The organism is Streptomyces odontomachi, assembly GCF_024435355.1.
Taxonomy (GTDB): Bacteria; Actinomycetota; Actinomycetes; order Streptomycetales; family Streptomycetaceae; genus Streptomyces; species Streptomyces odontomachi.
Map to the genome: position 1 here is coordinate 115,343 of NZ_JAMJWG010000021.1, position 54,589 is coordinate 169,931.

59 protein-coding genes and 5 pseudogenes (1 of these 64 only partly in view) are annotated in these 54,589 nt (G+C 71.3%); 14 read left to right on the forward strand and 50 right to left on the reverse strand.

The genetic code is table 11. The annotated features are described in order from the left end of the window. Nucleotides 1-145 precede the first annotated feature (145 nt). Nucleotides 146-989, reverse strand: a pseudogene (locus tag NQO67_RS44840) (serine/threonine-protein kinase); the annotation flags it as partial. Between the two features lie 148 nt (nt 990-1,137). Here NQO67_RS44840 and NQO67_RS33595 point away from each other — a divergent pair. Beyond that, nucleotides 1,138-2,175, forward strand: coding sequence for a serine hydrolase domain-containing protein (locus tag NQO67_RS33595; protein ID WP_255954163.1), 1,038 nt, complete (start codon nt 1,138-1,140; stop codon nt 2,173-2,175). A gap of 316 nt (nt 2,176-2,491) precedes the next feature. On the opposite strand, the gene NQO67_RS33600 is transcribed toward NQO67_RS33595, so the two are convergent. Then, complete coding sequence (locus NQO67_RS33600; protein ID WP_255954164.1) at nt 2,492-4,198, reverse strand: glycerol-3-phosphate dehydrogenase/oxidase; 1,707 nt, start codon at nt 4,196-4,198, stop codon at nt 2,492-2,494. Nucleotides 4,199-4,646: 448 nt separating this feature from the next. Here NQO67_RS33600 and NQO67_RS44670 point away from each other — a divergent pair. Beyond that, nucleotides 4,647-4,784 (forward strand): annotated as a pseudogene (locus NQO67_RS44670) (nucleotide sugar dehydrogenase); the annotation flags it as partial. Nucleotides 4,785-4,889: 105 nt separating this feature from the next. Beyond that, a pseudogene (locus NQO67_RS33605) lies at nt 4,890-6,017 on the forward strand (nucleotide sugar dehydrogenase); the annotation flags it as partial. Nucleotides 6,018-6,082: 65 nt separating this feature from the next. On the opposite strand, the gene NQO67_RS33610 reads toward NQO67_RS33605, so the two are convergent. From NQO67_RS33610 to NQO67_RS33625, 4 genes are all read right to left on the reverse strand, one after another. Then, entirely contained in the window at nt 6,083-7,207 is a 1,125-nt protein-coding gene (locus tag NQO67_RS33610; RefSeq protein WP_255954166.1) for a GuaB3 family IMP dehydrogenase-related protein, read from the reverse strand. Nucleotides 7,208-7,386: 179 nt separating this feature from the next. Beyond that, complete coding sequence (gene guaB, locus NQO67_RS33615; RefSeq protein WP_255954167.1) at nt 7,387-8,892, reverse strand: IMP dehydrogenase; 1,506 nt, start codon at nt 8,890-8,892, stop codon at nt 7,387-7,389. Between the two features lie 133 nt (nt 8,893-9,025). Then, complete coding sequence (locus tag NQO67_RS33620) at nt 9,026-9,601, reverse strand: sigma-70 family RNA polymerase sigma factor (RefSeq protein ID WP_255954168.1); 576 nt, start codon at nt 9,599-9,601, stop codon at nt 9,026-9,028. A 252-nt stretch (nt 9,602-9,853) separates the two neighbouring features. Continuing rightward, nucleotides 9,854-10,465 (reverse strand): response regulator transcription factor, encoded by a 612-nt coding sequence (locus NQO67_RS33625; RefSeq protein ID WP_003948568.1) that lies wholly within the window; start codon nt 10,463-10,465, stop codon nt 9,854-9,856. A gap of 485 nt (nt 10,466-10,950) precedes the next feature. Here NQO67_RS33625 and NQO67_RS33630 point away from each other — a divergent pair. The 3 genes and pseudogenes from NQO67_RS33630 to NQO67_RS33640 form a co-directional block, all read left to right on the forward strand. Continuing rightward, a pseudogene (locus NQO67_RS33630) lies at nt 10,951-11,265 on the forward strand (WhiB family transcriptional regulator); the annotation flags it as partial. Between the two features lie 470 nt (nt 11,266-11,735). Beyond that, nucleotides 11,736-12,431 carry an MOSC domain-containing protein gene (locus NQO67_RS33635; protein ID WP_255954169.1) on the forward strand — a complete coding sequence of 232 codons (696 nt, stop codon included), beginning with the start codon at nt 11,736-11,738 and terminating at the stop codon, nt 12,429-12,431. Nucleotides 12,432-12,481: 50 nt separating this feature from the next. Next, the gene (locus tag NQO67_RS33640) at nt 12,482-13,255 is read left to right on the forward strand and encodes an SDR family NAD(P)-dependent oxidoreductase (RefSeq protein ID WP_255954170.1); all 774 of its coding nucleotides are present in this window, start codon (nt 12,482-12,484) and stop codon (nt 13,253-13,255) included. A 506-nt stretch (nt 13,256-13,761) separates the two neighbouring features. Here the strand turns inward: NQO67_RS33640 and groL are convergent. Together groL and groES are read right to left on the reverse strand one after the other, a co-directional pair. After that, the gene (gene groL / locus NQO67_RS33645; protein ID WP_255954172.1) at nt 13,762-15,384 is read right to left on the reverse strand and encodes a chaperonin GroEL; all 1,623 of its coding nucleotides are present in this window, start codon (nt 15,382-15,384) and stop codon (nt 13,762-13,764) included. Nucleotides 15,385-15,576: 192 nt separating this feature from the next. Beyond that, nucleotides 15,577-15,885, reverse strand: coding sequence for a co-chaperone GroES (gene groES, locus NQO67_RS33650; protein ID WP_255954173.1), 309 nt, complete (start codon nt 15,883-15,885; stop codon nt 15,577-15,579). Nucleotides 15,886-16,277: 392 nt separating this feature from the next. On the opposite strand from groES, the gene NQO67_RS33655 reads away from it, so the two are divergent. Further along, the gene (locus tag NQO67_RS33655; protein ID WP_255954231.1) at nt 16,278-17,525 is read left to right on the forward strand and encodes a class I SAM-dependent methyltransferase; all 1,248 of its coding nucleotides are present in this window, start codon (nt 16,278-16,280) and stop codon (nt 17,523-17,525) included. A 10-nt stretch (nt 17,526-17,535) separates the two neighbouring features. Here the strand turns inward: NQO67_RS33655 and NQO67_RS33660 are convergent, their stop codons facing one another. The 7 genes and pseudogenes from NQO67_RS33660 to tsaB all read right to left on the reverse strand — a co-directional run bounded on the left by NQO67_RS33660 (nt 17,536) and on the right by tsaB (nt 23,231). Further along, nucleotides 17,536-17,757, reverse strand: coding sequence for a hypothetical protein (locus NQO67_RS33660; RefSeq protein ID WP_255954174.1), 222 nt, complete (start codon nt 17,755-17,757; stop codon nt 17,536-17,538). A 105-nt stretch (nt 17,758-17,862) separates the two neighbouring features. Beyond that, on the reverse strand, nt 17,863-19,605 hold the full coding sequence (locus NQO67_RS33665) for a caspase, EACC1-associated type (protein ID WP_255954176.1): 1,743 nt from the start codon (nt 19,603-19,605) through the stop codon (nt 17,863-17,865). Then, entirely contained in the window at nt 19,602-20,009 is a 408-nt protein-coding gene (locus NQO67_RS33670; RefSeq protein WP_255954177.1) for an effector-associated constant component EACC1, read from the reverse strand. Before NQO67_RS33670 ends, NQO67_RS33665 begins: the two co-directional genes overlap by 4 nt. 232 nt (nt 20,010-20,241) lie before the next feature. Further along, nucleotides 20,242-20,508, reverse strand: coding sequence for a hypothetical protein (locus NQO67_RS33675; protein ID WP_255954232.1), 267 nt, complete (start codon nt 20,506-20,508; stop codon nt 20,242-20,244). A gap of 32 nt (nt 20,509-20,540) precedes the next feature. After that, complete coding sequence (gene tsaD, locus NQO67_RS33680; protein WP_255954178.1) at nt 20,541-21,713, reverse strand: tRNA (adenosine(37)-N6)-threonylcarbamoyltransferase complex transferase subunit TsaD; 1,173 nt, start codon at nt 21,711-21,713, stop codon at nt 20,541-20,543. Nucleotides 21,714-21,825: 112 nt separating this feature from the next. After that, nucleotides 21,826-22,368 (reverse strand): annotated as a pseudogene (gene rimI, locus NQO67_RS33685) (ribosomal protein S18-alanine N-acetyltransferase); the annotation flags it as partial. A gap of 98 nt (nt 22,369-22,466) precedes the next feature. Continuing rightward, nucleotides 22,467-23,231, reverse strand: coding sequence for a tRNA (adenosine(37)-N6)-threonylcarbamoyltransferase complex dimerization subunit type 1 TsaB (tsaB, locus tag NQO67_RS33690; RefSeq protein WP_255954179.1), 765 nt, complete (start codon nt 23,229-23,231; stop codon nt 22,467-22,469). Between the two features lie 215 nt (nt 23,232-23,446). Between tsaB and NQO67_RS33695 the strand changes: the two genes are divergently transcribed. Further along, nucleotides 23,447-24,001 carry a hypothetical protein gene (locus tag NQO67_RS33695; RefSeq protein WP_255954180.1) on the forward strand — a complete coding sequence of 185 codons (555 nt, stop codon included), beginning with the start codon at nt 23,447-23,449 and terminating at the stop codon, nt 23,999-24,001. Between the two features lie 138 nt (nt 24,002-24,139). On the opposite strand, the gene NQO67_RS33700 is transcribed toward NQO67_RS33695, so the two are convergent. The 5 genes from NQO67_RS33700 to NQO67_RS33720 all read right to left on the reverse strand — a co-directional run bounded on the left by NQO67_RS33700 (nt 24,140) and on the right by NQO67_RS33720 (nt 29,390). After that, the gene (locus NQO67_RS33700; RefSeq protein WP_255954181.1) at nt 24,140-24,370 is read right to left on the reverse strand and encodes a hypothetical protein; all 231 of its coding nucleotides are present in this window, start codon (nt 24,368-24,370) and stop codon (nt 24,140-24,142) included. Between the two features lie 141 nt (nt 24,371-24,511). After that, the gene (tsaE, locus tag NQO67_RS33705; RefSeq protein WP_308295722.1) at nt 24,512-25,000 is read right to left on the reverse strand and encodes a tRNA (adenosine(37)-N6)-threonylcarbamoyltransferase complex ATPase subunit type 1 TsaE; all 489 of its coding nucleotides are present in this window, start codon (nt 24,998-25,000) and stop codon (nt 24,512-24,514) included. Between the two features lie 127 nt (nt 25,001-25,127). Beyond that, entirely contained in the window at nt 25,128-26,471 is a 1,344-nt protein-coding gene (locus NQO67_RS33710) for an alpha/beta fold hydrolase (RefSeq protein WP_255954182.1), read from the reverse strand. A gap of 157 nt (nt 26,472-26,628) precedes the next feature. Beyond that, complete coding sequence (gene alr / locus NQO67_RS33715) at nt 26,629-27,783, reverse strand: alanine racemase (RefSeq protein ID WP_255954183.1); 1,155 nt, start codon at nt 27,781-27,783, stop codon at nt 26,629-26,631. An 89-nt stretch (nt 27,784-27,872) separates the two neighbouring features. Then, a complete protein-coding gene (locus NQO67_RS33720; RefSeq protein WP_255954185.1) occupies nt 27,873-29,390 on the reverse strand; it encodes an NAD(P)H-hydrate dehydratase in 1,518 nt (505 codons plus the stop codon). Between the two features lie 228 nt (nt 29,391-29,618). On the opposite strand from NQO67_RS33720, the gene NQO67_RS33725 reads away from it, so the two are divergent. Next, entirely contained in the window at nt 29,619-30,119 is a 501-nt protein-coding gene (locus tag NQO67_RS33725; RefSeq protein WP_255954186.1) for a hypothetical protein, read from the forward strand. A gap of 110 nt (nt 30,120-30,229) precedes the next feature. On the opposite strand, the gene NQO67_RS33730 is transcribed toward NQO67_RS33725, so the two are convergent. Continuing rightward, nucleotides 30,230-31,078 carry an NmrA family NAD(P)-binding protein gene (locus NQO67_RS33730; protein ID WP_255954187.1) on the reverse strand — a complete coding sequence of 283 codons (849 nt, stop codon included), beginning with the start codon at nt 31,076-31,078 and terminating at the stop codon, nt 30,230-30,232. Between the two features lie 178 nt (nt 31,079-31,256). Next, nucleotides 31,257-31,625, reverse strand: a complete 369-nt coding sequence (locus NQO67_RS33735; RefSeq protein ID WP_255954188.1) for a holo-ACP synthase — start codon at nt 31,623-31,625, stop codon at nt 31,257-31,259. A gap of 399 nt (nt 31,626-32,024) precedes the next feature. Between NQO67_RS33735 and NQO67_RS33740 the strand changes: the two genes are divergently transcribed. From NQO67_RS33740 to NQO67_RS33755, 4 genes are all read left to right on the forward strand, one after another. Further along, nucleotides 32,025-32,663, forward strand: a complete 639-nt coding sequence (locus tag NQO67_RS33740; protein ID WP_255954189.1) for a hypothetical protein — start codon at nt 32,025-32,027, stop codon at nt 32,661-32,663. 654 nt (nt 32,664-33,317) lie between these two features. Next, nucleotides 33,318-33,593: a hypothetical protein gene (locus NQO67_RS33745; protein ID WP_255954190.1), complete on the forward strand. Its 276-nt coding sequence runs from the start codon at nt 33,318-33,320 to the stop codon at nt 33,591-33,593. 362 nt (nt 33,594-33,955) lie between these two features. Next, nucleotides 33,956-34,231 carry a hypothetical protein gene (locus NQO67_RS33750; RefSeq protein ID WP_255954191.1) on the forward strand — a complete coding sequence of 92 codons (276 nt, stop codon included), beginning with the start codon at nt 33,956-33,958 and terminating at the stop codon, nt 34,229-34,231. Between the two features lie 176 nt (nt 34,232-34,407). Further along, nucleotides 34,408-34,764: a hypothetical protein gene (locus tag NQO67_RS33755; RefSeq protein WP_255954192.1), complete on the forward strand. Its 357-nt coding sequence runs from the start codon at nt 34,408-34,410 to the stop codon at nt 34,762-34,764. A 137-nt stretch (nt 34,765-34,901) separates the two neighbouring features. Here the strand turns inward: NQO67_RS33755 and NQO67_RS33760 are convergent, their stop codons facing one another. The 4 genes from NQO67_RS33760 to rplM all read right to left on the reverse strand — a co-directional run bounded on the left by NQO67_RS33760 (nt 34,902) and on the right by rplM (nt 38,989). Continuing rightward, nucleotides 34,902-35,912 (reverse strand): alpha/beta fold hydrolase, encoded by a 1,011-nt coding sequence (locus NQO67_RS33760; protein ID WP_255954193.1) that lies wholly within the window; start codon nt 35,910-35,912, stop codon nt 34,902-34,904. A gap of 140 nt (nt 35,913-36,052) precedes the next feature. After that, a complete protein-coding gene (gene glmM, locus NQO67_RS33765) occupies nt 36,053-37,411 on the reverse strand; it encodes a phosphoglucosamine mutase (RefSeq protein WP_255954194.1) in 1,359 nt (452 codons plus the stop codon). A 581-nt stretch (nt 37,412-37,992) separates the two neighbouring features. After that, the gene (gene rpsI, locus NQO67_RS33770; RefSeq protein WP_255954195.1) at nt 37,993-38,502 is read right to left on the reverse strand and encodes a 30S ribosomal protein S9; all 510 of its coding nucleotides are present in this window, start codon (nt 38,500-38,502) and stop codon (nt 37,993-37,995) included. 43 nt (nt 38,503-38,545) lie between these two features. Then, nucleotides 38,546-38,989, reverse strand: a complete 444-nt coding sequence (gene rplM / locus NQO67_RS33775) for a 50S ribosomal protein L13 (protein WP_255954196.1) — start codon at nt 38,987-38,989, stop codon at nt 38,546-38,548. A gap of 458 nt (nt 38,990-39,447) precedes the next feature. Here rplM and NQO67_RS33780 point away from each other — a divergent pair, with 458 nt between their 5' ends. Further along, nucleotides 39,448-40,413, forward strand: a complete 966-nt coding sequence (locus tag NQO67_RS33780; protein WP_255954197.1) for a hypothetical protein — start codon at nt 39,448-39,450, stop codon at nt 40,411-40,413. A 45-nt stretch (nt 40,414-40,458) separates the two neighbouring features. Here NQO67_RS33780 and truA read toward each other — a convergent pair whose 3' ends face one another. The 24 genes from truA to rpsC all read right to left on the reverse strand — a co-directional run. Further along, the gene (gene truA / locus NQO67_RS33785) at nt 40,459-41,316 is read right to left on the reverse strand and encodes a tRNA pseudouridine(38-40) synthase TruA (RefSeq protein ID WP_255954198.1); all 858 of its coding nucleotides are present in this window, start codon (nt 41,314-41,316) and stop codon (nt 40,459-40,461) included. A gap of 145 nt (nt 41,317-41,461) precedes the next feature. Beyond that, entirely contained in the window at nt 41,462-41,974 is a 513-nt protein-coding gene (gene rplQ, locus NQO67_RS33790) for a 50S ribosomal protein L17 (RefSeq protein ID WP_255954199.1), read from the reverse strand. 215 nt (nt 41,975-42,189) lie between these two features. Next, nucleotides 42,190-43,212: a DNA-directed RNA polymerase subunit alpha gene (locus NQO67_RS33795; protein WP_255954200.1), complete on the reverse strand. Its 1,023-nt coding sequence runs from the start codon at nt 43,210-43,212 to the stop codon at nt 42,190-42,192. A 278-nt stretch (nt 43,213-43,490) separates the two neighbouring features. Then, entirely contained in the window at nt 43,491-43,895 is a 405-nt protein-coding gene (gene rpsK, locus NQO67_RS33800; protein ID WP_007443997.1) for a 30S ribosomal protein S11, read from the reverse strand. A 60-nt stretch (nt 43,896-43,955) separates the two neighbouring features. Further along, nucleotides 43,956-44,336, reverse strand: a complete 381-nt coding sequence (gene rpsM / locus NQO67_RS33805; protein ID WP_255954201.1) for a 30S ribosomal protein S13 — start codon at nt 44,334-44,336, stop codon at nt 43,956-43,958. A gap of 252 nt (nt 44,337-44,588) precedes the next feature. Continuing rightward, entirely contained in the window at nt 44,589-44,702 is a 114-nt protein-coding gene (gene rpmJ, locus NQO67_RS33810) for a 50S ribosomal protein L36 (RefSeq protein WP_003974245.1), read from the reverse strand. Nucleotides 44,703-44,760: 58 nt separating this feature from the next. Next, nucleotides 44,761-44,982, reverse strand: a complete 222-nt coding sequence (gene infA / locus NQO67_RS33815; RefSeq protein ID WP_003948620.1) for a translation initiation factor IF-1 — start codon at nt 44,980-44,982, stop codon at nt 44,761-44,763. A 341-nt stretch (nt 44,983-45,323) separates the two neighbouring features. After that, a complete protein-coding gene (map, locus tag NQO67_RS33820; RefSeq protein WP_255954202.1) occupies nt 45,324-46,166 on the reverse strand; it encodes a type I methionyl aminopeptidase in 843 nt (280 codons plus the stop codon). A gap of 335 nt (nt 46,167-46,501) precedes the next feature. Beyond that, nucleotides 46,502-47,161, reverse strand: coding sequence for an adenylate kinase (locus NQO67_RS33825; RefSeq protein ID WP_255954203.1), 660 nt, complete (start codon nt 47,159-47,161; stop codon nt 46,502-46,504). Then, nucleotides 47,161-48,474, reverse strand: coding sequence for a preprotein translocase subunit SecY (gene secY / locus NQO67_RS33830; RefSeq protein ID WP_255954204.1), 1,314 nt, complete (start codon nt 48,472-48,474; stop codon nt 47,161-47,163). Before secY ends, NQO67_RS33825 begins: the two co-directional genes overlap by 1 nt. Before the next feature lie 230 nt (nt 48,475-48,704). Beyond that, entirely contained in the window at nt 48,705-49,157 is a 453-nt protein-coding gene (gene rplO / locus NQO67_RS33835) for a 50S ribosomal protein L15 (protein WP_255954205.1), read from the reverse strand. A gap of 2 nt (nt 49,158-49,159) precedes the next feature. Then, nucleotides 49,160-49,342 (reverse strand): 50S ribosomal protein L30, encoded by a 183-nt coding sequence (gene rpmD / locus NQO67_RS33840; protein WP_095748087.1) that lies wholly within the window; start codon nt 49,340-49,342, stop codon nt 49,160-49,162. After that, a complete protein-coding gene (gene rpsE, locus NQO67_RS33845; protein ID WP_255954206.1) occupies nt 49,342-49,947 on the reverse strand; it encodes a 30S ribosomal protein S5 in 606 nt (201 codons plus the stop codon). Before rpsE ends, rpmD begins: the two co-directional genes overlap by 1 nt. A gap of 37 nt (nt 49,948-49,984) precedes the next feature. Beyond that, entirely contained in the window at nt 49,985-50,368 is a 384-nt protein-coding gene (rplR, locus tag NQO67_RS33850; RefSeq protein ID WP_255954207.1) for a 50S ribosomal protein L18, read from the reverse strand. A 3-nt stretch (nt 50,369-50,371) separates the two neighbouring features. After that, nucleotides 50,372-50,911 carry a 50S ribosomal protein L6 gene (rplF, locus tag NQO67_RS33855; RefSeq protein ID WP_255954208.1) on the reverse strand — a complete coding sequence of 180 codons (540 nt, stop codon included), beginning with the start codon at nt 50,909-50,911 and terminating at the stop codon, nt 50,372-50,374. Between the two features lie 24 nt (nt 50,912-50,935). Beyond that, nucleotides 50,936-51,334: a 30S ribosomal protein S8 gene (gene rpsH, locus NQO67_RS33860; protein ID WP_255954209.1), complete on the reverse strand. Its 399-nt coding sequence runs from the start codon at nt 51,332-51,334 to the stop codon at nt 50,936-50,938. 105 nt (nt 51,335-51,439) lie between these two features. After that, nucleotides 51,440-51,625 (reverse strand): type Z 30S ribosomal protein S14, encoded by a 186-nt coding sequence (locus NQO67_RS33865; protein WP_003948630.1) that lies wholly within the window; start codon nt 51,623-51,625, stop codon nt 51,440-51,442. Nucleotides 51,626-51,630: 5 nt separating this feature from the next. Continuing rightward, nucleotides 51,631-52,191, reverse strand: a complete 561-nt coding sequence (rplE, locus tag NQO67_RS33870; protein ID WP_255954211.1) for a 50S ribosomal protein L5 — start codon at nt 52,189-52,191, stop codon at nt 51,631-51,633. Further along, nucleotides 52,191-52,514, reverse strand: coding sequence for a 50S ribosomal protein L24 (rplX, locus tag NQO67_RS33875; protein ID WP_255954212.1), 324 nt, complete (start codon nt 52,512-52,514; stop codon nt 52,191-52,193). Before rplX ends, rplE begins: the two co-directional genes overlap by 1 nt. A gap of 2 nt (nt 52,515-52,516) precedes the next feature. Continuing rightward, entirely contained in the window at nt 52,517-52,885 is a 369-nt protein-coding gene (rplN, locus tag NQO67_RS33880) for a 50S ribosomal protein L14 (protein ID WP_030174545.1), read from the reverse strand. Nucleotides 52,886-53,116: 231 nt separating this feature from the next. Then, nucleotides 53,117-53,407 carry a 30S ribosomal protein S17 gene (rpsQ, locus tag NQO67_RS33885; protein WP_255954213.1) on the reverse strand — a complete coding sequence of 97 codons (291 nt, stop codon included), beginning with the start codon at nt 53,405-53,407 and terminating at the stop codon, nt 53,117-53,119. Next, a complete protein-coding gene (gene rpmC / locus NQO67_RS33890; protein WP_255954214.1) occupies nt 53,407-53,631 on the reverse strand; it encodes a 50S ribosomal protein L29 in 225 nt (74 codons plus the stop codon). The genes rpsQ and rpmC overlap by 1 nt, the downstream gene beginning before the upstream one ends. Beyond that, the gene (rplP, locus tag NQO67_RS33895) at nt 53,631-54,050 is read right to left on the reverse strand and encodes a 50S ribosomal protein L16 (RefSeq protein ID WP_255954215.1); all 420 of its coding nucleotides are present in this window, start codon (nt 54,048-54,050) and stop codon (nt 53,631-53,633) included. The genes rpmC and rplP overlap by 1 nt, the downstream gene beginning before the upstream one ends. Nucleotides 54,051-54,055: 5 nt before the next feature. Then, nucleotides 54,056-54,589 carry the 3' portion of a 30S ribosomal protein S3 gene (gene rpsC / locus NQO67_RS33900; protein WP_255954216.1) on the reverse strand. 312 nt of this gene lie beyond the right edge of the window, so the window shows 534 of its 846 coding nt (coding positions 313-846); its start codon lies off the right edge, out of view; the stop codon is at nt 54,056-54,058.

The following is a 54,589-nucleotide window of genomic DNA, read 5'->3' on the forward strand; positions in this document are numbered from 1 at the left end:
GGCGCGTCAGCGGGCGCTTCGGCGGCCGCGCCGGTGGCCGGAGCGCTGTCCTCCGGCTTGCCGGACTGCCGCTTGGTGGGCGGCAGGACCAGCGAGGTCGTCGCCGTGTCGTCGCCGGGCCCGACCGTCGGGAGTTCCACGCCGTCGATGACGGCACGAAGCAGCGCGCGGGCCGCCGCGTCGTCGAGGCGCTCGTCGGCGTCCTTGGCGAGCAGACCGCAGATGGCCTTCTCCAGCGGGCCCGCGTTCTTGGGCCGCTCCAGCGGTTCGGTCATGACGGCCGTGAGGGTCGCGATGGCGGACCCCTTGTCGTACGGCGGGACGCCCTCCACGCAGGCGTACAGCAGACCACCGAGCGACCACAGGTCGGCGGCCGGGCCGGGGCGGTGACCGCGGGCGCGCTCCGGGGAGATGTACGACGGGGCGCCGACGAGCATGCCGGTCGAGGTGATGGACGGGTCACCCTCGACCTGGGCGATCCCGAAGTCGGTCAGCACCACCCGGCCGTCCTCCGACATGAGCACGTTGGACGGCTTCACATCGCGGTGCAGGATGCCCTGGCGGTGCGCAGCGCGCAGCACGTCGAGGACGGCGAGGCCCACCACGGCGGCGCGCTGCGGGGTCAGCACGCCGTCCTCGCGGATGACCTCGGCGAGCGACTTGCCCTCGATCAGCTCCATCACGATCCAGGGGCGGTCGTCCTCCTCGACGACGTCGAACACCGTCACCGCGCTGCGGTCGTGAATCCGGGCGATGGCCTTGGCCTCGCGCAGGGTGCGCGTGATGAGGCGACGCTTCTCGTCCTCGTCGCTGGAGGGGAAACGCAGTTCCTTGATGGCGACGGTGCGGCCCAGCATCTCGTCCGCCGCGCGCCAGACCGTGCCCATGCCGCCGCGGCCCAGCACCTTGCCCAACCGGTACCGACCGGCGAGGAGACGTGCCCCCGTGTCCCGGCGGGTCTTGTCCTCCGCCTGCTCCGCCTCCGACATGTGTCCCCTCTGCAACCCGCCCCGACTCAAGCCCCCATTGTCCCCCACCGCCAGGGATGCCCCTCACGGGGTGATCCCCGGGTCCGCCGGGAGGGCTGCCGTCCCGCATGATGGGCCGGGCCCCGGCGGGATGACAAGGGAGGACTTCATGCCCGTACTTCGGACACTGCCGGCGCTCTCGCTGACCGTGGTCCTGCTCGGCCTGGTCTCGGGCAGCGCGCCCGTGACCGGGGACCAAGCTTCGGGCGCCACTCTTCCCTTGCTCGCCGACAAGGGCAAGGGCCAGACCGTTGCGCTGCTGACCCGCGACGAGACCGGTACACGGTTCGTACGGAGCGGGCCGGCGATCCGGCGTGCGGACCACTTCCGCGCGGGCAGCATCACGAAGACCTTCCTCGCCACGGTGGTGCTGCAACTCGCCGCTGAACACCGGCTTTCGCTGTCCGACACCGTCGACGACCATCTTCCGGGCCTGGTGCGCGGGCACGGCAACGACGGACGGGCGCTGACCCTGCACGCGCTGCTCGACCACACCAGCGGGCTGTACGACTACACGGCGGACACCGGCGGCGCCGTGCCCCTCCCCCCGGGCGACGCGGTGCGTCTCGCACTCTCCCATCCGCCGACACCGCGCGGCGCCTTCGCCTACTCCAACACCGACTACGTGCTGCTCGGCATGGTGATCGAGCAGGTCACCGGCGAGCCGTACGCGACGGTGACGCGCCGGCGCATCATCGAGCCGCTGCACCTGACCGGCACGTCCTTCCCCGGCGGCCGTACCACCCTGCCCACGCCGCACGGTCGGGCGCACACCGCCGGGGGCCGCGATGTCACCGACCTCGATCCCCGGGTCGCGGGAGCGGCGGGCGAGTTGGTCTCCACCCTGGACGACCTCGACCGCTTCTACACCGCACTGCTCGACGGCCGGCTGCTGCCGCCCGCCCAACTCGCCCGGATGCTGGACACCCGGGCCACCCACGGGCTGTACGGCCTCGGGGTGTATCCCCAGCGGCTGTCCTGCGGGGTGACCGTGTGGGGCCACAACGGTCGCATCGTGGGGAGTTACGTGCGCAGCGTCGCGACGCGGGACGGGCGGCACGTCCTGACGTACCGCCTGAACACGGACGAGGCGCCTACGCGGCGGGCGGAGTCGGCGCTGCTCAGGGGTGAGTTCTGTAGGGGGTGAGCCCTACGACTCCCCCTGCCGCCGGCTATTCGGGCGCCGAAGGCGCCCCCGAAAAGGGGCGCGGGACTGTGTCGATATGCGGCTCCGCCGCGTGGGCGCGAGCAACCACCCACCGGCCGGTGGTCCGGATGCGACAGAAACTGCCCCTTTGGGCCGGTGGCGACCTGCAAGGTCACATCGTGGCTGGTCGCGCAGTTCCCCGCGCCCCTTGGGTGGGCACCCCGAGCCGCCCCGGCCCCGGAAAGTGGGCCCCCGGACCGCCCGGGCACCCCACGTGGGCACCCCGGACCGCCGGGGTCACGAAAGGGCCCGCGGGCTAACCCGCGACGATGTCCGGCGCACCGAGCCGCGCCGCATCCGCCGTCAAGTCATCCGGCTGCCGCTGGGATTCCCGCTCGGCCTCCACCCGCTTCTCGTAGTGCTCCACCTCCCGGTCCGTGCGGTCCGCGTCCCAGCCGAGTACGGGGGCCATGAGCTGGGCCGCCTCGCGGGCGCACCGGGTGCCGCGGTCGAAGGTCTCGATGGAGATGCGGGTGCGGCGGGTCAGGACGTCGTCGAGGTGGCGCGCCCCTTCGTGCGAGGCGGCGTAGACGACCTCGGCGCGCAGGTAGTCGTCGGCGCCGGTGAGCGGGGCGCCGAGGGTGGGGTCGGCGGCGATGAGGTCGAGGACTTCCTCTATGAGCGATCCGTAGCGGTTCAGCAGGTGTTCGACGCGGACGACGTGCAGGCCGGTCTTGACGGCGAGATGGGCGCGGGCGTTCCACAGCGCCTTGTAGCCCTCGGCGCCGATCAGCGGGACGTCCTCGGTGACGCAGTCCGCGACGCGCTGGTCGAGCCCGTGCACGGCCTCGTCCACGGCGTCCTTGGCCATCACGCGGTACGTCGTGTACTTGCCGCCCGCCACCACCACGAGCCCGGGGGCGGTGTGGGCCACGGTGTGCTCGCGCGAGAGCTTGCTGGTGGCCTCCGACTCCCCGGCGAGCAGGGGGCGCAGGCCGGCGTACACGCCCTGGACGTCGTCCCGGGTCAGGGGGACGGCGAGGACGGAGTTCACGTGCTCGAGGAGGTAGTCGATGTCGGCGCTGGACGCGGCCGGGTGGGCCTTGTCGAGGTCCCAGTCGGTGTCGGTGGTGCCGACGATCCAGTGCCGGCCCCAGGGGATGACGAAGAGCACGCTCTTCTCGGTCCGCAGGATCAGGCCCGTGGTGGAGTGGATCCGGTCCTTCGGGACGACCAGGTGGATGCCCTTGGACGCCCGGACGTGGAACTGGCCGCGCTCGCCGATCAGCGCCTGGGTGTCGTCCGTCCACACGCCGGTGGCGTTGACGACCTGCTTGGCGCGGATCTCGTACTCGCCGTCGGCCTCCAGGTCGCGCACGCGTGCGCCGACGACCCGCTCGCCCTCCCGGAGGAAGCCGATCACCCGGGTGCGGTTGGCGACCCGCGCGCCGTACGAGGCCGCGGTGCGGATCAGGGTGGCGACGAAGCGCGCGTCGTCCATCTGGGCGTCGTAGTACTGGAGGGCGCCGACCAGGGCGTCCTTCCGCAGGCAGGGGGCCACGCGCAGTGCGTGCCGCCGCGAGAGGTGCCGGTGCATGGGCAGGCCGCGGCCGTGGCCCTTGGCCATCGACATCACGTCGTACAACGCCACACCCGAGCCCGCGTAGAGCCGCTCCCAGCCCTGGTGCTGGAGCGGGTACAGGAACGGCACCGGCTTGACGAGATGCGGCGCGATCCGCTCCAGGAGCAGGCCACGCTCCTTCAGTGCCTCCCTGACCAGGGCGAAGTCCAGCATCTCCAGATAACGCAGACCGCCGTGTATGAGCTTGCTCGACCGGCTCGACGTGCCCGACGCCCAGTCCCGTGCCTCGACGAGACCGGTGGACAGGCCACGGGTCACGGCGTCAAGGGCCGTGCCCGCGCCGACCACGCCGCCGCCCACGACCAGCACGTCAAGCTCCCGCTCGGCCATTGCCGCCAGTGACTCGGCGCGGTCCGCCGGTCCCAGTGTCGCTGTCCTCACGCTGTCTCCCGTCGCCTCTCGCGCTCTCACGCCCTGCGCTCTCCTCGGGGTGCTCGCCGGCCCGGTGCCGTGCGGGCGCGTGCGCCCTGCCCGGTCCCGAGCGCCGGCTCGGGCCCCTCGCCCGGGTGCCCGGTCGAACGTGCATCCCTCACGTCTGAGTCTGACCGCGTTGTTCGACTTCAGCCACCATGGGCCGGCCCCTCCCCCACCACCACCCTCAACGGATCACGCCGCGCACGCCACCCCTTTCGGACGGGAAGAACATTTCCCATACCGGACATGCACCGCAGGACTGCGGATAACTCCGGGCTACCGCAGGCGAATTTCGGCCGAGTCAATCCGGCATCACGGTCATATTTACTCCTAGTGTGACATTGCGCTGGTCCAGTCTGTCCACCGGACTTGCGTGATCCTCCCTCGCCGGCTATCGGGAAGGACGCCGCACACCATGCCCGCAGATCTCGCCGTGATCGGCCTCGGCCCCTTCGGTCTGCCGCTCGCCCAAGCCGCCGTGGCCGCCGGCATCCGCACCCTCGGCTACGACCGCGTGCCGCCTCCGGCCCCCGGCCGCAGTACCCAGGAATCCGGCCGCAACACGGACGCTGCCCGTGCGGTGCACGACACCGGCCGGGCGCCGCACGAATCCGGCGCCGCACGGCCCGCCGCACCGGCGCAGGACGCCGGCGGCTGCGGTGGGCTCACCACGGCCGACCTGCGCCGCATGGCGGCCGGCGGGCCCTGCCCCGGCGCCGACCCGGCCCAGCTCGGCCGGGTGCGCACCGCGGTGATCTGCGTGCCCACACCGCCGGGCCCGGACGGCGGCCCCGGCCTCGGGCCGGTCGCCGAGGCCGCCCGTGCGCTGGCCGCCCGGCTGCGCCCGCACACCACCGTGATCCTGGAGTCGCCGGTGCCGCCCGGCACCACGCAGGACTTCCTGCTGCCGTTGCTCGAAGCGGGCTCGGGGCTGCGCGCCGGCCGCGACTTCCACCTGGCCTACTCCCCCGTGCGCACCGACCCGGGCCACCGCCCGGTCGGCTACCCGGCCACGCCCAAGGTCATCGGCGGCCTCACCCCGGCCTGCACGGAGTCGGCCGCCGCCTTCTACGGCAGGCTCACGGAGAAGGTGGTGCGGGCGCGCGGCCCGCGCGAGGCGGAGACCGTGCAGTTGCTGGAGACCAACTACCGCCATGTGAACATCGCCCTGGTCAACGAGATGGCGGTGCTCTGCCACGACCTGGGCGTGGACATCTGGGACGTGATCCGCTGCGCCGAGACCAAGCCGTTCGGCTTCCAGGCGTTCCGGCCCGGTCCGGGCGTCGGCGGCCACGCAGTGCCCCAGGACCTGTCCGGGCGCCTCGCGCACGGCGCCTCGGGGCCGCCGCAGACGGTGCGCACCCTGCGCATGGTGGAGCTGGCCCAGCAGGTCAACAACCGCATGCCCCGGTATGTGGTGCAGCGGGCCACGACGCTCCTCAACGAACACGGCAAGTCGGCGCGCGGCGCGGTCGTGCTGCTGCTCGGGGTCACCTACAAGGCGGACCTAGCGGACCTCCAGGGCTCACCCGCCGAGGAGATCGCCCTGCGCCTGATGGAGCTGGGTGCCGCGGTCCACTACCACGATCCCTATGTGCCCGCCTGGACCGTACGCGGCCGGCCCGTGCCCCGCGCCGAGGGCCCCTACGAGGCGGCCGCCGGCGCCGACCTGACGCTGCTGCTCCAGCACCACCGCACGTATGACCTGCATGGACTGTCCGTGAAGGCCCAGCTGCTGCTGGACACCCGGGGAGCGACTCCGGCGGGGTCGGCGCAACGTCTGTGACGACGACGGGCGCGGGGGCGCCGAAGGCGCAATTGTGGATGGACACAACCCCGCGGGGGCGGGCGTCACCGCTTGTGCTGGGAGTCCGCCACCGTGACCTCGACCCGCTGGAACTCCTTGAGCTCGCTGTACCCGGTCGTCGCCATGGCGCGACGCAACGCGCCGAAGAAGTTCATGGAGCCGTCGGGGGTGTGGGAGGGCCCGGTGAGGACCTCCTCGATGGTGCCGACGGTGCCGAGGTCGACCTTCTGGCCGCGCGGCACCTCCTCGTGCACCGCCTCCATGCCCCAGTGGTGGCCCTTTCCGGGCGCGTCCGTGGCACGGGCCAGCGGGGAGCCCATCATCACCGCGTCCGCCCCGCAGGCGATCGCCTTGGGGAGGTCACCGGACCAGCCGACGCCGCCGTCCGCGATGACGTGCGCATACCGACCGCCGGACTCGTCCAGGTAGTCCCGCCGGGCGGCCGCCACATCGGCGACCGCGGTGGCCATGGGGACCTGGATGCCCAGGACGTTACGGGTGGTGTGCGCGGCGCCGCCGCCGAAGCCGACCAGCACGCCCGCGGCGCCGGTGCGCATCAGGTGCAGCGCTGCGGTGTACGTGGCGCAGCCGCCGACGATGACGGGCACGTCGAGCTCGTAGATGAACTGCTTCAGGTTCAGCGGCTCGGCGGCCCCGGAGACGTGCTCGGCGGAGACGGTGGTGCCGCGGATCACGAAGATGTCGACGCCCGCGTCCACCACGGCCTTGGAGAACTGCGCCGTGCGCTGCGGGGAGAGCGCCGCCGCCGTGGTCACACCGGAGTCGCGCACCTCCTTGATGCGCTGCCCGATCAGCTCTTCCTTGATGGGCGCCGCGTAGATCTCCTGGAGGCGGCTGGTGGCGCGCTCACCGGGCAGCTCGGCGATCTCGTCGAGCAGCGGCCGCGGGTCCTCGTAGCGCGTCCACAGGCCTTCCAGGTTCAGCACCCCGAGGCCGCCCAGCTCGCCGATGCGGATCGCGGTCTGCGGGGAGACGACGGAGTCCATGGGGGCGGCCAGGAACGGCAGCTCGAAGCGGTAGGCGTCGATCTGCCAGGCGATCGAGACCTCTTTCGGGTCACGCGTACGACGGCTGGGGACGACCGCGATGTCGTCGAATGCGTACGCACGACGGCCGCGCTTGCCGCGCCCGATCTCGATCTCAGTCACGTGAGTGCCTCTCCTCTTGCGTGTCGGCGCCCCCAGTATCCCCGACGGCACGGACGGGGACGAAGGGGGCGAGCTGCCGACGCCCGCCGTCTGCACGGCACCGCACTGGCCGGGGCGGCGTCCGCCCGCTCACAACGACGCCCGGGCCGCATGACCCGGGCGTCCAGGGTTCCCGGGGGTCAGCCCCGGGTCGTGTAGTTCGGTGCCTCGACCGTCATCTGGATGTCGTGCGGGTGGCTCTCCTTGAGGCCCGCGGAGGTGATCCGCACGAAACGGCCGCGCTCCTGCAACTCGGGGACGGTACGGCCGCCGACGTAGAACATCGACTGGCGCAGACCGCCGACCAGCTGGTGGACGACGGCGGAGAGCGGACCGCGGTAGGGCACCTGGCCCTCGATGCCCTCGGGCACCAGCTTGTCGTCGGAGGCGACGCCCTCCTGGAAGTAGCGGTCCTTGGAGAACGACTTGCTGTCGCCGCGGGTCTGCATGGCACCGAGGGAGCCCATCCCGCGGTACGACTTGAACTGCTTGCCGTTGATGAACAGCAGCTCTCCGGGCGACTCCTCGCAGCCGGCGAGCAGCGAGCCGAGCATGACCGTGTCCGCGCCCGCGACCAGCGCCTTGGCGATGTCGCCGGAGTACTGGAGGCCACCGTCGCCGATCACCGGAACACCGGCCGCACGGGCGGCGCGGGCCGCCTCGTAGATGGCCGTCACCTGCGGTACGCCGATACCGGCGACGACCCGCGTGGTACAGATCGAGCCGGGCCCGACACCGACCTTGACACCGTCGGCACCGGCGTCGATGAGCGCCTGGGCGCCGTCCCGGGTGGCGATGTTGCCCCCGATGACGTCGACGGACGCGTTCGACTTGATCTTGGCGACCATGTCGCCGACGAGTTTCGAGTGGCCGTGGGCGGTGTCGACCACGATGAAGTCGACGCCCGCCTCGATCAGCGCCTGGGCACGCTCGAAGGCATCACCCGCGACACCGACGGCGCCGCCGACGATGAGGCGGCCCTCGGCGTCCTTGGCGGCGTTCGGGTACTGCTCGGCCTTCACGAAGTCCTTGACGGTGATCAGGCCCTTGAGCACGCCGTGGTCGTCGACCAGCGGCAGCTTCTCGATCTTGTGGCGGCGCAGCAGCGCCATCGCGTCCACGCCGGAGATCCCGACCTTGCCGGTGACCAGCGGCATCGGCGTCATGACCTCGCGCACCTGACGCGTGCGGTCGGTCTCGAAGGCCATGTCGCGGTTGGTGACGATGCCGAGCAGTTTGTCGTTGCCGTCGACGACCGGTACCCCGCTGATGCGGAACTTGCCACAGATCGCGTCGGCCTCGGCGAGCGTGGCGTCCGGGTGCACGGTGATCGGGTCGGTCACCATGCCGGCCTCGGACCGCTTGACCAGGTCGACCTGGTTGGCCTGGTCGGCGATGGACAGATTGCGGTGCAGCACGCCCACGCCGCCCTGCCGGGCCATGGCGATCGCCATCCGGGCCTCGGTGACCTTGTCCATCGCTGCGGAGAGCAGCGGGATGTTCACCCGGACGTTTCTCGAGATGCGCGATGCGGTGTCGATCTGGTCCGGCGCCATGTCCGAGGCGCCCGGCAGCAGCAGTACATCGTCGTAGGTCAGCCCGAGTGTCGCGAACTTATCGGGCACTCCGTCGATGTCGGACGTCATGACACCTTCCCCAATGGCCTTGATCGGTGCGGATGTCCATGCTAACGGGCTGGGGGACCGTCTCATTCCACTCCGAAGATCGTCCGGCCGGGCGGACGGAGATCTGCATCACGCGCCGTCGGAACGGCGGGGGCTACTGCTCGGCGAGCGCACGCAGCCGGCTGAGGGCACGGTGCTGCGCGACCCGGACGGCACCCGGGGACATGCCCAGCAGCCGGCCGGTCTCCTCGGCCGTGAGACCGACGGCGATGCGCAGCAGCAACAGCTCGCGCTGGGTGTCCGGGAGGTTGGCGAGGAGTTCCTTGGCCCGCTCGGCATCGCTGCTGAGCAGGGCGCGCTCCTCGGGGCCGAGCGAGTCGTCGGGCCACTCGGGCATCTCGTCGGAGGGCACGGCGGTGGATCCGGGGTGCCGCATGGCGGCACGTTGGAGGTCGGCGACCTTGTGCGCGGCGATGGCGAACACGAACGCCTCGAAGGGGCGGCCGGTGTCGCGGTAGCGAGGCAGCGCGAGCAGCACCGCCACGCACACCTCCTGCGCCAGGTCCTCCACGAAGTGCCGCGCATCCCCTGGCAACCGGGACAGTCTGGTCCGGCAGTAGCGCAGTGCGAGGGGGTGGACATGGGCTAGGAGGTCGTGGGTGGCCTGTTCGTCGCCACCCGCGGCGCGGTGGACGAGCGCACCGATCATCGTCGTCCCGTCGTCACGCATCAGACCATGGTGCCTTGGCGCCGTTTGCTCCGCGGCACCGCGTCCGTAGTTGTGCACTGAAGCGTTATGAGTAGGTGCGCCGGCACTCATTCCCTGCGCTCTCCCCTCACGCTCGTTCCGCTCGGCTGGCTCGTCCCTGAGGAACTCCACCCTTCAAGGATGCGGCATCGGCCGCGAAACGAGCACCGGGCGTCCGTCGCCCCGTCCACCAGAAGGCGGACGGGGGACGCCACGTCCGAAGCTTCGCCGCTCTCAGCGGACCAGGCCCCAGCGGAAGCCGAGCGCGACCGCGTGCGCCCGGTCGGAGGCGCCGAGCTTCTTGAACAGGCGTCTGGCGTGCGTTTTCACGGTGTCCTCGGAGAGGAAGAGCTCCCGGCCGATCTCCGCGTTGGACCTGCCGTGGCTCATGCCTTCCAGGACCTGGATCTCACGCGCGGTGAGGGTCGGTGCCGCACCCATTTCGGCGGAACGCAGCCGGCGCGGGGCGAGCCGCCAGGTGGGGTCGGCGAGCGCCTGGGTCACGGTGGCCCGCAGCTCGGCGCGCGAGGCGTCCTTGTGGAGGTAGCCGCGTGCACCGGCGGCGACCGCGAGTGCCACCCCGTCCAGGTCCTCGGCGACGGTGAGCATGATGATGCGCGCACCGGGGTCGGCCGAGAGCAGCCGGCGGACGGTCTCCACGCCGCCGAGGCCCGGCATGCGCACGTCCATCAGAATCAGATCGGATCGGTCGGCGCCCCAGCGGCGGAGGACTTCCTCGCCGTTGGCCGCCGTCGTCACGCGCTCGACGCCGGGCACGGTCGCCACGGCACGGCGCAGCGCCTCTCGGGCGAGCGGGGAGTCGTCACAGACGAGGACGGATGTCATGGCTGATCTCCGTAGCTCTCACAGCTGCTGCGCGTCACCTTGAGCCTCCAGCTGGTACGAATCGTCACCTCTGCGGTTGAGCCCTCGGACGCGTGCCCGAAGCCCTGCTTTCCCTCAACCACTTCCGCACTCTCAACGACGGTCACTCGAAAGAGTTACGGGTCGGAGAGCTCCTTTCGGCACTCTACGTGAGGGGTCCGACACGGCGAAGGGGGCTGCATCGCGCCTGCTCGGCGAGCCGATCGGGGGCCGCATCTTTCACTGGGCCCTGCCGGTTCCCTACCAGTTCCTTCACGAAGAGTCATGACCCGTTCAGCTGGTTTTCCTGCCTCTCACTGGTGTCTGAGGCTAGATTTGCAAAGAATCATATTTTCATCTCCTTTGACGGTATAGATACATAAATCTACCCGCGGGCACCTTCCCGCGCCCCGGGACACCCGTTCCAACGCGCAGCACGGCTTCGAGGCACCACAAGGGGTTATGCAATGGCAGACTTCTCCCGCCTTCCCGGACCCAACGCAGACCTGTGGGACTGGCAGCTGCTCGCGGCCTGCCGGGGGGTCGACAGCTCGCTCTTCTTCCACCCGGAGGGCGAGCGCGGGGCGGCGCGCAGCGCGCGCGAGAACTCGGCCAAGGAAGTCTGCATGCGGTGCCCGGTCCGCGCCGAGTGCGCCGCCCACGCCCTGGCCGTGCGCGAGCCGTACGGGGTGTGGGGCGGGCTGACCGAGGACGAGCGCGAAGAGCTGATGGGCCGCGCCCGCACCCGCCTGGTGACCACCGCCCCGGGCGGGACGGCGGCCAGGGTGGTGCACGACGCGGAGACCCCGACGAACGGGGCGCATGGGGCGCACGGGGCGCATGGAGTGCACGGGGCACACGAGGCGTCCCATGGCCATGACGAGCCCACCAGGTCGGCGGCCGCCCCCACGGGTCCGTCCGGGATGTCGTCCGAGTCGGCGTCCGACCGGCTGTCCGATCCGCTGTCCGATCCACTGCCCGACGCGCTGTCCGGGTCACCCGCGGGAGCGACCCACGAGGTGGCGCCCGAGAGGCAGCCCGGGTCTCCTTCGGGAATGCCCCACGACGTCGCCGACGCGGACGACGTCTGGGACGGGAACGGCGTACGGCGCCATTGAAGGAACGTTTCTGCAACCACCTTGTGCGACCGAGGTGTTCTCCCCGTCCCACCCCGGTTCCTCTGCCGCACCGAGGCGCCCGCTGCCGAAGAAGTCCGTGGAAGCCGGAGGCCGTGCCCGTCTACGGTACGGACATGAAGCTTCTCTCGGTCAACGTGGGCCGACCCAAGGCGGTCCCCTACACCGACCCGAAGATCGGCGTGACCGGTATCGACAAGCGGCCGATTCAGGGACCGGTGCAGGTCACGGCGCCCGGACCCAAGGGCGTCGGGGGCAGTGGCATGGCGGGCGACGCGGTGTGCTCGCTGGCCCACCACGGCGGGAACGACCAGGCGGTGTACGCCTTCGCCCGGGAGGACCTGGACGACTGGCAGCGTGAGCTGGGGGCACCGCTGAGCAACGGCATGTTCGGCGAGAACCTGACCACCCAGGGCGTCGACGTGGGCGGCGCGAAGATCGGTGAGCGCTGGCGCGTCGGTGCCGACCTGATCGTCGAGGTGACCAGCGGCCGCATCCCGTGCCGCACCTTCGCCGGGGAGATGGCGGCCCGGGTGCCCGACGGGTGGACGGAGGACTGGATCAAGCGGTTCACGACGCGGGCGGCGCCGGGTGCGTACCTGCGCGTGGTGGAGCCGGGCGAGATCCGCGCGGGCGATCCCGTCGAGATCGTGCACCGTCCGGACCACGAGGTGACGGTCGCCTTCCAGTTCCGCGCGGTGACCCTGGAGCGCGAGTTGCTGCCCCGGTTGCTGGCCGCCGCCGACGCGCTGAACCCGTCAGCGCTCAAGCGGGCGCGGGCGTATGCGGCGCGAGGGTCACAGGACGCGTGACCACGGGGCCGGGCGGCCACGCGTGGCTACCCGGTCACTACGCTTGGCCCATGACCACGGCTCTGATCACCGGATCCACCTCGGGCATCGGTGCGGCGTTCGCGCGCCGCCTGGCTGCGGACGGCCACAATCTGGTCCTCGTCGCACGCGACACGGAGCGGCTGCACGAGCAGGCCACCGAGTTGCACGACACGCATGCCATCGAGGCCCAGGTGCTGACCGCGGACCTCGCGACCGACGACGGCATCGAAGCGGTGGCCGACCGGCTGGCACAGCCCGCGAGCCCGGTCGACGTGCTGGTGAACAACGCCGGGTTCGGCAACAAGGGCCGCTACCTCGACGTGCCGATGGCCGACGAGCTGCGGATGCTCAAGGTGCACTGCGAGGCGGTGCTGCGCCTGACGTCGGCGGTCGTCGCACCGATGCGCGAGCGGCACCGCGGCACCGTCGTCAATGTCGCCTCGGCGGGCGCCTTCGTGCCGCGCGGCACGTACGGGGCCTCGAAGGCGTGGGTCGTGCAGTTCACCGAAGGCGCGGCGAAGGACCTGGCGGGCTCGGGCGTCAGGCTGATGGCGCTGTGCCCCGGCTTCGTCCGCACGGAGTTCCACGAGCGGGCCGGCATGACCACGGACAACATCCCCCGCTGGATGTGGCTGGACGCCGACCGGCTGGTCACCGCCGCGCTCGCCGACCTCTCCCGCGGCCGGACGGTGTCGATCCCCGACGTGCGCTACAAGGCCCTGCTGGGCCTGGCGAAGCTGACCCCGCGCACCCTGGTCGGCGCGATCTCGTCGCGGACGGGACGGAAGTACGGGCCGCGGTAGGCCTCCGTGAGGGGTACGGGGGATCCCCCGCGTCCGGGCCACCCCGGCCAGCCGGTAGGTAGGGGCGCGGGGCCGCGCGAGCAACCCGCCACCGGCCGGTGGCCCGCTCACGACGGAAACGGCCCCTTCAGGCCGGTGACGACCCGCAGGCTCGTCGTGGCTGATCGCGCAGTTCCCCGCGCCCCTTCAGGCTCAGGCGCGCGCACGCGGCGGAGCCGCACATCGACACAGACCCGCGCCCCTTCAGGCTCAAGCGCGCCCACGCGGCGGAGCCGCACATCGACACAGACCCGCGCCCCTTCAGGCTCAAGCGCGCCCACGCGGCGGAGCCGCACATCGACACAGACCCGCGCCCCTTCAGGCTCAGGCGCGCGCACGCGGCGGAGCCGCACATCGACACAGACCCGCGCCCCTTTGGCGCGCCGCCCCGAGAGGGTCCGGGACGACCGGAAGGCCCGGCGCCCGAGTGGGCGCCGGGCCTTCGGCGAGTTGCGTGCGGGTGCGGGTCAGTGGGCGTGGCCGTGACCGTGGCCGCCGGCCGCCGACTCGTCCTCCTCGCTGGGCTTCTCGACGACCAGGGTCTCGGTCGTGAGCAGCAGCGAAGCGATGGACGCGGCGTTCTCCAGCGCGGAGCGGGTGACCTTGACGGGGTCGATGACGCCCTGCTTGATCAGGTCGCCGTACTCACCGGTCGCGGCGTTGTAGCCCTCGCCCTTGCCGAGGTCGGCGACCTTGGAGGCGATGACGTAGCCCTCCAGGCCGGCGTTCTCGGCGATCCAGCGGAGCGGCTCCACGGCGGCGCGGCGGACGACGGCGACACCGGTGGCCTCGTCGCCCTCCTTGCCGAGGCTGCCTTCCAGCACCTTGGCCGCGTGGACCAGGGCGGAGCCACCACCGGAGACGATGCCCTCCTCGACCGCGGCGCGGGTCGCGGAGATGGCGTCCTCCAGACGGTGCTTCTTCTCCTTCAGCTCCACCTCGGTGGCGGCGCCGACCTTGATCACGCACACGCCGCCGGCCAGCTTCGCGAGGCGCTCCTGGAGCTTCTCGCGGTCCCAGTCGGAGTCCGTGGCCTCGATCTCGGCCTTGATCTGGGCGATCCGGCCCTCGACGTCGGCGCTCTTGCCGCCGCCGTCGACGATGGTGGTGTCGTCCTTGGTGACCGTGACGCGGCGGGCGGTGCCGAGCACGTCCAGGCCGACCTGGTCGAGCTTGAGGCCGACCTCTTCGGCGATGACGGTGCCGCCGGTGAGGGTGGCCATGTCGCCGAGCATCGCCTTGCGGCGGTCGCCGAAGCCGGGGGCCTTCACCGCGACGGCGTTGAAGGTGCCGCGGATCTTGTTGACGACCAGGGTGGACAGGGCCTCGCCCTCGACGTCCTCGGCGATGATCAGCAGCGGCTTGCTGGCCTGGATGACCTTCTCCAGCAGCGGCAGCATGTCCTGGATGGAGGAGATCTTGCCCTGGTGGATCAGGATGTAGGGGTCGTCGAGGACGGCCTCCATGCGCTCCTGGTCGGTCACGAAGTAGTGCGAGAGGTAGCCCTTGTCGAAGGCCATGCCCTCGGTGAAGTCCAGCTCCAGGCCGAAGGTGTTGGACTCCTCGACGGTGATGACGCCGTCCTTGCCGACCTTGTCCATCGCCTCGGCGATCAGCTCGCCGACCTGCTGGTCCTGCGCGGACAGCGCGGCGACCGCGGCGATGTCGGACTTCTCGTCGATGGGGCGCGCCGTGGCGAGCAGGTCGTCGGAGACGGCCTTGACGGCGGCGTCGATGCCCTTCTTCAGCGCGGCCGGGGAGGCACCCGCGGCCACGTTGCGCAGGCCTTCCTTGACGAGGGCCTGCGCGAGCACGGTGGCGGTGGTGGTGCCGTCACCCGCGATGTCGTTGGTCTTGGTCGCCACCTCCTTGACCAGCTGGGCGCCCAGGTTCTCGTACGGGTCGTCGACCTCCACCTCACGGGCGATGGTGACGCCGTCGTTGGTGATGGTGGGGGCGCCGAACTTCTTGTCGATGACGACGTTGCGACCCTTGGGGCCGATCGTCACCTTGACCGTGTCGGCCAGCTTGTTGACGCCGCGTTCGAGGGCACGACGGGCGTCCTCGTCAAACTTCAGAATCTTCGCCATGGGAGCGTTTCAGTCCTCTCGGTTGCGATACCTCGGCCGCCGCCAGGAGCAGCCGCCATCGCGGGAAACCGACTGCGCCCCGGGCGCCCGGCTTCTTTCAGTCGCGGGGGGCCAGGGGCGCAGTCACAAGCGAAATGCGGGTGAGGGGATGGGTTCACGCGGGAACCCGGGCCCGTCGCCCCGGGTGTCGAACTACTTCTCGATGATCGCGAGGATGTCGCGCGCCGAGAGAACGAGGTAGTCCTCGCCGTTGTACTTCACTTCGGTGCCGCCGTACTTGCTGTAGAGCACGACATCGCCGTCCTTGACGTCGAGCGGCAGGCGCTCGCCGTTCTCGAAACGGCCCGGGCCGACGGCCAGGACGACGCCCTCCTGGGGCTTCTCCTTCGCGGTGTCCGGAATGACCAGGCCCGAGGCCGTGGTCTGCTCGGCGTCGAGCGGCTGGACCACAACACGGTCCTCGAGCGGCTTGATGGCAACCTTGGTGCTGGCGGTCGTCACGATCCGACCTCCCCCTTCGGAGATCACGGGGTTGACTGTCTGAGGTGGCGACCAGGTGGATCCGTCGTCGCGGGTGCCGGACCTGCCCGTCGCGTCATTTGGCACTCTCCAAGGGGGAGTGCCAATGCTGAGACTATGACTGCGATTAGCACTCGGTCAAGCGGAGTGCCAACGCACCGCGGGTCGCGCCCCGCAGGCCCGCGTACCGCCCGGCCAGGGGCCGCGCACTGCCGGCCGGCGGCCGGCCGCACCACCCGCTGGCCCACAATGGGCGGGTGAACGACCAGAACGACGCCCTCGACGCCCGCGGCCGTCACCACGCGCACGACCACGCCCACGGCCGGGACGACGCCGACGACCGGGCGAGGGCGGCCGTCGACGCCCTCACCGCGCTGCACACCCCCGAGGGCCACGCCCTGCTGGACGCGGTGCGCGAGGTACGGGCCGGCGAGGAACTGGCCCTCGCCACCCGGCTGCGCCGCACCCACCCGGCGGACCTGGTCTCCGCCGCGCTCACCCAGGCGCGGCTGCGGCAGCGGGCGGTGGTGAAGTTCGGTGCCGCGGACGCCGGGCGCATGTTCTTCACCGCGGACGGCGTCGAGCAGGCGACGCGCGCCGGGGTGGCGGCGCACCGGGCAGCGCGTTTCGCACGGTTGGGCGCACGGTCCATCGCCGACCTCGGCTGCGGCATCGGCGGCGACGCGATCGCGCTGGCGCGCGCCGGGCTCACCGTGCTCGCCGTCGACCGCTCCCCGCTGACCTGCGCGGTGGCCCGCGCCAACGCCGAGGCGCTGGGCCTGGCCGATCGCATCCAGGTGCGCCAGGCGGACGTCACCGAGGTGGACACCGCGCCGTACGACGCCGTCTTCGCCGACCCGGCCCGGCGCGCCGGCACCGGTCGGATCTTCCGCCCTGAGGCGTACTCGCCGCCGCTGTCCTGGGCCGTCGAGACGGCCCGCCGCGCCTCGTGTGCGGCGCTGAAGACCGCGCCCGGCATCCCGTACGAGGCGATTCCCGAGGACGTCGAGACCGAGTGGGTGTCGGTGGGTGGTGAGGTGAAGGAGGCGGTGCTGTGGTTCGGCACCGGCGCACCACCGGCGCGGCGCGCCACCCTGCTGCCGGCGGGCATCGGAACTCCTCCGCACCATGGGACCGTCGAGCCCGTCGAGTCCACCGGAGCGCAGCCGGCTTCCGACGCGGCGCTCGTGTCCCTGTGCGCGCCCCTGTCCGACCTCCCGCCCGACCCCGAGGTGCGACCTCCCGGGCGTTACGTCTACGAGCCGGACGGCGCCGTGATCCGCGCCCACCTGGTCGCCGAGGTGGCCCGGCAGGTCGGCGGCGGGCTGCTCGACGCGACCATCGCCTACGTCACCGCTGACGAGCTGCTGCCCACCCCGTACGCCACCGCGTACGAGATCACCGACGTGCTGCCGTTCAACCTGAAGCGGCTCAGGGCGTTGCTCCGGGAGCGCGGGGTCGGCACGCTGACGGTGAAGAAGCGCGGTTCCGCGGTCGAGCCGGAGGAACTCCGGCGCAAGGTACGGCCGCAGGGCCCTCATGCGGCGACGGTCTTCCTGACCCGGGTCACCGGCGCACCGACCGTGCTCATCGGCCGGCCGGCGGGCCGGCGGACCCCCTGAGGGGCGCGCGTCAGTCGACGAACTCCTTCACCCCGTCGGTCCGCAGGGTGAAGCCCGCGGGGTCGGGAAGCTCGAACGAGGTGCCGTACGGGCCTGCCGTGATCTTGTCGTACTGGCCGCCCTCGGGCTCCGTGTGCACGACGGCCTTCGTCACGTCCGGTCGACGAGGCGGCAGCTCCAGCGCCCGCTGGAGCTTGTTCACCTCCGACAGCCGGTCCTGGCTCAGCTCCACCCCGCACAACTCGACCGCCAGCCGCTCGGCAGGCTGGGCCTGGTCCTCCTCGGTGCACTCACGGCAACCGAACGCGCCCCGAGGTGCGGGCCGCTCGGGCCACCGTCAGGAGAAGTCCCACAGCCGCGTGGTGCCGTCACGGCCGGCGGTGGCCAGGAGGCTGCCGTCCGGGGAGAAGGCGGCGCGGAAGACCGCGTCGGTGTGGCCGGTCAGGGGGGCGCCGACCGGTACCCCGGTGCGGGAGTCCCAGACCCTGACCGTCCCGTCGTGGCTCGTGGTGACCACGTAGCGGCTGTCCGGGGAGAAGGCGACTCCCTCAACGGTGTCCAGATGTCCGCCGAGCGGGACGGAGTGGCCCGACGTCCCGTTCCACAGGCGGGCGGTGCCGTCGGCACTGCCGCTGACGACGAAGGTGCCGTCGGGGGAGAAGGCCGACTCGTTGACCCTGTCGGTGTGCCCGGTGAGGCGGGCGACCGGGGTCCAGGTCTCCGCAGACCACAGCGTGACCATCCCGTCCTGGCCGGAAGAGGCCAGATGCCGGCCGTCGGGGGAGAACGCCACGCTGTAGACAGGACCGTCGTGCCCGCGCAGCGGCGCACGGGCGGGCTGGCCCGTATGGGTGTCCCACAGCCACACCGTCCCGTCATGGCCGGCGGTGGCGAGGCGGCGGCCGTCGGGCGTGAACGCAACGTCCCAGACCAGGTTCCGGTGCCCGGTGAGGAACGGGAAGGCGAGCTTTCCGGTGCCGGTGTTCCACAGGCCCACGGTCCTGTCGTGACTGGCCGTGGCGAGCCTTCTCCCGTCCGGGGAGAACTCCAACCCCCACACGATGTCGGTGTGTCCCACGAGCGGTGGTACGACGAGCTTCCTGGTGGTCGCGTCCACCAGCGAGACGGCCACGGAGGCATTGGCGAGGACGCGGCCGTCCGGCGAGAAGGCCACCGTCCAGACCGGCTCCGGCCATCCGAGGGACGGCATCGCCCGCACCCCCGCTCCGGGCCGCGGCCTGCCGGCTCCGTAGGCGCTTCCCCAGTCGGGAGAAGGCCCGGACGGACCGCCGCCGCGGGTCGCGCTCCCCCGGTCCGATGCGCCGGGCGCGCCCTCGCGAGTGGTGGTGCCCCACCGGTTCCGGGCGATGGCGATGTGCCCGGCCGTGTCGCGATTCCGCTGCTGGGGGACGGGCAGCGACCGGCCCTCCAGGCTGACCCGCAGCCGGCCGAAGAGCGTGCTCATCTCGATCAGCTCCGGGCCGCCGGGGATTCCTTCCGACAGCGTTCTGATGAGTTCCCCGGTGAACGCCGTGTGGGGCTCCCCCGGCGGGGCGAGGGCGACGCGGGTCTCACTGGTGGCGGTCAGGAGGTACGAGCCCCGGACCGTGGCGGAGTCGGCGATCCGCTCGCCCGCCGACATCCCCCCGACGAGTGCGCGCCCGCTGTAGCAGCAGTCAAGGATGACGACGGTCCGCGGTGACGGTGCTTCCAGGACGATGCGACGCAGGTCCTCGTACCGCAGCGAGTGATGCGTGCGCTCCCTGCGGGAGGACGGCATCCCCAGGTAGAGCTCGTCGCTGTACGGGTCCGTCTGTCCGTGCCCGGCGTAGTAGATGAGGAGGGTGTCGTCGGCCGCCGCGGCCTTTTCCTGAACGAGGTCCAGTACCTGGCCTGTCTTGTCCGGCTGGGCGATCACCGTGCAGGCGCGGCCGGGAAGCCCCCACACCGCCGGATCGGTCAGGACCTGGCGCAGTCCTTCGAGGTTCCCGGCCACCGCGGGCAGGTCGTCCAGGTGGGCGTAGCTGTGGACGCCGATCAGCACGGCTTGCGAACGTGCGGGATCCGACAGGACCGTCACGGCCGGGCATCCTGCCCGTCCGCCGGGGGAGCCGCCGATCGGCCGTCGTCGTCCCAGGTGCGGAGGATCCGATCGATCGTCTCCGGGGAGCAATCGTCCAGGACGATCACCCGGCCGTCGCGTTCGAGCCGGATGTGTGACGGCCGCGGACGGGAACCACGCCACGACAGCACCGAGGTGACCAGGCTTCCCAGTGCGATGCTGTTGGCCAGTACCACGTTGACCGCATCCAGCGCGTCGCCCATGTGCCCTTGCGGCAGGTCCGCCGGGCCCGCCTCGATCCGGGCGCGTCCCCGCAGATCCGGGTCCGACAGCAGCCAGCGGTACAGCGATGTCGTCTCCCCGGCGCGCTGGGCGCTCTGCCCGTCCGCTGAGGTGCCCCCCAGCCCCAACGTGACCCGCATCGTTCGCTCCTCGCATGCTCCGGCGATCCGAAGTGGTCAGTTTAGAGGGCGAGTTGGGACCTTATGCGGCCGTTCGCAGCAGCCGCGTCCCGGTGTGTCACCCGTCCCGGCACCCGCAGAGGTTTCAGCGGGGGCCGGGACGGCGGGGTCAGGGGGGTGGGGGTGAAGGCGGCGATCAAGCGGGCGTCGGCGCCGGAGCGACGCCGTCCTGCCGGAGTTCCTCGGCGCGCCCTCAGTCCGCCGACTCGAACCGCCACCGGTGCACCGCCCGCCGGACGAGGTCCGGGCCCGGTTCAGGGAGTTCGGGCAGGTTGGCGGTGTGCGGGTCGGCGAGGGTGGTGGCCGGCCACCAGGTGATGACGAGGACGCGGTCCTCGGGTGCCGTGAAGGTCTCGCGGCGCGACGGCGCCGGGGCGAGGGGCTGGGCGCGGGCCCAGGCGAGCAGGTCGGGGCCGCGCCCTGGCACCGCCCGCGCCTCCCACATCAGGGCGACCGTCATGGTCCGGTGACCGTCATGAGTACCGGTGACCGTCATGAGTAGAGGTTGTCCTTGGCGGTCTCGTGCACGTGGTCGTGGGACGCGTGGCCGTGCGCGTGAGCGGATGCGGTGGCGGAGGCCCCGTCCCCGCCCTGCCCCGGGACGTGCGGGTGCCGGCCGGGCACATGCGGGTCCGTTACCGGCAGGGACGAGTCAGCGGGCAGCTCCCAGTCGGAGGCGGCACGGTCACGGGCGACCATCTCCGCGCCGAGCGCGGCGACCATCGCGCCGTTGTCCGTGCAGAGCTTCGGGCGCGGTACGCGCAGCCGGATGCCGGCGGCCTCGCAGCGCTCCTGGGCCAGGGCACGGAGCCGGGAGTTGGCGGCGACACCGCCGCCGATCATCAGGTGGTCCACGCCCTCGTCGCGGCAGGCCCGCACCGCCTTGCGGGTGAGCACGTCGGCGACGGCCTCCTGGAACGAGGCCGCCACGTCCCGCACCGGCACCTCCTCACCCGCCGCCCGCCTGGCCTCGATCCAGCGGGCCACGGCGGTCTTCAGACCGGAGAAGGAGAAGTCGTACGGGGCGTCACGCGGGCCGGTCAGGCCGCGCGGGAACGCGATCGCCTCACGGTCGCCTTCGCGCGCGTACCGGTCGATGACGGGGCCGCCGGGGAAGCCCAGGTTCAGCACCCGCGCGATCTTGTCGAACGCCTCGCCCGCCGCGTCGTCGATGGTCGCCCCGAGGGGGCGCACGTCGGAGGTGATGTCGGTGGACAGCAGCAACGACGAGTGGCCGCCGGAGACCAGCAGCGCCATCGTCGGCTCGGGCAGCGCCCCGTGCTCCAGCTGGTCGACGCAGATGTGCGAGGCGAGGTGGTTGACGCCGTAGAGCGGCTTGCCGAGCGCGTAGGCGTACGCCTTCGCGGCCGAGACGCCCACCAGCAGGGCTCCCGCGAGTCCGGGCCCGGCGGTGACCGCGATGCCGTCGAGGTCGGACGCGACGACGCCGGCCTCCTTCAGGGCCCGCTCGATGGTCGGCACCATCGCCTCCAGGTGGGCCCGGGAGGCGACCTCCGGCACCACGCCGCCGAACCGGGCGTGCTCGTCGACGCTGGAGGCGATGGCGTCCGCGAGCAGCGTCGTACCGCGGACGACGCCGACGCCGGTCTCGTCGCAGGAGGTCTCGATGCCGAGGACGAGCGGCTCGTCGCGGGAATCAGCCATGGGTCTCGGGTCCTTGCCGTTCTTGTCGGGCTGCTGCGTCTGCGGTGCCCGGGATGTCTGCGGTGTTCGCGGTGTTCGCGGTGTCGGCCGTGCGGGTGGCGTCCGTCGCGCCCGTGCCCGCTGCCGGGTTCTCCGATGCTGCGGGGCGTGCTGGTTCCGCCGTGGCCGCCGCGGCGTTCCCGTCGAGGGGCGCCGGCGGGTCCTCGTCGCTCGTCGGGTGGACGAGGAGCCGCATGACCAGCGCGTCCACGCTGCCGGGCTGGTAGTAACCGCGCCGGATCCCCACGGGCTCGAATCCGAAGCGCTCGTACAGCCGCTGCGCGCGGGTGTTGTCGACGCGGACTTCGAGCATCACCTCGGTGCACTCGGCCGCCGTCGCGTGCCGCAGCAGATCGGTCAGCAGCCGGGCGCCGAGGCCCGTCCCCCACTGCTCGCGCACGACGGCGATGGTCTGGACGTCGGCCAGGTCGCCGGAGGCGGCGAGGCCCGCGTAGCCGAGCAGCCGGCCGGCCGCCTCGGCGACCACGTAGCGCCGGCTGGCGCCGGGGCCGCGGGCGTGCGCGAGCTCGGACCAGAACATGCCGCGTGACCAGGCGTCGTCCGGGAACAGGTCCCGCTCGAGCGCCAGTACGGGGTCGATGTCCCACCAGCGCATCTCACGCAGCCGAATGCCCGCGTCGGCCGGCCCGCCCGGGGCGGACCGTGCCGGCTGCGGCGACCGCGGCAGCGGTGGGGTGGACGGTGCCGAACGCATCACCGTGGGGTGACCACCTTGTAGTTCTTCGGCACCTGGGCGTCCGGCCTGCGCAGATACAGCGGCCGGGGCGGCAGCAGGCCGTGCGGCACGCCGCGCCCGGCACCCGGTGCGCCCGCGTCATCGGCGGCGTCCGCCGTGCCGGCCGCGCGTCCGCCGCCCGGCGGCAGGCCCTCGCCGGCCGCGATCCGTTCGACCGCGAACGACGCGACGGCCGCCGCCTGAACGTGCTGCGGCTCACGTGCGTCCGGAAAGACGTCGGGGTACAGGAAAGCGCCGGCGCCGACCGCCGGCACCCCGGCGACCTGCTCCGCGATGTCCGCGGGGCGGTCCACGGCGGGGTCGGTGACCCGGGTGTACGGGGCCTCGTAGCGCGCCCAGTACACCTCCTTGCGGCGCGCGTCGGTGGCCACCACGAAGGGGCCCGGCGGGCCTTCCGACGCGGCGGCGGTGCCGTGGGCGTAAGCGATGCCGTCCAGCGTGCACACGCCGTGCACCGGGACGCCCAGCGTGAAGCCGAAGGTGTCGGCGGTCATCAGGCCGACGCGCAGTCCGGTGTACGGGCCGGGGCCGACGCCGACGGCGATGTCGGTGACCTCGGCGAGCTTCACGCCCGCCTCGGCGAGCACCGCGTCGACCGTGGGCAGCAGCAGCTCCCCATGCCGGCGGGCGTCCACCTGGGCCGATGCGGCGAGGACGGAGGAGCCGTCGTGCAGGGCGACCGTGACGGCGGGGGTGGCGGTATCCAGGGCGAGCAACAACACACCAACAGCCTACGGCGCCCGGGCCCACCGCACGGCCGCCCCGGACCGTCCGGCCCCTGCTGCTACCGTCACCACCGGACGCGTGCGCGTGCGAGCGCGCGTGTGACGGGCATGGGCACGGGCACGGGCCCGAGCCGTAAGCGGGGGAACCGGACGGTCGCGGTGCGCGGCGGACGGCCAGGGCTCCACGGGAGCCGGGCGAGAGGTGGGCACAGGTGTCAAGGAGCAGCTCGGGATGGGTGACCGGGCTGACCGCTGCGGCCGTCGCGGCGGTCGGCTTCCTCGCCTACCAGGCCTCGGCCAGCGTCCCGGACGACCTGGGCACACCGGGCGGCGACAAGGCACCGAGCGGCACCGCCTCCCACGCACCCCACCACAAGCCCGACCCGAACGCCCTGCCCGCCCACTCGGGCACCGGTCAGCGGGTGGTGTACGGGCTCGGCGCCGACCGCGTCTGGCTGGTCGGCGCCGACGGCCGGGTGCAGCGCACGTTCGCCGTCACGCCGAGCACGGTCGACCCCGCGCCCGGCACCTTCAGGGTCACGTCACGCTCGCTCGCCACCGTCGGGTCCGACGGGCGGCCGATCGAGCACGTCGTGCGCTTCGCCAGCGTCGACGGGGTGACGGTCGGTTTCAGCGCGGCGGTCGACGGCTCCACGCCGAAGCCCGACCCGGGCAGCAAGACCGGCGGCATCCGCGAGTCACGCGCGGACGGTGCGGCCCTGTACAAGTTCGCGGACGTGGGCGAGCCGATCGTCGTGGTTCCCTAGCCGCACCCGCGTACCGCACATTCCTTCGTACGGGGAGGGCGCACCTCCGATGTCGACGCGCGGCCCGGGGGCGAGCGGACCGCGTCGGGGCTCGCCCGGCGGGTGCTGGCTGGCGCGTTCGGCGGCGGGCGGCTCGGATCAGGCGGCCGCGTCCCGGCGCCCGCCCTCGTCGGTGCGGTCCTCATGAGCGAGGACGTCGGCGGTACCGGTGGCCGGAATTCCCGTACCGGTGCCCGCGCCCCGTGCCAGGGGCGGGTGCGGATGCCACGGCGGCGTGGACACCGCGCGCGCCGCGGCGCACGACGCCAGCAGGTCCCGCATCGCGACCGGACGGTGTGACGACCGGTCCTCGCGTTCCGAACCAGGCATGGGCGCCTCCTGAGCTCCGGGGGCAACACACGACAACTTAGGTAGACCTAACCAATCGCGACCCCGGTCCATGGGACCACGCGCCGCCCACCACGCGCAACACCCTTCGGCAGGTGTCGGTGCACGTCGGAGCCGCCCGGATCAGCCGTGCAGCAACTCCTGGAGCGGAACGTCACGCCAGCGCTCGCCGACCCCGACCAACGTCACCTCACGGGTCTCGTCCGCCTCGTCGGCCGCGTCCCCCGTGCTGCGCGCGATCACCACGTGCAGGCGCTCGTCCGACAGCTCCTCGACCTTGCCCTCGCCCCATTCGACGACGATCACGGAGTCGGGCAGCGAGACGTCGAGGTCCAGGTCCTCCATCTCGTCGAGCCCGCCGCCGAGCCGGTAGGCGTCCACGTGCACGAGGGGCGGACCGTCACCGAGCGAGGGGTGCACGCGGGCGATGACGAAGGTCGGCGAGGTGACGGCACCGCGTACACCGAGGCCGGCGCCGAGGCCGCGGGTCAGCGTCGTCTTGCCCGCGCCCAGCTGGCCGGTGAGCAGCACCAGGTCGCCGGCGCGCAGCAACCCGGCCATCCGGCGGCCCAGCTCCCGCATCTGTTCGGCGGAGGAGACGGTCGCCTGCACGGTGACCGGCGCGCTGCCAGGCCCGGCGTCGTGGGCACCGCCGGCGCGCTCGGCGCGGTCGGCGCGGTCGGCCGTGTCGCCGTCGTCGCCCTGCCGGTCCGGCCCGGTGTCCCGCCGGGCCGCCGGGTCAGCCGGCACTCCAGGCGCCCCCGCCGCTTCCCGTGCCCTCCGCGTTCGAGGCGCCCGGGTTGCGTCCGCGGCGCGGGGGGCGTCCGGTGCGTCCGGTGTCGGCGTCGCTTCCGGCGCCGGGGCGGCTGGTACCTCTGGGGCGGCTGGTCGGTCCATAGTCGCCCACGGTAGCCGCTGGGGGCACGACTCCGACCCGGGCCAGCAGATCGGCCAGCCGGTCGGTGACCACCTCGGGGCGCTCCAGCATCACCAGGTGCCCGGCGTCGGGCACCAGCACCAGCTCGACGCCGGGCAGCCGGTCGGCGATCACCTCGCTGTGCTCGCTCGGTGTGACCAGGTCCTTGTCGCCCGCCAGGACCAGCACCGGCAGCCGCGCGAAGTGGTCGAGCGCGGCCAGCCTGTCGTGCTGCGAGAAGCCCGGGTAGAACTCGGCGACCACGTCGATCGGGGTGTTCTCGATCATCCGCTCGGCGAACCTGGCCACGGTCGGATCGACGTCCTTGGACGCGAACGAGTATCGCTTGATGATCCCGGCGAACAGGTCCGAGGTGGCCCGGCGTCCGCGTTCTACCAGCTCGGCTCGTTGCCCCAGCGCCTTCAGGACGCCGGGCAGCACCCGCCGCACCGCGTTCACGCCCAGCACCGGCAGCCCGAAGCTGACCTCGTCGAGCCGGCCCGCCGAGGTGCCGACGAACGCGACGGCCGCGACGCGGTCCCGGACCAGCTCGGGGTACTGGTCGGCCAGCGCCATCACCGTCATGCCGCCCATCGAGTGGCCGACGAGCACCAGCGGGCCCTCGGGTGCGGCCGCGTCGATCACCGCCTTCAGATCCCGGCCCAACTGGTCGAAAGCGACCGGCACGTGCCGCTCGCGCTGGGTCACACCACGCGACGAGCGGCCGTGGCTGCGCTGGTCCCAGTGCACGGTGCGGACCACGCCGCGCAGCGCCGCGCGCTGGAAGTGCCAGGCGTCCTGGTTGAGGCAGTAGCCGTGGCTGAAGACGACGGTGACCGGGGCGGGGTCACGGCGCCCGAAGAGGCGACGGCGCCGCGGCGCCGGGCCGCCGTCCGGCTCGACCTCGTCGATCTCGTAGTACAGCGTGGTGCCGTCATCGGCCTGCGCCCGCCCCGGCGTGCCGCGCAGGGTGCCGTACGGGCCCGTGGAGTCCAGCGCGAGCCGGGCTCTGCGCCGGATGCCGCGGCCGACCGTGAGACGCTCCATCGCCACTCCGGCGGCCGCGCCCGCCGCGATCACCCCGATGGCGACACCGGCGACCCCCGCCCTGCTGCGCCAAGGTCCCGCGACCGCCCCCGCGACGGCCTCCGCGCTGCTCTCGCCCACGTACCGCTCCTCTCCACGGGGGACTCGTCCGGGTCGCGCCCGCCCACCAGGGTGTGCCCGCTGAGATCGTCTCTCATCCCGGCTCGACCCGCCGGACTCGCCGGCCGGACGGCACGCCGTCAGGCTCCGACGCGGGGCCGCCGTCCGGCGCCGGGGTTCAGGGGCGCTCGTTCAGAAGGACCCGTGGCACCCGCGCCCCGATCCGGGTGACGATCTCGTAGGCGATGGTGCCCGCCGCCTGCGCCCAGTCCTCGGCGGTCGGCTCCCCGTGCTCGCCCGGCCCGAACAGCACCGCCTGCGTGCCCTCCGGGGGCTCGTCGCCACCGAGGTCGACGACGAACTGGTCCATCGCCACCCGTCCGGCGACCGTCCGCCACTTGCCGCCGACCAGCACGGGACCGGTACCCGACGCATGCCGCGGGATGCCGTCGCCGTAACCGAGCGGGACCAGGCCGAGCGTGGTGTCGCCCGGGGTGACGTAGTGGTGGCCGTAGCTCACGCCGTGGCCGCCCGGGACGTGCTTGACCAGCACCAGCGAGGCCTTGAGCGTCATCACCGGGCGCAGCCCGAAGTCGGCCGGGGTGCCGATCGCGGGGCTCGGGGAGATCCCGTACATCGCTATCCCGGGGCGCACCAGGTTGAAGTGCGACTCGGGGAGGGTGAGGGTGCCGGGCGAGTTGGCGATGTGCCGCACCTCGGGGCGTGCGCCGCGCTCCTCGGCGTAGCGCACCATGTCGCGGAACCGGCCCAGCTGGGGCTGGATGGAGGGGTGGTCGGGCTCGTCGGCGCAGGCGAGGTGCGACCACAGGCCGGTGACGCGGATCAGCCCCTCGGACTCGGCGCGCATCGCCTCGGCGACCAGCTCCGGCCAGTCGGCGGGCTGGCAGCCGCCGCGGCCGAGCCCGGTGTCGGCCTTGAGCTGCAACCGGGCGGGCCGTCCTGCCTGACGTGCGGCGGCCATGACCTCGCGCAGCGCCCGTACCCCGCTCACCGACATGTCGAGGTCGGCCTCGATGCCGTCCCGCCAGGGCCCGCCGGGCGCCCACAGCCAGCACATGATCCGCGCCCGGTCCGGCCCGAACCCGGCGGCACGCAGCGCCAGGGCCTCCTCCGGGGTGGCCGTGCCCAGCCAAGTCGCGCCGGCGTCGAGTGCGGCGCGCGCCACGGGCACCATGCCGTGGCCGTAGCCGTCGGCCTTGACCACGGCCATCAGGGCGGCACCGGGTGCGAGGGCACGCAGGGCCCGTACGTTTCCCCGCAGGGCCGCCAGATCGATCTCGGCACGCGCACGCACCACAGCACTCTCGTTCATCGCTCTCAGTCTCTCAGAGCGGCCCGAACGCGGCGTTTCACGGGCGCCGAGTGGCGGTCGGCCGGTGCCCCGGTCAGGTAGGCCCCTGATCACTCCCCGGACGCCACGTCCCGCCACACCCCCGCCAGCATCGCGGCGACCTCCGCCGCCCCCACGGGCGCCCCCACGGGCGCCCCCACCGGGCCGCCGTGACCCGCGGCCGCGCGCCCCGCGAGACCGTGCAGATAGGCCGCCACCGCCCCGGCGTCACGGGCGTCGAGGCCCGCGGCGAGGAGGGAGCCGGCGAGGCCGGAGAGCACGTCGCCGCTGCCTGCCGTGGCGAGCCAGGAGGTGCCGGTGGGGTTCACCCGGACCGGGCCGCCCACCGGGTCGGCGACGAGTGTGGTCGAGCCCTTGAGCAGCACCGTGGCGCCGTACTGCTCGGCCAGCCGGCGCGCCGAGTCGAGCCGGGCGGACTCGACCTCCTGACGGTCGACCTTCAGCAGGGCGGCCGCCTCCCCCGCATGCGGGGTGAGCAGCGTCGGTGCCGTACGGGCCCGTACCGCGCCGCGTTGGGCGAGCCGCAGGGCGTCCGCGTCGACGAGGACGGGCACGTCGGAGGCGAGCACCTCGTCCACCACTTCGGCGTCCTCGCCGACGCCGGGGCCGACCACCCACGCCTGGACGCGTCCCGCCTTCGCCGGTGGCCCCGCCGAGACCAGCGTCTCGGGGAACCGTGCGATCACCGCGTCCCCCGCCGGCCCCGCGTACCGCACCGCTCCCGCGCCCCCGTGCAGGGCGCCCGCGACGGCCAGCACCGCCGCGCCGGGGTACCGCGCGGAGCCCGCGACGACGCCGACCACACCGCGCCGGTACTTGTCGCTCTCCGCCGCCGGCCGCGGCAGCAGCGCCGCGACGTCCGCGTGCTGGAGCGCTTCGAGGTCCGGTCGGTCGGGCAGCAGCGGCCCGAGCCCGATGTCGATCAGCCGAGTGGTGCCCGCGCAGGCGTGGCCCGGATCGATCAGCAGCCCCGGTTTGTGCGCCCCGAAGGTGACGGTGACATCCGCCTGCACCGCCTCCCCGGGCACCTCGCCGGTGTCCGCCGCGACCCCGCTGGGCAGGTCGACGGCGACGACGATCGCGTCCGACGCGTGCGCGAGCTCGGCGAGCGGTCGGGCAGCGGACCGCAGGCCACCGCTCCCGCCGATGCCCACGATGCCGTCGACCACGAGATCGGCCCGCCGGATCAGCGCCTCGACACTCTCGGCACCCGCACCGGACTCCCCCGCGCCGGACCGCCCCGCACCGCCGTCCACGTGCCGCGCCGTGCCGCCCGCCGCACGGAGCGCGGCGAGGCCTGCGGCGTGCGTGCGCTCGGGGTTGAGCAGCAGCGCCGTGACCCCGGCACCGCGCCGCGCGAGCCGGACCCCGGCGTACAGGGCGTCTCCCCCGTTGTCACCACTGCCCACCAGCAGCACGACCCGTGAGCCGTAGACGCGGCCGAGCAGCCCGGCGCAGACGGCGGCAAGCCCGGCGGCGGCCCGCTGCATCAAGACACCCTCCGGCAGCCGCGCCATCAACTCGCGCTCGGCCGCCCTTACCGTTTCGACGCGGTACGCAGTACGCATGGGACGAGTTTCCCGCACCGGCGCGGGCCCGCGCACGGCCGGCGCACCGCAAGCCGCGGCACGGGCCACCCTGTCAGGGGGTGCCGTCACCGTCGGGGCCCCGAGGTGGTCGCCGGCGATCACCCCCGAGGTCGGACGGGTTCTGCCCATGAACAGCCTCTACACCGTGACCGTCGATGCCGTGGGGGGAGGGGTGCGATGCTGCCGGGGCACGGGAGGAGAGGGGCCGTGCTGCCGGGAAACCGGCTGACGGCGCCCGCCCGGGGGGTCGTGATGCTGCTCGCCACTGCCGTGTTCTGCGGCCTGTGCACGGTGGCCGGTTGCGCCCCGCGCCAGGTGCCGAATGCGGCGCCACCGCTGCGCATATGCGGCACCACCTTCTACCGTGGTGCCGAAGGTCTCACGGTGACCCGGCTCGGTGCGCCGGACGACGGTGTGCCGCCCGCGCCGGACGGTGGTTCGCGGTTGCCGCGGCGTGAGCACGGCGCGCTGACCGGCGGCGGTGCGGGTCTGCGGGTGATCGCGGTGACCGGCGGGTGCGCCCGGGGCCGTACCGTCGTCGTCTCCCCCGCGTCCGCCGTGCGGGTGCGCACCGTGGCCCGTGACGGAGAGGGCGGGATCCTGGCGTTCTCGCTGGTCCCGGCACGTCCGCGGGCACGGGTACGGGTCGACGTGTACGCCTATGACGGGCGACGGCCCACGGGGCGGGTGCGCACGGCCGTGGGGTGACCGCCGGCGGCCGATCGCGGCCTGACCGGCGGGGTCATGGGCTGACGGCAGGTCATGGGCTGACCGGGGCAGCGGCTGGTGCCGCCACCCCTACCATGCCGATCAGCTGCTCAGCGGAAGTCGTCCGCGTGGTCGGCGGCCCACTGCTCGAAGGTGCGGGCGGGCTTGCCGGTGATGCGCTCGACCTCGTCGGTGATCTCCGGCGTGCTGCCGACGGTGAAGCCCAGGAAGTCGACGAGCTGCTGTGCGGCGTCCTTGGGGAACCGGTCGGTCGCCAGCGCCTCGACGGCCGCCTCGGGGGAGACCGTCTCGAAGGTGATCTCGCGGCCGATGGCCTTGCCGATCGCGGCGACCTGCTCGGCGAGGGTCACCGCGGCGGGGCCCGTGACGGTGGGCGACGTGCCGGCGTGCGCGCCGTCCAGCAGGGCGCGGGCCGTGACGGCCGCCAGGTCGGCCTCGTGGACCGGCGCGGCGACGGCGTCCGGGAACGGGCCGCGCACCACACCGTCGGCCTTGATGGACGCGGCCCACTGAAGGGCGTTGGCCGCGTACATGCCGCCGCGCACGAAGGTCCACTCGACGCCGGCGTCGCGCACCGTCTTCTCGGCGAAGGCGTGGGCGCGCGCGATCATGCCCTCTTCGGCGCCCTTGTACGTCACCGACGACGACGAGTTGAGCACGATGCGCTTCACGCCGGCCTCGGCCACGGCCTTGACGACCGGGGCTGCGCCGCCCTGCACGCCGGAGGCGGCCAGGTTCAGGTAGACCGCTTCGGCGCCGCTGAACGCCGAGCCGATGGTGGTCGGGTCGCTGAGGTCGGCCTTGACGACCTCGACCCCGTCCGGGAGGTTGGCGGCTGCGGGCTCGCGGCTGATGGCACGCACGGTCGCGCCCTCCGCGAGCAGTTGGCCGACGAGGTGGCGTCCGATGTTGCCGGTCGCTCCGGTTACTACGATCAAGGGAGTTCCCCCTCCAAGATGAGCGCCGAGAGCCGGGGCTGCGCCACGCACGGTGTGGTGGTGGCGGCCCAAGTCGACTCTGATGAGCAGAGGTTGACCGTACACGCGCTGACGGGACGGCTCCGGCCCGGTCCTTAAGGGGGACTAAGCGACCTCTAAAGCCCCACCTTCTGCGCCTTCAGCCCTCCGCGATCACCACGGCCGACGCCACCCCCGCGTCATGGCTGAGGGAGATGTGCCAGAACTTCACGCCCAGTTCCGCGGCGCGCGCCGCCACCGCGCCGCGCACCCTGAGGTGCGGCCGGCCGGAGTCCTCGACGTAGACCTCCGCGTCCGTCCAGCGCAGCCCGCCGGGCGCGCCGAGCGACTTGGCCAGCGCCTCCTTCGCGGCGAACCGGGCCGCCAGGGACGCGATGCCGCGCCGCTCGCCGCTGGGCAGCACCAACTCGCTGGCGAGAAAGAGTCGGTCGGCCATGCTGGGCGTGCGCTCCAGGGAGGCACGGAAGCGTTCGATCTCGGCGACGTCGATGCCCACCCCGATGATCACTGTTCGCTCACTCCTACGCTGCCCGGTCCACGGCCCGCCGGCCAGTGTCTCACTCCCCCGGGCACCGGCCGGCCCGGCGCACGGCGCCCGCGCACGTCGCAGCCGGGGCCGGGCCGTACACCTGCCAAGTCCAGGTCCACCCAGCAGCGTTCCGCCAATGGGGCGTTCCGGCGTACGCAGGGTTGACCCGGGCGGCCCGAGGGCGAGCCGGCCCGGGTACCGCGCACCGGGCACCACCTAGGCGAAGGCGCTCGGCGAGTGCGTGAACGCCGCACGCGGCGGGCCGACACGGGGGTGTCCGGCGGAAGCGTACGAGAAGACAACTACTGTTAGCGTGCGTGCGGTCGCTGTGGGTAACCGAATGCCCACGCCAAGGCAAGTGAAGGAACTCAGAGCTCCATGCGCAGACTTCAGAAAGTGGCCGTTCTGGCCATCGCCGTCGGCAGCCTCTCGGGCGTCGGAGCCGGGGTCGGCGTCGCCGACTCCGCGACCCCGGACCAGAGCCAGACCATCGCCCAGCCGCCGGCCGCGCCCGCACAGATCGGCCTCCAGCAGTTCGCCCCGACGCAGAACGCGCCCCAGACCTCGGTGCTCCAGCAGGCCGCACCGCTCCAGGCGGTGGCCGCACCGGCCACCGACGCCGAGCACGCGGTGACCGCTGCGCCCCGGCAGGTCACGACGCAGGGTTTCGGACATACGGCGCTGGCACCGGCCGAGCAGCTCGCGGGCCAGCCGGCCGCGGTGGTGGGCCGGGACACCCAGAGCGCTCCGCAGACCGTCATGCAGAGCGCGTTGCAGACCAGCCCGGAAGGAGTGCTCCGCGCCACCCCGCAGGGGACGCTGGAGACCGCACAGCAGGTCGCCTCGCGACCCCTGGTCTCCCCGCAGACGGCCGAGGCGCCGACCGCGGTCGTCCAGCAGGCCGCTCCCCAGCTGGCCCCGCAGGCGGCACCCCAGGACACGCCCGGGACCGCGTCCCAGAACGTGCTCCAGGCCGCGCCGCACGCCGTGAACAACGTCTTCAGCCTCACCCAGTGACCACGGTCGGTCGATCCGGCGAAGACGGTCGACCGGCCCGGTAGCGCGGCCGGCTGCGGTACGCACGAGCCGGGCCCCGTCGCCCCGCCCCTCCCTTCGCGCGCCCGGGGCACCGTCCCGCGCGCCGACTTGATCACCCGTACACCGGCCGGACGGCCGGGACGTCGCGGCCGCGACACCAACTCCGTGGGCCCTTCGGAAGACCCCTTCCGAAGGGCCCACGCACGTGACCGGCCGTGGCCGGCCGTGGCCGGCCCGGGGCGCACACGGCGTGGCGACGCCGGGGGGCGACGCCCGCGGCAGCACCGCACCCGCACCACGTCGCCCAAGTACCGCACGCAGCGCGAGCCGCGCATCTCTGCACAGCACCGAATCCGGCCCCCCTCACGTGCCGCCTACACCGGCCGACTCCGTGACACGCCCGCGAGTCGACGGCCGAACGGGTGTTTCTGGCCCCGCCTTCGGCGCCCCCTCAACCCCGCTCGGCCGCGTGACACAAGGGTCGCCCTGCGCTCCGCCGGAGTCCGGATGGAGCACTTCAACACCACACGCCCAGCGCGCCAATGAACATATGCGGCTATTCGCCATTAATCTTCGTGAATGTACGAATCCGGCCCATTCGGGCCGTATCCGCACTCACACAACGGAGAACACATGCGCAAGATCCAGAAGGCCGCCCTCGTGGTCGCCATGCTCGGCACCATCGGCCTTGCCGGCGCCGGGTCCGCCGCCGCCTACGGCGGGGGCAGCAGCGACCTCGACATCACGCAGAGCAACGCCTGCAAGTCGCACGACCTGAACATCGCCGCGCTGAACAACATCGGTGTCCTCAACGGCCTCGCGGGCAACGCCCTCGGTGGCGAGGGCAACCCGGGCGCCCAGGTCTTCGAGCAGGGCTCGGACGTGGCCTGCTCGAACGCCGCTGGCTGAGCCCCTCAGGCGGCCAAGCACGGCCACCCGAGCCTCACATGGAATGGGTCCCGTTTCCGCGCCACCGCTCGGGCCGGGACCCATTCCCGCTCCCCGGAAGGCCGGCACCCGCCGGCCGCACGGCGAGCACCGCACGAACCGCGGAACGCAACGGCGGCGGCCACCATCTCGGGGATGGCCCGCCGCCGTTCTGCTGCCCGCGCACCGGCCAGGACCAACGCCTGCCGGCGATAGGCCAGATGACTCAATGTGCCCCGCACGTCAGCGCGTCGCCCCCCGCGGGGAAACCGGACTCCCTAATCTCTCATAACTGTACGAATGCGTTCATTCAGGACGTATCGCACTCATGCAACGGAGAAGAAATGCGCAAGATGCAGAAGGCTGCTGTCGTTGTCGCCATGCTCGGCAGCATCGGGTTCGTCGGCGCCGGCACCGCCGCCGCCGGTGACGGGGGCAGCCTCGACCTCACGCAGAGCAACACCTGCAAGTCGCACGACCTGAACATCGCGCTGCTGAACAACATCGGTGTCGCCAACGGCGTGCTCGGCAACCTCCTGAGCGGCGAGGGCAACCCGGGCGCCCAGTCCTTCGAGCAGGGCTCGGACCTGACCTGCGCCAACACTGCGGGCGGCAAGTGACGCACCGCCGCCACAGGCACCTGAGCAGCATCTGAGAGTGGGCCCCGGAATCCGAGCCGCACGCACGGTACCGGGGCCCATTCCCGTCACCACTTCGATTCGCCTGCGGGTTCCGGGCCCGACGCCGACCCGGCGCCCGCGCCCATGCCCCGGGCACCGATCCGGAAGGACCGCACATGCTCAGCCGGAAGAAGTTCGCAGCCGTCACCGGGCTACTGGGCGGCCTCGCCCTCACCTGCGCCGGCATCGCCCACGCCTACGGTGAGACCTCCAACGGGTGCACCCGCGACGACCAGGGCAACGTCACCTGCGTCCACGTCGAGAAGTCCGACACCGTGTACCAGTCCAAGGACGGCACCACGCACGTCCACCAGTCCAAGAGCTGCGAGACGACCTCCACGAACCGCGTGGTGCGGCCGCAGGGCAGCCCGGGGCAGCAGGAGGGCGTCACGAGGGTCGGCGCGCAGGTCGACTGCTCCAACTCGGTCTCGGCGCCCAAGGGTTTCCAGCCCCCGCACATCAGCTTGCCCTGACGCGCGGGCACGCACCGACGCGAAACGGCGCATGGCCGGCCCGGAGGAGCCATCCGGGCCGGCCATGCGCCGTTTCGGCCTGCCGTGCAGGCCGCGTGCCGAGCCGTCCGAGCGGGGCCCGGCATCGGCACGGGACCTCAGACGGGCGTCTGGTGCATCGGGCCGCCCCACGCCCGCGGCACCCGGATGTCGGGCCCGGCCGGCGCGCCGACCGGCACCTCGGACGGGTGGCAGTACGCCAGCCCGGTCAGCGGGCGCCCCGTGCAGAACCGGACGAGCAGGTCGGAGAACTCCGCCATCCGCTCCACCGACACCAGGTGGTCGGCCTCCCTGACGGTCGTGAAGACGGCCGAGGGCAGCGCGGCCGCCACCGCACGCCCCATGGCGGGCGTGGTGAGTGTGTCGCACTCGCCGGTGAAGACCAGGCCGGGCACCGCGGGCACCGGCTCGGGCCGGTACCACTCGTGGCGCAGCAGACGCACGTTGTGCTCCAGCACCTTGCGCACGTCGTCCGCCGACTGCCCCATGAACTGCTGGTACAGCAGCCGGGAGACCACCTCGCGCTTGCGCACCGGCGCACCGCCGGCCGGGGACATGAACCGCGCCACCAACTCCGTGGCCGCCTGCGCCAGCTCACCGCGCTCCAGCATGCCCGCCCAGCGCGGTACCGCGGCGGCGTACTCCTCGGGCACGCTCAACGTCATCCCGGCCAGCACCAGCCGGGCCAGGTGGTCCGGGTAGTGCTGGGCGAAGCGCAGCGCGATGGCGCCGCCGAAGCAGGCGCCCACCATGTTGACCCGCGCCACGCCCAGTTCGGTCAGCATGTGCCGGACGGTGGCGGCGAGGAAGTCGATGCCGTAGCCGACCGGCAGGAAGTCCGCGGCACCGTAGCCGGGCAGGTCCACGGTGATCAGGGTGCACGGCTCGGAGAGCCACTTCTGGTGGCGCAGCCAGGCGTGCCGGTTCTGCGACGAGCCGCCCAGCAGCACCATGGGCGGGGTCGTCGCGGCGTCCTGGTGCACGATCCGGCAGTGGTAAGTGAACCCGTCGAAGTGCAGCGTCCGCTCCGACACGTGCACTTGAGCCGATGACTGCCCGCCTGCGGCGGGCAGGGAGGCGTGCGGTGCGGTGGCCGTGTCAGTGCGCATGGAAACCCCGGGAGAGATGGGAGAAAGGGAGCAAATGCCCGAATGCCCCACGATCTCCTATCCGAGGATGTTTCGTCGCGCTCCTGATACGTGTGTCGGCGGTTGCGTGTGCCGGCGGCGGCCGGCGTAGGTCCCGCGCGCTACCCGAGGGCCGACTTCACCGCGTCGGCGAGCCGGCCCGCCACGGTGCGGGCCTGGTCGCTGTCGGCGGCCTCCACCATGACGCGCACCAGCGGTTCGGTGCCGGACGGCCGCAGCAGGACCCGACCGGTCGGGCTCAGCTCGCGCTCCGCGTCGGCGACCGCGGAGGCCAGCTCGGCGGAGGTCGTCACGCGGGACTTGTCGACGTCCCGGACGTTGATGAGCACCTGCGGCAGCCGCTGCATGACGGCCGCCAGGTCGGCGAGTCGCCGCCCGGTCTGGGCGACCCGGGCCGCCAGCAGCAGCCCGGTCAGCGTGCCGTCGCCGGTGGTGGCGTGGTCCAGCACGATGACGTGACCTGACTGCTCGCCACCGAGCGCGTAGCCGTGCTCCTTCATCTCCTCCAGGACGTACCGGTCGCCGACCGCCGTCTGCACCAGCGAGAGTCCCTCGCGCTCCAGGGCGAGCTTGAAGCCGAGGTTGGACATGACGGTGGCGACGACGGTGTCCGCGGGCAGCGCGCCCCGCTCGCGCAGGGCCAGCGACAGCACGGCGAGGATCTGGTCGCCGTCGACCTCGGCGCCGGTGTGGTCCACGGCCAGGCAGCGGTCGGCGTCGCCGTCGTGCGCGATGCCGAGGTCGGCACCGTGCTCGACGACGGTGGCCTTGAGCAGGTCCAGGTGGGTGGAGCCGCAGCCGTCGTTGATGTTCAGCCCGTTCGGCTCGGCGCCGATCGTGATGACCTCGGCGCCGGCCCGGGTGAACGCGGCCGGGGAGACCCCGGATGCGGCGCCGTGCGCCTCGTCCAGGATCACCTTGAGCCCGTCGAGCCGGTTCGGAAGCACGGCGAGGAGATGCTCGACGTAACGGTCGAAGCCCTCCTCGTAGGCCTTGACGCGGCCGACTCCGGTGCCGGTGGGGCGGTCCCAGGGAGCGCCGGTGCGGTGCTCCTCGTAGACCCGCTCGATCCGGTCCTCCAGCTCGTCGGCGAGTTTGTGGCCGCCGCGTGCGAAGAACTTGATGCCGTTGTCGGGCATGGGGTTGTGGCTGGCGGAGAGCATCACGCCGAAGTCCGCGTCGAGCACACCGGTGAGATGGGCGACCGCGGGCGTCGGCAGCACGCCGACGCGCAGCACGTCCACTCCGGCGCTGGCGAGACCGGCGACCACCGCGGCCTCCAGGAACTCCCCGGACGCCCGCGGATCCCGGCCGACCACCGCCACGGGACGGTGGCCTTCGAAGGTACCCGCCTCGGCGAGCACATGCGCCGCCGCCACGGACAGGCCGAGCGCCAGCTCCGCCGTGAGATCCGCATTGGCGACACCGCGCACGCCGTCCGTGCCGAAGAGTCGTCCCACTGGTGTCCTCCGAACTTTCGCCGTCCTGGGGAAGGCGGCCTGGCCGCCACGGAAGCTCTCCGGATCGGTCGGCTCGCGGAAGCTTCCTGAAATCTTATGCCGTTATATGCCCGAGATGCTTGAGAGACGCCAGAGAGCCGTGAGATCCCCGGGGCAGGGGAGATGCACGCGAGCCAGGAGACTCACGAGAGCGATGGGCTCTGTGGGACCCGCATGGCCTGCGCAACCTGAAGTGATCGAAGGCGATCCCGAGCGGTTCCAAGCGGTCCCAGGTGACAAACGCCCCGGCGGCACACTGCGTGCCGCTGGGGCGTGTGATGTCTCTCCCGCGCCATATCCGTGCCATATCCGCGCCATGCCCGCACCGCGGGGCCCTGAAGCCCCGGGGCCGGACGTGCCGCACCCAGCTGCCGGAAGGCGTGCCGGCCGGTTCGTACGCGAACGGGCCGCGCCCGGATGGGCACCGGACGGCACTCGGCCCCGGCCGAACGGGCCTGCACCCAACGGGCAGACCCGGAACGGAACCGGGGCCGAAAGCCGGGACCCGACCAGGGGCCGGGCCGTGCCAGCAGTGCCTGAGATCAGCGCTTGCTGTACTGCGGTGCCTTGCGGGCCTTCTTCAGACCGGCCTTCTTGCGCTCGACCGCACGGTCGTCACGACGCAGGAAGCCGGCTTTCTTCAGCGGGCCGCGGTTGTTGTCGACGTCGGCCTCGTTCAGCGCGCGGGCCACGCCGAGGCGCAGGGCGCCGGCCTGACCCGAGACGCCGCCACCGGCGATCCGGGCGACGATGTCGTAGCGGCCCTCGAGCTCCAGCACCTTGAAGGGCTCGTTGACTTCCTGCTGGTGCACCTTGTTCGGGAAGTAGTCCTCAAGGGTGCGACCGTTGATCTTCCACCGGCCGGTGCCGGGGACGATCCGGACCCGGGCGATGGCGTTCTTGCGACGCCCCAGGCCGGCGGCGGGCTGCGGCTCGCCGAAGCGGGACGCCAGCGACTCGCTGGTGTACTCGCCTTCGACGGGCACCGACTCGCTCGTGTACTGGTCGATGTCGATCTCTTCGAGCGGCTGCTCGGCAGTGGTCTCGGCCACGATGCTCCTCAGGTTCTCTTCGTGTTAGGGGGTGTGGCCGGACTTACTGCGCGACCTGAGTGATCTCGAACGGCACCGGCTGCTGGGCGCCGTGCGGGTGCTGGTCACCCGCGTAGACCTTCAGCTTGGAGAGCATCTGACGGCCCAGGGTGTTCTTGGGGAGCATGCCCTTGACGGCCTTCTCGACGGCCTTCTCGGGGTTCTTCTCAAGCAGCTCGTCGTAGCGGACGGAGCGCAGACCGCCGGGGTATCCCGAGTGGCGGTAGGCCATCTTCTGGGTCCGCTTGTTTCCGGACAGGTGCACCTTGTCGGCGTTGATGATGATGACGAAGTCACCGGTGTCGACGTGGGGTGCGTAGATCGGCTTGTGCTTCCCCCGCAGGAGGCTGGCGGCGGTGGAGGCCAAGCGGCCCAGAACGACGTCCTGAGCGTCGATGACGTGCCACTGGCGCGTCACATCGCCGGGCTTGGGGCTGTACGTACGCACGGTTCGTAGCCTTCGTTCTCTTCAGTGATGGGGACACCCCGGACCCGGGCGGGAACTGGGGTAGTAGGTCCTGACATGGCCACCACGGACGATCACGACAGCCCTGGCAGTCCCGGTCGACGCAAACCGAGTACGTGCCGCTGGTCATCGGCCCGGTGGACCGGTGTAAGGGCCCCTCACGTGAGAATGAGAAAGCCAATACACATAACGATCCAGCAGGATACCGATCCAAGGGCGCACGGGTCAAAACGGCACCCGCGCACCCTGCGGCGTGACCCGTCGACGCCGCGGCGCCCCCGAGGGCGCGGCCTTCGGTACTTCCCAGCATGCCGTACCGGATGCCGCACCGGCTCCGACGCGGAGTCGACCGAGACCACCGGAATTTCTCCTTCCGACCGCCCCGTTTCCCCCACCGCCCGGGCCTGAGCCGCCGGCGCGCACCCGTTTAAAATGCGGCCATGAGCTTTGGGCAGGGGGGACCCCAGTGGGGCCCCGGGGGACCGGGGTCGCAGCCCCCGGAGTGGGGCACGCAACAGGGCCAGAACGGTCCGCAGCAGCACCCACAACAGAACCCGCAACAGGGTTGGCAGTCCGGACCGCAGCAGCCGCAGCCGCAGTGGGGCTCGGGGTCGCAGACGCCGGACTGGGGAGCGCTCGCCGAGGCCTCCGAGGCGCGCAACCGCCGCCGCAAGTGGCTGATGATCGGCGGCGCCGCGCTCGCCACCGTCGTCGTGGGCGCCGCCGTGGCGATCGCCGTCGTCTCCACGAACGGGGACGACACCGCGGACAAGCCCTCCGACCACCTGCCCAGCACCGCCGACATCCCCAGCAAGTCCTCCGAGCCCGACCCGTCCTTCGCGAACACCACGCCCCCTCCCCCACCGGACCCGAAGGACTACGTGTCCAGCGCGAAGAAGGACAAGGCACCGCTCAACGCCGGCACCCTCTTCCCCGACGACACGGTCACCATGGGCGAGCGGTCGTACAAGCAGGGCGGCACCGACGACACGAAGAGCTGTGCTTCTGTCACCCACGGCGACCTCGGCCAGGCGCTCGACAGCAACCACTGCATCCGTGTGATCCGCTCCAGCTACTCCAAGGGCGGTGTCGCGGTCACCGTCGGTGTCGCCGTCTTCGACAACGACACCCAGGCCGCCAAGGCCGTCAAGCAGACCGACAGCGGCAACGTGCTCGCGCTCTCCGGCTCCGGCATCTCCTCGTTCTGCACTACCGCGATCTGCCGCCACACGGCCAACTCCTACGGCCGCTACGCGTACTTCACCGTCGCCGGTTTCACCTCCGGCAAGGACGTCACGAAGGGCGACGACGACGTCTTCGCGGCCGGCGACAACCTGGCGGAGTACACCTTCCGCCAGATCCTGCACCGCGGCCAGGTCCAGGCCTCGGCGGCGGCGACGGAGTAGGGGGCGGCGGGTCGGGGCCCGTAGCGGCGGCTGGCCGGGACCGGCTCAGCAGCAGGACGCCGCGCCGGGCGCCGTACGCCGGTTGCGGGCCTCGCGGCTCCGCGCGGCGAGCAGTTCGTCGGCCGGGTAGCCGACCTCCTCCAGGGTGAGCCCGTGCGGCCGCACCACGTGCACCGCCGAGTCCCGCACCCCGGCGTCCAGCACCTTGCGGGGCCAGTCGGGCGGGCGGTGTCCGTCGCCGACGAACAGCAGCGCCCCGATCAGCGAGCGCACCATGTTGTGGCAGAAGGCGTCCGCCCGCACCGTCGCGGTGATCAATCCGTCCGCGCCGCGTTCCAGGGCGAGCTGCTGGAGGGTGCGGATGGTGGTGGCACCGTCACGCTTCTTGCAGTAGGCCGCGAAGTCGTGCTCTCCGACGAGCCGCTGCGCCGCCTCGTTCATCGCGGCCACGTCCAGCGACCAGTCGTGCCAGAGCACATGGCCGCGCAGCAACGGGTCGACGCCGCCGGGGTGATCGGAGATCCGGTAGGCGTAGCGGCGCCAGACGGCCGAGAAACGCGCGTTGAAGCCGCTGGGCGCCGCGCTGACGGACCACACCCGCACATCGCGCGGCAGCCGCCCGGCGAGCCGCTTCGGCAGCTTCTCGTGGTGCTCGGCCCACAGCTCGGCGGGCAGGTCGACATGGGCCACCTGGCCGCGTGCGTGCACGCCGGCGTCGGTGCGCCCGGCCACGGTCAGCTCGTATGTCCCAGCAGAGCGCAGCACGACACGCAGGGCGTCCTCCACCTCGCCCTGCACGGTGCGCCGCCCCCCGGCCTGCTTGGCCCAGCCGTGGAACTCCGCCCCGTCGTATGCGAGGTCCAACCGCACCCGTACGTGTCCGGGTGCCACGTCGTCCGCCACGGGACCGCTCCTCTCCCTCACGGCCGCGCCGGGCCGAACCTGCTGCTGTGTGCACGACCCCGTACCCCGCCAGGGACGCAGAACAGGGCCCGTGGTCCCGGCGAACCGGGGACCACGGGCCCTGTCACGCGCGGGGCGCCGGAACTCAGGAGTCCTTGGACTCCTCGGTGCCCTCGGCCTCGGCCGGAGCCTCAGCCTCGGTCGCCTCGTCCGCCTTGGCCTCGGCCTTCTTGGCGGTGTCCTCCTTGACGGCGCGCTTGGTCGCCGCCTCGGCCTCGCCGGTGGCCTGCTGGGCCACGGTGAGGGCCTCCACCAGCTCGATCACGGCCATGGGCGCGTTGTCGCCCCGGCGGTTGCCGATCTTGGTGATACGGGTGTAACCACCCGGCCGGTTCTCGTAGCGCGGGCCGATCTCCGTGAAGAGCGTGTGGACGACGCCCTTGTCGGTGATCACCTGAAGCACCTGACGGCGGTTGTGAAGGTCGCCCTTCTTCGCCTTGGTGATCAGACGCTCGGCGTACGGCCGCAGCCGGCGAGCCTTCGCCTGGGTGGTGGTGATGCGTCCGTGCTCGAAGAGGGACCTGGCAAGGTTCGCCAGGATCAGCCGCTCGTGCGCGGCGCTACCGCCCAGACGGGCACCCTTGGTGGGCTTCGGCATCGTGTTTCTCCTAGGTGTCTGCCCCGGCCGTGTCAGGTACCGGGGTCAGTATCCGAGCGGGCGGGGTTGCCCGTCGGAGACCCCACGCCCCGTAAGGGGCGCGGGGAACTGCGCGGCCGGCCAGGGACCGGCCCGCAGTGAGCATCCGGCGACGAGTCCCGAGCTCAGTACTGCTCGGTCTCGACGTTGCGATCCTCTGGGGTACCCCCAGCCAATCAGTACTGCTCGGTCTCCACGAACCCGGCATCGGCGTCGTCGTCGGCGCCGAAGGCGTCCGCCGCAGCCGTCGGGTCGAATCCGGGCGGGCTGTCCTTGAGCGCCAGGCCCATGCCGGCCAGCTTCGCCTTGACCTCGTCGATCGACTTCGCACCGAAGTTGCGGATGTCGAGCAGGTCCGCCTCGGAGCGCGCAACGAGCTCACCCACGGAGTGGATGCCCTCACGCTTGAGGCAGTTGTACGACCGGACGGTGAGCTCCAGCTCCTCGATCGGCAGCGCGAGATCGGCGGCGAGCGCGGCGTCCGTCGGGGACGGACCCATGTCGATGCCCTCGGCGTCGATGTTCAGCTCGCGGGCCAGGCCGAACAGCTCGACCAGGGTCTTACCGGCCGACGCCATGGCGTCACGCGGCCGCATGGCCTGCTTGGTCTCGACGTCGACGATCAGCTTGTCGAAGTCGGTGCGCTGCTCGACACGGGTCGCCTCGACCTTGTACGTGACCTTGAGCACCGGCGAGTAGATCGAGTCCACCGGGACCCGGCCGATCTCCTGGCCGACCTGCTTGTTCTGCACGGCGGAGACATAGCCGCGACCGCGCTCGACGGTCAGCTCCATCTCCAGCTTGCCCTTGCTGTTGAGCGTGGCGAGGACCAGGTCGGGGTTGTGCACCTCGACACCGGCGGGCGGCGCGATGTCGGCGGCGGTGACCAGGCCGGGGCCCTGCTTGCGCAGGTACATCACGACGGGCTCGTCGTGCTCGCTGCTCACGACCAGCTGCTTGATGTTGAGGATGAGGTCGGTGACGTCCTCCTTGACGCCCGGCACGGTGGTGAACTCGTGCAGGACACCGTCGATGCGGATGGACGTGACCGCCGCACCCGGGATCGAGGAGAGGAGCGTACGGCGCAGGGAGTTGCCGAGGGTGTAGCCGAAGCCCGGCTCCAGCGGCTCGATCACGAACCGGGAGCGGAACTCGTCGACGACCTCTTCGGTCAACGAGGGACGCTGAGCGATCAGCATGTGGTGATCAGATCCTTCTGTCGTGGGCGCCCGCTATATGACGCCCGACGGGGACCGTGTGCATGACGACGGCGCGTGGCCGCCCACACGGCGTACTGCAAGGGTACGGGTGGCGGGTCCCGAAGGAACCGCGCCACCCGTACCCGAAACCCGGATCACAGGGACCCGAGGCAGACCTCAGACCCGGCGCCGCTTGGGCGGACGGCAGCCGTACTGCGACCTGTGGGGGACGACCCCCACACCCCCAGCCGGACACCGAACCGCGGCCGGATCGGACCTCAGACCCGGCGCCGCTTGGGCGGACGGCAGCCATTGTGCGGGGTCGGGGTGACGTCCTGGATGGAGCCGACCTCGAGGCCGGTGGCCTGGAGGGAGCGGATCGCGGTCTCGCGGCCGGAGCCCGGGCCCTTGACGAAGACGTCCACCTTGCGCATGCCGTGCTCCTGCGCGCGGCGGGCGGCCGACTCGGCGGCCATCTGCGCGGCGAACGGGGTCGACTTGCGCGAGCCCTTGAAGCCGACGTGGCCGGCGGAGGCCCAGGAGATCACGTTGCCGGTCGGGTCGGTGATCGAGACGATGGTGTTGTTGAACGTGCTCTTGATGTGGGCGTGCCCGTGAGCGACGTTCTTCTTTTCCTTGCGGCGCACCTTCTTGGTAGCGCCCTGGCGGCCCTTCGGAGGCATGTATTTCTCCCGTGGAGGTGGTCGGTCCCGCAGCGTTCGCTGTCGATCGACCGCTGAGGACTACTTCTTGCCCGGCTTCTTCTTGCCGGCGATGGCGCGACGCGGACCCTTGCGGGTGCGCGCGTTGGTGCTGGTGCGCTGGCCGTGGACGGGCAGGCCACGGCGGTGCCGCAGACCCTGGTAGCAGCCGATCTCGACCTTGCGGCGGATGTCGGCGGCCACCTCACGGCGGAGGTCACCCTCGGTCTTGATGTTGTTGTCCACGTACTCGCGGATCTTGACGAGGTCCTCTTCGGACAGGTCGCGGACGCGGGTGTCGGGGTTCACGCCCGTGGCCGCCAGCGCCTGCTGGGAGAGGGTCCGGCCGATGCCGAACACGTAGGTGAGGGCGACTTCCACGCGCTTGTCGCGCGGGATGTCAACACCGGAAACGCGTGCCATGCAATGGCTCCAGTTGCTTCTCGGAGGTCTGTCGCAGTGCCGCCTCCCAGCCGCCAGCCTCGCCGCCGGCACATTCGTCCGGCGGCGATTTGGTACGACTGGGTCCCCGGCCTCCGACCGGAGGTATCGGATCCACGAGTACCTCCCAGGCGGCCTGAGCCGTCCGGGAGGGTGGATCCGGGCCCTGCGTAGGAACGTATCGTGCTGCGTCGCGTGAAAATCTGCGGTGCAAGAAGGGGGATGGCCCCCGCGTCAGCCCTGGCGCTGCTTGTGGCGCGGGTTGTCGCAGATGACCATGACCCGACCGTGACGGCGGATCACCCTGCACTTGTCGCAGATCTTCTTGACGCTCGGCTTGACCTTCATGGGATCGAGGTTCTCCGGGTCAGTGCCACACCCCACGGGAGCGGGGCGCAGGCAAGATCTACTTGTAGCGGTAAACGATCCGGCCGCGCGTGAGGTCGTACGGAGACAGCTCCACCACGACCCGGTCGTCAGGGAGGATGCGGATGTAGTGCATGCGCATCTTGCCGCTGATGTGCGCCAGGACCTGGTGGCCGTTCTGGAGCTCGACCTTGAACATTGCGTTCGGAAGAGACTCGACGACAGTGCCCTCGATCTCGATGGCACCTTGCTTCTTGGCCACGCTTCGCCCTTCGAATCGACTACCTGAGCCGACTCCCGATGGCCCCCACGCCTTTGCGGGACCTCACCCGGGGATGGGCAGGGTGGACGCGGACCGCATGAGCGCCGTGGCCCCTAGGGGCGGGGGAAACGCATGCGAAGACGCGGGTGCACGAGAGCCGACGAGTCAGTCTACGTCAGTGCACCCGGAAAGACGAATCGCCCTTACGGCACGCGACCCGCTGAGGAGATGGATTCCCGGCCGCACAGATCATTATGCAGCGGGCGCCGGGCTGTCGCTCGCGACTTGGCGTGGGGGTGTCCCCGGGCTCCTGAGACCGTGCGTCGGGGTCTCCCCTGGCCTCAAGACGTTGCGGAAGGGTCCGGGGCGATGGTGATCCCGTACTCCGCGAGCTTCGCCTTGCCCCCGTCCGGCGCGGTGAGCACCAGGGGGCCCTCCTCGGTGAGGGCGATGGTGTGCTCCCAGTGCGAGGACCAGCTGCCGTCGAGGGTGACCACGGTCCACTCGTCGTCGAGCACCTCGGTCTTCGGTGTGCCGAGGCTCACCATGGGCTCGATGGCCAGGCAGAACCCGGGCACCAGGCGGGGGCCCTTGCCGCGCCGCCGCTCCACGTAGTTCAGCAGGTGCGGGTCCATGTGCATCTCGGTGCCGATGCCGTGCCCGCCGTAGTCCTGGATGATGCCGTACTTGCCGCCGCCGGGCTTGGGCTGGCGGCGGATGTAGGTCTCGATGGCGCGGGAGACGTCGACCAGGCGGTTGCCGTTCTTCATCGCGGCCAGGCCCGCCCACATGGACTCCTCGGTCACCCGGGACAGCTCGACCAGCTCCGGTGCGTGTCCGGTACCGACGAACACGGTGAACGCTGCGTCGCCGTGCCAGCCGTCGACCACGGCGCCCGCGTCGATGGAGATGATGTCGCCGTCCTTGAGGACCACGTCGGAGCTGGGGATGCCGTGCACGACGACCTCGTTCACCGAGGTGCAGATGGTGGCAGGGAAGCCGCCGTAGCCGAGGAAGTTCGAGGTGGCGCCGTGCTCGGCGAGCACCTTGCGGGCGATGTCGTCGAGGTCCTTGGTGGTGGCCCCCGGCACCGCCGCCGCCCGGGTCGCCTCGTGCACGGCGGCCACCACCAGGCCTGCGGCACGCATCGTGGCGATCTGCTCGGGAGTTTTGATCTGCACCATGGCGGCTGTCGCCTTTCTGGCCCGGGTGTCCACGGACCGTGCGGGCACGCGGGTACGCGTGTACGGACCTTCCCACGATACGGCCGCGGGACCACCGATACGGCGCCCCGCACTTCGGAGGTACCCCCCTGCGCCCTGGGTGGCACCGGGGCGCCGAAAAAGGGGCGCGGGGAAATGCGCGCCCAACCACCCAGCGACCCTGCGGGTCGTCACCGGCCCGAAGGGGCAGTGTCTGCCGTTTCCCGGCCACCGGCCGGTGGATGGTTGCTCGCGCAGTTCCCCGCGCCCCTTAAGGCTTAAGGACGCAGTGGCGGCCCCAGGCCGCCTGGCAGCGCCTAGGCCGCCCGGTCACCTCGCAGCGCGGACATCGCCCGCTCCGTGACCTCCTCCACCTTCCCCAGCGCGGCGATCGTGACGACCAGGCCCTGGGACCGGTAGTAGTCGATGATCGGCTCGGTCTGGGTGTGGTAGACCTCGAGGCGCTTGCGGACGGTCTCCTCGCGGTCGTCGTCGCGCTGGTAGAGCTCGCCGCCGCAGGTGTCGCAGACGCCCTCCTGCTTCGGCGGCGCGTAGGTCACGTGGAAGACGTGGCTCGACTCGTTGCGGCAGACGCGGCGGCCGGCGATCCGCTTGACCACCTCGTCCTCGGGGACCTCCAGGTCGAGCACCGCGTCCAGCTTCATGGACTCGGCCTTCAGCATCTCGTCCAGCGCCTCGGCCTGAGAGACGTTCCGCGGGAAGCCGTCGAGCAGGAAACCGCCCTGCGCGTCCGGCTGCTCCATGCGGTCCTTGGCCATGGCGATGGTGACCTCGTCGGGAACCAGGTTCCCCGCGTCCATGTAGGCCTTCGCCTGCTTGCCCAACGCGGTGCCCTGGCTGATGTTGGCCCGGAAGAGGTCACCCGTCGAGATGTGCGGGATCGACAGATTCTTGGCGAGGTACGCAGCCTGCGTTCCCTTGCCGGCACCGGGCGGTCCGACGAGGACGATTCGCATCAGCGGAGGAACCCTTCGTAGTTGCGCTGCTGAAGCTGGCTCTCGATCTGCTTCACCGTCTCAAGTCCGACACCCACGACGATGAGGATGCTGGTACCACCGAACGGGAAGTTCTGGTTGGCCTGGAAGAGAACCAGTGCCACCGTCGGCACGAGAGCGATAACACCCAGATAGAGCGAACCCGGCCAGGTGATCCGGTTGAGGACGTATCCCAGGTATTCAGCAGTCGGGCGTCCGGCACGGATACCTGGGATGAAACCACCATACTTCTTCATGTTCTCGGCGACTTCCTCGGGGTTGAACGAGATCGCCACGTAGAAGAACGCGAAGAACACGATCAACAGGAAGTACATCGAGATGTAGATCGGGTGGTCGCCCTTGGTCAGGTTGGTCTCGATCCAGGTCTTCCAGCCGGAGGTCCCGCTGGCGAACTGGGCGACCAGGGCCGGAATGTAGAGCAGCGACGAAGCGAAGATGACGGGGATCACACCCGCCTGGTTCACCTTCATCGGAATGTAGGTCGATGTGCCACCGTACGAACGGCGGCCGATCATGCGCTTGGCGTACTGGACCGGAATGCGGCGCTGCGCCTGCTCGACGAAGACCACCAGGCCGACCATGACCAGGCCGATCAGCAGCACGGAGCCGAACTCGATCCAGCCGCCCGCGAGGGAGCCCTGCTTCTTGATCGCCCACAGGCGGGACGGGAAGGTGGCGCAGATCGAGATGAACATCAGGATCGACATGCCGTTGCCGATGCCGCGGTCGGTGATGAGTTCACCGAGCCACATGACGACGCCGGTACCCGCGGTCATGGTCACCACCATGACGATGGTGGTGAAGATCGACTGGTCGGGGACGATCTCCGTGGCGACCGGGCAGCCCCGGAAGAGCGCGCCACTGCGGGCGGTGGCCACCAGGCCGGTGCCCTGTAGCACGGCCAGGGCGACCGTGAGGTAGCGGGTGTACTGTGTGATCTTCGCGGTGCCGGCCTGGCCCTCTTTCTTGAGGGCTTCCAGGCGCGGGATCACCACGGTGAGCAGCTGAAGAATGATGCTCGCCGTGATGTACGGCATGATCCCGAGCGCGAAGACGGTGATCTGGAGTAGTGCGCCGCCACTGAACATGTTCACCAGACCGAACAGACCCTGGTTGGCGCTGGCCTGATCCATGCAGGTCTGGACGTTCTTGTAGCTGACGCCCGGGATCGGGATGTGTGTACCGATGCGGTACACCACGATGATGCCGAGCGAGAAGAGCAGCTTCTTGCGCAGGTCGGGCGTCTTGAACGCCCGGGCGAACGCGGTGAGCACGGTGCCTCCTGCAGCGACCCCCGCGCACGTGCGTCAGAGGTGACGGTCTTGAGGTTCGACGAGTGGGTGTGTACAGGTGACTGTCAACCGGCGCGAGGGGCACTCAGGGGCGCCACCCGCGCGGAAGTTGGCAGTCCAGGTCACCTTACCGGCGACACTGCCCCCGTGGAATGACCAACCGGGGATACCCCATTTGTGGTATCCCCGGTCGGATGCTTCAGGTCACCGGATCAGCTCTCGGTGACGCTTCCGCCTGCTGCGGTGATCTTCTCCTTGGCCGAGCCGGAGACGGCGTCCACCGTCACGGTCAGCGCAACGGAGACCTCACCCTGGCCGAGGACCTTGACCGGGCAGTTCTTGCGAACGGCGCCCTTGGCCACCAGACCGTCGACCGTGACCTCGCCACCCTCGGGGTAGAGCGCGGCGAGCTTGTCCAGGTTGACGACCTGGTACTCGACCTTGAACGGGTTCTTGAAGCCCTTGAGCTTCGGGAGGCGCATGTGGAGCGGCATCTGGCCGCCCTCGAAGCGCTCCGGAACCTGGTAGCGAGCCTTGGTGCCCTTGGTACCACGACCGGCCGTCTTACCCTTCGACGCCTCACCACGACCCACACGGGTCTTGGCGGTCTTGGCGCCGGGGGCCGGACGGAGGTTGTGGATCTTGAGCGGCTTCTGCTCCGCCATGATCAGTCGACCTCCTCGACCGTCACCAGGTGGCGGACGGTGTGCACCATGCCGCGGAACTCGGGACGGTCCTCCTTGACGACCACGGTGTTGATCCCCTTGAGACCAAGCGACCGCAGGGTGTCACGGTGGTTCTGCTTGCTGCCGATGTACGACTTCGTCTGTGTGATCTTCAGCTGCGCCATCACACACCCGCTCCGGCACGGGCCCGCAGCAGGGCTGCGGGCGCGACGTCCTCCAGCGGCAGACCGCGGCGGGCCGCGATCTCCTCGGGACGCTGCAGGCCCCGCAGGGCCTCCACGGTCGCGTGCACGATGTTGATGGCGTTGTCGGAGCCGAGCGACTTCGACAGCACGTCGTGAATACCGGCGCACTCCAGGACGGCGCGCACCGGACCACCGGCGATCACACCCGTACCGGGGGAGGCCGGCTTCAGCAGGACGACGCCTGCGGCCTTCTCGCCCTGGATGGGGTGCGGGATGGTGCCCTGGATCCGGGGGACCTTGAAGAAGTGCTTCTTGGCCTCCTCCACACCCTTGGCGATGGCGGCCGGCACCTCCTTGGCCTTGCCGTATCCGACACCCACGGTGCCGTCACCGTCGCCCACCACGACCAGCGCGGTGAAGCTGAAGCGACGACCACCCTTCACAACCTTGGCGACGCGGTTGATCGCGACGACGCGCTCAACGTACGCGGTCTTCTCGGCGGCAGCTGCGCCGCCGTCACGGCCCTTCCGGTCCCGCCGCTCGCCGCCACCGGCACCGCCACCGCGGCGCTGGGGTCCAGCCATTGGATTACCTCTCTCTGTTCCGCTAGCTACGGCAGGCTCAGAACTTGAGCCCGGCTTCGCGGGCGGCGTCCGCCAGGGCGGCGATGCGCCCGGCGTACTTGTTGCCACCACGGTCGAACACGACGGCCTCGACGCCCGCCGCCTTGGCGCGCTCCGCGACCAGCGCACCGACCTGGCCGGCCTGCGCGGACTTGTCGCCCTCGCCACCGCGGATCGAGCTGTCCAGGGTAGACGCCGACGCCAGGGTGTGACCCTTCAGGTCGTCGATGACCTGGGCCACGATGTGGCGGTTCGAGCGCGTCACGACCAGGCGCGGACGCTCGGCCGTGCCCGAGACCTTCTTACGGATCCGGATGTGGCGGCGCTTGATCGCGGCGCGCTTGTAGGCGTCGCCCTTGGCGATCTTCTGACCGTATGCCATGGCTTACTTACCCGCCTTTCCGACCTTGCGGCGGATGACTTCGCCCTCGTACTTGACACCCTTGGCCTTGTACGGGTCGGGCTTGCGGAGCTTGCGGATGTTGGCGGCGACCTCGCCCACCTTCTGCTTGTCGATGCCCTCCACCGAGAAGTGGGTCGGGTTCTCGACCTTGAAGGTGATGCCCTCGGGGGCCTCGACGAGGATCGGGTGGCTGTAGCCGAGCGAGAACTCCAGGTTGGAGCCCTTCGCCGCGACACGGTAACCGACGCCGCTGATCTCCAGCTTCTTCACGTATCCCGTGGTCACACCGGTGATCATGTTCGCCACCAGCGTGCGGGACAGGCCGTGCAGGGCCTTGTTCTGCCGCTCGTCGTTCGGGCGGGTCACCACAAGGGTGTTCTCCTCGCCCTTGGCGACATCGATCGGCGCGGCGACGGTGTGGGCGAGAGAGCCCTTGGGGCCCTTCACCGAGACCGTGCGGCCGTCGATGGTGACGTCCACGCCGGTGGGAACCGGGATGGGGAGCTTGCCGATGCGCGACATAGCTGTTTCCTCCGTTCCCTTCCGTTACCAGACGTAGGCGAGGACTTCCCCACCCACGCCCTTCTTGCCGGCCTGCTTGTCGGTGAGGAGCCCGTGCGACGTGGAGATGATCGCCACGCCCAGGCCGCCGAGCACCTTCGGCAGGTTGGTGGACTTCGCGTAGACCCGCAGACCCGGCTTGGAGATCCGCTTGATGCCCGCGATGGAGCGCTCACGGTTCGGGCCGAACTTCAGCTCGAGGATGAGGTTCTTGCCGACCTCGGCGTCCTCGGTCTTCCAGCCCGTGATGAAACCCTCCTGCTGGAGGATCTCCGCGATGTGCGACTTGATCTTGCTGTGCGGCATCGACACGTCGTCGTGGTACGCCGAGTTCGCGTTACGCAGACGGGTCAGCATGTCTGCGATCGGATCGGTCATGGTCATGAATTGGCCTGTGGCCTTTCTCGCCGCGGTTTCCTGTCTGCGTCATCCCTCTCCCCGTACAGGGACGGGACGGGTGCGACGCGGGGACCTGCGGCGTAGTGGTGACTACCAGGAACTCTTGGTGACGCCCGGCAGCTCGCCGCGGTGCGCCATCTCACGCAGGCACACGCGGCACAGGCCGAACTTGCGGTACACGGAGTGCGGACGGCCGCACCGCTGGCACCGGGTGTAACCGCGCACACCGAACTTCGGCTTGCGGGCAGCCTTCGCGATCAGAGCCTTCTTCGCCATCTCGCTCACGCCTCCTTGAAGGGGAAGCCGAGGTGACGGAGGAGCGCGCGGCCCTCAGCGTCGTTGGTCGCCGTGGTCACCACGGTGATGTCCATACCCCGGACGCGGTCGATCTTGTCCTGGTCGATCTCGTGGAACATGACCTGCTCCGTGAGACCGAAGGTGTAGTTGCCACGGCCGTCGAACTGCTTGGGGGACAGACCACGGAAGTCGCGGATGCGCGGCAGCGCGAGCGACAGGGTGCGGTCCAGGAACTCCCACATGCGGTCGCCACGGAGCGTGACGTGGGCGCCGATCGGCTGCCCCTCACGCAGCTTGAACTGCGCGATGGACTTGCGGGCCTTGGTGACGGCCGGCTTCTGACCGGTGATCGTGGCGAGGTCGCGGATGGCGCCCTCGATCAGCTTGGAGTCGCGGGCGGCGTCGCCCACACCCATGTTGACCACGATCTTGGTGAGGCCGGGAACCTGCATGATGTTCTCGTACTTGAACTCGTCACGCAGCTTGCCGACGATCTCTTCGCGGTAGCGCGTCTTCAGACGCGGTGCGGTGGTGGCAGCAGTCATCAGATGTCCTCACCGGTCCGCCGGGCAACGCGGATCTTGTTGCCGTCTTCGTCGAAGCGGTAGCCGACACGGGTGACGACCTTCTTGCCGTCCTTCTCCACGACGAGCTGAACGTTGCTCACGTGGATCGGGGCCTCGGTCGTCACGATGCCGCCGGTCTTCGAGCCGCGCGCGGTCTGGCCGGTCTTGGTGTGCTTCTTGACCCGGTTGACACCCTCGACGAGGACGCGGTCGAGCTTGGGGTAGGCCTGGATGACCTTGCCCTGCTTTCCCTTGTCCTTGCCGGTGATGACCTGGACCAGGTCGCCCTTCTTGATCTTCATGCCTACAGCACCTCCGGCGCGAGCGAGATGATCTTCATGAACTTCTTCTCGCGCAGCTCACGGCCGACGGGGCCGAAGATACGGGTGCCGCGGGGGTCGCCGTCGCCCTTGAGGATGACGGCGGCGTTCTCGTCGAAGCGGATGTACGAGCCGTCCGGACGGCGGCGCTCCTTGACGGTGCGAACGATGACCGCCTTGACGACGTCACCCTTCTTCACGTTGCCACCGGGGATCGCGTCCTTGACGGTGGCGACGATGACGTCACCGATGCCCGCGTAGCGGCGACCGGACCCACCGAGCACACGGATGCAAAGGATCTCCTTCGCGCCCGTGTTGTCGGCGACGCGCAGTCGCGACTCCTGCTGGATCACGTCTTTCTCCTGATCGTCTGCCGGTTCCCTTCGGGGATCAGCCGAAGAGCCTGGCGGAACCGTCCTGCGGAGTACCCGCAGGAATTCATATGACCGGCCGGGCCGGGGTGCGCGGCGCTTTCACACCGCGCACCCGGCCGGGCCGAAGCCCTCGCGCGGGGCCACCTCCCAGCGGCCGAGGCCCGGGGGGAGCCCCCAGCGGGGGCCTGCGGGGACGAGGCCCCCGCAGAACTACTTGGCCTTCTCCAGGATCTCGACGATCCGCCACCGCTTGGTGGCGGAGAGCGGCCGGGTCTCCATGAGCAGGACACGGTCGCCCACGCCGGCAGCGTTCTGCTCGTCGTGCGCCTTGAGCTTGCTGGTACGGCGGATGACCTTGCCGTACAGCGCGTGCTTGACGCGGTCCTCGACGGCGACGACGACGGTCTTGTCCATCTTGTCGCTGACGACGAGGCCCTCGCGGGTCTTGCGGAAGCCGCGCTCGCTCTTGTTGTTGGTCTCGGTCACGTTCGTCTCGCTCATCAGGCGTTCTCCACCGTCTCGATGCCCAGCTCGCGCTCACGCATGAGGGTGTAGATCCGCGCGATGTCCTTGCGGACGGCCTTGAGCCGGCCATGGTTCTCGAGCTGTCCGGTCGCCGCCTGGAAGCGGAGGTTGAACAGCTCTTCCTTGGCCTCGCGGAGCTTTCCGAGAAGCTCCTCGTTGCCCAGCTCGCGCAGCTCGGATGCCTTGGTTCCGGTCGACATCACGCCTCACCTGCCTCGCGCTTGACGATCTTGCACTTCATCGGCAGCTTGTGCGCCGCACGAGTCAGGGCCTCGCGCGCGATCTTCTCGTTCGGGTAGGACAGCTCGAACATCACCCGACCCGGCTTGACGTTCGCGATCCACCACTCCGGCGAACCCTTACCGGAACCCATGCGGGTCTCGGCGGGCTTCTTGGTGAGCGGACGGTCCGGGTAGATGTTGATCCAGACCTTGCCGCCACGCTTGATGTGGCGGGTCATCGCGATACGAGCCGCCTCGATCTGGCGGTTGGTGACGTAGGCCGGGGTGAGCGCCTGGATGCCGTACTCGCCGAACGCGACCTGCGTACCGCCCTTGGCCATACCGCTGCGCTTCGGGTGGTGCTGCTTGCGGTGCTTGACCCTACGGGGGATCAGCATGTCCCTCAGGCCTCCGTTCCACTGGTCTCGGCCGGCGCCGCGGCAGCCGCGGCACCTTCCTCGGCCTTGGCAGCCTCGGCCGGCGCGGGGGCGCTCGACTGCTGCTGCGGGCGACGGCCGCGGCCACCGCGCTCACCGCGGCGGGCCGGGCGGTCGGCGCCGCCACCACCACGGGCCGGGCGGTTGCCGGCGCGTGCGGCGGCGTTCTCGGCGCGGACCTCGGCGATGTTCTTCACGTCGCCCTTGTAGATCCACACCTTGACGCCGATGCGGCCGAAGGACGTACGGGCCTCGAAGAAGCCGTAGTCCACGTTGGCGCGCAGCGTGTGCAGGGGCACGCGGCCCTCGCGGTAGAACTCCGAGCGGGACATCTCGGCGCCGCCGAGGCGGCCACCGCACTGGATCTTGATGCCCTTGGCGCCCGCCTTCATCGCCGACTGCATGCTCTTGCGCATGGCACGGCGGAAGGAGACGCGGGAGGACAGCTGCTCGGCGACGGCCTGCGACACCAGCTGGGCATCGGTCTCGGGGTTCTTGAC

Coding starts and splice junctions, on each gene's coding strand:
- rplP (WP_255954215.1), bottom strand. CDS start 54,050: ATGCTGATCCCCCGTAGGGTCAAGCACCGCAAGCAGCACCACCCGAAG.
- NQO67_RS33745 (WP_255954190.1), top strand. CDS start 33,318: ATGCGCAAGATCCAGAAGGCCGCCCTCGTGGTCGCCATGCTCGGCACC.
- NQO67_RS33750 (WP_255954191.1), top strand. CDS start 33,956: ATGCGCAAGATGCAGAAGGCTGCTGTCGTTGTCGCCATGCTCGGCAGC.
- rpmD (WP_095748087.1), bottom strand. CDS start 49,342: ATGGCGCAGCTGAAGATCACACAGACGAAGTCGTACATCGGCAGCAAG.
- tsaD (WP_255954178.1), bottom strand. CDS start 21,713: ATGGCTGATTCCCGCGACGAGCCGCTCGTCCTCGGCATCGAGACCTCC.
- NQO67_RS33865 (WP_003948630.1), bottom strand. CDS start 51,625: ATGGCGAAGAAGGCTCTGATCGCGAAGGCTGCCCGCAAGCCGAAGTTC.
- NQO67_RS33760 (WP_255954193.1), bottom strand. CDS start 35,912: ATGCGCACTGACACGGCCACCGCACCGCACGCCTCCCTGCCCGCCGCA.
- rplO (WP_255954205.1), bottom strand. CDS start 49,157: ATGGCGGAGCAGAAGCCGCTCAAGATCCACAACCTCCGTCCGGCCCCC.
- rplQ (WP_255954199.1), bottom strand. CDS start 41,974: ATGCCGAAGCCCACCAAGGGTGCCCGTCTGGGCGGTAGCGCCGCGCAC.
- guaB (WP_255954167.1), bottom strand. CDS start 8,892: ATGACGTCCGACATCGACGGAGTGCCCGATAAGTTCGCGACACTCGGG.
- NQO67_RS33795 (WP_255954200.1), bottom strand. CDS start 43,212: ATGCTGATCGCTCAGCGTCCCTCGTTGACCGAAGAGGTCGTCGACGAG.
- rpsH (WP_255954209.1), bottom strand. CDS start 51,334: ATGACCATGACCGATCCGATCGCAGACATGCTGACCCGTCTGCGTAAC.
- groL (WP_255954172.1), bottom strand. CDS start 15,384: ATGGCGAAGATTCTGAAGTTTGACGAGGACGCCCGTCGTGCCCTCGAA.
- NQO67_RS33780 (WP_255954197.1), top strand. CDS start 39,448: ATGAGCTTTGGGCAGGGGGGACCCCAGTGGGGCCCCGGGGGACCGGGG.
- NQO67_RS33635 (WP_255954169.1), top strand. CDS start 11,736: ATGAAGCTTCTCTCGGTCAACGTGGGCCGACCCAAGGCGGTCCCCTAC.
- rpsE (WP_255954206.1), bottom strand. CDS start 49,947: ATGGCTGGACCCCAGCGCCGCGGTGGCGGTGCCGGTGGCGGCGAGCGG.
- map (WP_255954202.1), bottom strand. CDS start 46,166: ATGGTGCAGATCAAAACTCCCGAGCAGATCGCCACGATGCGTGCCGCA.
- alr (WP_255954183.1), bottom strand. CDS start 27,783: ATGAACGAGAGTGCTGTGGTGCGTGCGCGTGCCGAGATCGATCTGGCG.
- NQO67_RS33740 (WP_255954189.1), top strand. CDS start 32,025: ATGCGCAGACTTCAGAAAGTGGCCGTTCTGGCCATCGCCGTCGGCAGC.
- rplR (WP_255954207.1), bottom strand. CDS start 50,368: ATGGCATACGGTCAGAAGATCGCCAAGGGCGACGCCTACAAGCGCGCC.
- rpmJ (WP_003974245.1), bottom strand. CDS start 44,702: ATGAAGGTCAAGCCGAGCGTCAAGAAGATCTGCGACAAGTGCAGGGTG.
- NQO67_RS33625 (WP_003948568.1), bottom strand. CDS start 10,465: ATGACATCCGTCCTCGTCTGTGACGACTCCCCGCTCGCCCGAGAGGCG.
- NQO67_RS33620 (WP_255954168.1), bottom strand. CDS start 9,601: ATGCGTGACGACGGGACGACGATGATCGGTGCGCTCGTCCACCGCGCC.
- NQO67_RS33825 (WP_255954203.1), bottom strand. CDS start 47,161: ATGCGAATCGTCCTCGTCGGACCGCCCGGTGCCGGCAAGGGAACGCAG.
- rplX (WP_255954212.1), bottom strand. CDS start 52,514: ATGAAGATCAAGAAGGGCGACCTGGTCCAGGTCATCACCGGCAAGGAC.
- NQO67_RS33720 (WP_255954185.1), bottom strand. CDS start 29,390: ATGCGTACTGCGTACCGCGTCGAAACGGTAAGGGCGGCCGAGCGCGAG.
- NQO67_RS33670 (WP_255954177.1), bottom strand. CDS start 20,009: ATGCGGGTCACGTTGGGGCTGGGGGGCACCTCAGCGGACGGGCAGAGC.
- NQO67_RS33675 (WP_255954232.1), bottom strand. CDS start 20,508: ATGACGGTCGCCCTGATGTGGGAGGCGCGGGCGGTGCCAGGGCGCGGC.
- NQO67_RS33640 (WP_255954170.1), top strand. CDS start 12,482: ATGACCACGGCTCTGATCACCGGATCCACCTCGGGCATCGGTGCGGCG.
- rpsK (WP_007443997.1), bottom strand. CDS start 43,895: ATGCCTCCGAAGGGCCGCCAGGGCGCTACCAAGAAGGTGCGCCGCAAG.
- NQO67_RS33700 (WP_255954181.1), bottom strand. CDS start 24,370: ATGCCTGGTTCGGAACGCGAGGACCGGTCGTCACACCGTCCGGTCGCG.
- rplE (WP_255954211.1), bottom strand. CDS start 52,191: ATGACTGCTGCCACCACCGCACCGCGTCTGAAGACGCGCTACCGCGAA.
- rpsM (WP_255954201.1), bottom strand. CDS start 44,336: ATGGCACGCGTTTCCGGTGTTGACATCCCGCGCGACAAGCGCGTGGAA.
- NQO67_RS33755 (WP_255954192.1), top strand. CDS start 34,408: ATGCTCAGCCGGAAGAAGTTCGCAGCCGTCACCGGGCTACTGGGCGGC.
- NQO67_RS33595 (WP_255954163.1), top strand. CDS start 1,138: ATGCCCGTACTTCGGACACTGCCGGCGCTCTCGCTGACCGTGGTCCTG.
- rplF (WP_255954208.1), bottom strand. CDS start 50,911: ATGTCGCGCATCGGCAAGCTCCCCATCCCGGTTCCCACCGGCGTGGAC.
- rpsQ (WP_255954213.1), bottom strand. CDS start 53,407: ATGAGCGAGACGAACGTGACCGAGACCAACAACAAGAGCGAGCGCGGC.
- rpmC (WP_255954214.1), bottom strand. CDS start 53,631: ATGTCGACCGGAACCAAGGCATCCGAGCTGCGCGAGCTGGGCAACGAG.